Source organism: Variovorax sp. J22R115 (assembly GCF_030317005.1).
GTDB lineage: Bacteria > Pseudomonadota > Gammaproteobacteria > Burkholderiales > Burkholderiaceae_C > Variovorax.
The window spans coordinates 1-56,663 of sequence record NZ_JASZYM010000005.1 but is presented as its reverse complement, the minus strand read 5'-3'; the positions used below and the strand labels follow the sequence as shown (position 1 = coordinate 56,663).

53 protein-coding genes, 1 tRNA gene and 1 pseudogene (1 of these 55 running past the window's edge) are annotated in these 56,663 nt (G+C 64.6%); 30 read left to right on the top strand and 25 right to left on the bottom strand.

The window, feature by feature from the left end:
- A protein-coding gene (gene guaB / locus QTI04_RS10065; RefSeq protein ID WP_286598776.1) for an IMP dehydrogenase crosses the window boundary here: on the bottom strand, positions 1-1,206 show its 5' portion. The gene continues 264 nt to the left of window position 1, outside the view; the window shows 1,206 of its 1,470 coding nt (coding positions 1-1,206); its start codon is at positions 1,204-1,206; its stop codon lies beyond the left edge, outside the window.
- A 171-nt stretch (positions 1,207-1,377) separates the two neighbouring features.
- Here guaB and QTI04_RS10060 point away from each other — a divergent pair, with 171 nt between their 5' ends.
- Positions 1,378-1,887 (top strand): DUF4124 domain-containing protein, encoded by a 510-nt coding sequence (locus QTI04_RS10060; RefSeq protein ID WP_286598778.1) that lies wholly within the window; start codon positions 1,378-1,380, stop codon positions 1,885-1,887.
- An 11-nt stretch (positions 1,888-1,898) separates the two neighbouring features.
- On the opposite strand, the gene QTI04_RS10055 is transcribed toward QTI04_RS10060, so the two are convergent.
- Complete coding sequence (locus tag QTI04_RS10055; protein ID WP_286615427.1) at positions 1,899-2,231, bottom strand: RnfH family protein; 333 nt, start codon at positions 2,229-2,231, stop codon at positions 1,899-1,901.
- Entirely contained in the window at positions 2,231-2,677 is a 447-nt protein-coding gene (locus tag QTI04_RS10050) for a type II toxin-antitoxin system RatA family toxin (RefSeq protein WP_286598782.1), read from the bottom strand. The genes QTI04_RS10055 and QTI04_RS10050 overlap by 1 nt, the downstream gene beginning before the upstream one ends.
- 62 nt (positions 2,678-2,739) lie before the next feature.
- On the opposite strand from QTI04_RS10050, the gene smpB reads away from it, so the two are divergent.
- From smpB to QTI04_RS10025, 5 genes are all read left to right on the top strand, one after another.
- Positions 2,740-3,216, top strand: coding sequence for an SsrA-binding protein SmpB (gene smpB / locus QTI04_RS10045; protein WP_286615425.1), 477 nt, complete (start codon positions 2,740-2,742; stop codon positions 3,214-3,216).
- Positions 3,217-3,228: 12 nt separating this feature from the next.
- Positions 3,229-3,816: a putative colanic acid biosynthesis acetyltransferase gene (locus tag QTI04_RS10040; RefSeq protein WP_286615424.1), complete on the top strand. Its 588-nt coding sequence runs from the start codon at positions 3,229-3,231 to the stop codon at positions 3,814-3,816.
- Positions 3,817-3,900: 84 nt separating this feature from the next.
- Positions 3,901-4,416, top strand: a complete 516-nt coding sequence (locus QTI04_RS10035) for an RNA polymerase sigma factor (RefSeq protein ID WP_286598791.1) — start codon at positions 3,901-3,903, stop codon at positions 4,414-4,416.
- 13 nt (positions 4,417-4,429) lie between these two features.
- The gene (locus tag QTI04_RS10030) at positions 4,430-5,164 is read left to right on the top strand and encodes an anti-sigma factor (protein WP_286615422.1); all 735 of its coding nucleotides are present in this window, start codon (positions 4,430-4,432) and stop codon (positions 5,162-5,164) included.
- Between the two features lie 44 nt (positions 5,165-5,208).
- A complete protein-coding gene (locus QTI04_RS10025; RefSeq protein ID WP_286615420.1) occupies positions 5,209-5,589 on the top strand; it encodes an ATP-binding protein in 381 nt (126 codons plus the stop codon).
- 81 nt (positions 5,590-5,670) lie between these two features.
- Here the strand turns inward: QTI04_RS10025 and QTI04_RS10020 are convergent, their stop codons facing one another.
- The 13 genes from QTI04_RS10020 to QTI04_RS09960 all read right to left on the bottom strand — a co-directional run bounded on the left by QTI04_RS10020 (position 5,671) and on the right by QTI04_RS09960 (position 22,294).
- A complete protein-coding gene (locus tag QTI04_RS10020) occupies positions 5,671-6,096 on the bottom strand; it encodes a YXWGXW repeat-containing protein (protein WP_286615419.1) in 426 nt (141 codons plus the stop codon).
- Positions 6,097-6,167: 71 nt separating this feature from the next.
- The gene (locus QTI04_RS10015) at positions 6,168-7,088 is read right to left on the bottom strand and encodes a DMT family transporter (RefSeq protein WP_286615417.1); all 921 of its coding nucleotides are present in this window, start codon (positions 7,086-7,088) and stop codon (positions 6,168-6,170) included.
- Entirely contained in the window at positions 7,088-8,920 is a 1,833-nt protein-coding gene (gene typA, locus QTI04_RS10010; protein WP_286598799.1) for a translational GTPase TypA, read from the bottom strand. The genes QTI04_RS10015 and typA overlap by 1 nt, the downstream gene beginning before the upstream one ends.
- The gene (truB, locus tag QTI04_RS10005) at positions 8,917-9,861 is read right to left on the bottom strand and encodes a tRNA pseudouridine(55) synthase TruB (protein ID WP_286615414.1); all 945 of its coding nucleotides are present in this window, start codon (positions 9,859-9,861) and stop codon (positions 8,917-8,919) included. The genes typA and truB overlap by 4 nt, the downstream gene beginning before the upstream one ends.
- A 2-nt stretch (positions 9,862-9,863) precedes the next feature.
- Positions 9,864-10,235 (bottom strand): 30S ribosome-binding factor RbfA, encoded by a 372-nt coding sequence (gene rbfA / locus QTI04_RS10000; protein WP_286615413.1) that lies wholly within the window; start codon positions 10,233-10,235, stop codon positions 9,864-9,866.
- Between the two features lie 117 nt (positions 10,236-10,352).
- Positions 10,353-13,259, bottom strand: a complete 2,907-nt coding sequence (gene infB, locus QTI04_RS09995; RefSeq protein ID WP_286598804.1) for a translation initiation factor IF-2 — start codon at positions 13,257-13,259, stop codon at positions 10,353-10,355.
- Between the two features lie 24 nt (positions 13,260-13,283).
- The gene (gene nusA / locus QTI04_RS09990; protein WP_286598805.1) at positions 13,284-14,768 is read right to left on the bottom strand and encodes a transcription termination factor NusA; all 1,485 of its coding nucleotides are present in this window, start codon (positions 14,766-14,768) and stop codon (positions 13,284-13,286) included.
- 17 nt (positions 14,769-14,785) lie between these two features.
- Positions 14,786-15,394, bottom strand: coding sequence for a ribosome maturation factor RimP (gene rimP / locus QTI04_RS09985; RefSeq protein ID WP_286599278.1), 609 nt, complete (start codon positions 15,392-15,394; stop codon positions 14,786-14,788).
- A 158-nt stretch (positions 15,395-15,552) separates the two neighbouring features.
- Positions 15,553-16,749 (bottom strand): YbfB/YjiJ family MFS transporter, encoded by a 1,197-nt coding sequence (locus QTI04_RS09980; RefSeq protein ID WP_286615411.1) that lies wholly within the window; start codon positions 16,747-16,749, stop codon positions 15,553-15,555.
- A gap of 20 nt (positions 16,750-16,769) precedes the next feature.
- Positions 16,770-18,386 (bottom strand): ABC transporter ATP-binding protein, encoded by a 1,617-nt coding sequence (locus QTI04_RS09975; RefSeq protein WP_286615408.1) that lies wholly within the window; start codon positions 18,384-18,386, stop codon positions 16,770-16,772.
- 16 nt (positions 18,387-18,402) lie between these two features.
- On the bottom strand, positions 18,403-19,455 hold the full coding sequence (locus tag QTI04_RS09970; RefSeq protein WP_286598809.1) for an ABC transporter permease: 1,053 nt from the start codon (positions 19,453-19,455) through the stop codon (positions 18,403-18,405).
- Positions 19,448-20,476 carry a microcin C ABC transporter permease YejB gene (locus tag QTI04_RS09965; RefSeq protein ID WP_286598811.1) on the bottom strand — a complete coding sequence of 343 codons (1,029 nt, stop codon included), beginning with the start codon at positions 20,474-20,476 and terminating at the stop codon, positions 19,448-19,450. The genes QTI04_RS09970 and QTI04_RS09965 overlap by 8 nt, the downstream gene beginning before the upstream one ends.
- Positions 20,477-20,494: 18 nt before the next feature.
- Positions 20,495-22,294, bottom strand: a complete 1,800-nt coding sequence (locus tag QTI04_RS09960; RefSeq protein WP_286598813.1) for an extracellular solute-binding protein — start codon at positions 22,292-22,294, stop codon at positions 20,495-20,497.
- A gap of 37 nt (positions 22,295-22,331) precedes the next feature.
- Between QTI04_RS09960 and fabI the strand changes: the two genes are divergently transcribed.
- Positions 22,332-23,123, top strand: a complete 792-nt coding sequence (gene fabI / locus QTI04_RS09955) for an enoyl-ACP reductase FabI (RefSeq protein ID WP_286598814.1) — start codon at positions 22,332-22,334, stop codon at positions 23,121-23,123.
- 82 nt (positions 23,124-23,205) lie between these two features.
- The gene (locus QTI04_RS09950) at positions 23,206-24,099 is read left to right on the top strand and encodes a DNA ligase (protein WP_286615730.1); all 894 of its coding nucleotides are present in this window, start codon (positions 23,206-23,208) and stop codon (positions 24,097-24,099) included.
- Between the two features lie 20 nt (positions 24,100-24,119).
- On the opposite strand, the gene QTI04_RS09945 is transcribed toward QTI04_RS09950, so the two are convergent.
- Positions 24,120-24,677 (bottom strand): fasciclin domain-containing protein, encoded by a 558-nt coding sequence (locus QTI04_RS09945; RefSeq protein ID WP_286615407.1) that lies wholly within the window; start codon positions 24,675-24,677, stop codon positions 24,120-24,122.
- A 267-nt stretch (positions 24,678-24,944) separates the two neighbouring features.
- Between QTI04_RS09945 and QTI04_RS09940 the strand changes: the two genes are divergently transcribed.
- The gene (locus QTI04_RS09940) at positions 24,945-25,814 is read left to right on the top strand and encodes an EamA family transporter (RefSeq protein WP_286598816.1); all 870 of its coding nucleotides are present in this window, start codon (positions 24,945-24,947) and stop codon (positions 25,812-25,814) included.
- On the opposite strand, the gene QTI04_RS09935 is transcribed toward QTI04_RS09940, so the two are convergent.
- Positions 25,815-28,085, bottom strand: coding sequence for an arginine/lysine/ornithine decarboxylase (locus tag QTI04_RS09935; RefSeq protein WP_286598818.1), 2,271 nt, complete (start codon positions 28,083-28,085; stop codon positions 25,815-25,817).
- Between the two features lie 109 nt (positions 28,086-28,194).
- On the opposite strand from QTI04_RS09935, the gene QTI04_RS09930 reads away from it, so the two are divergent.
- The 4 genes from QTI04_RS09930 (at position 28,195) to QTI04_RS09915 (ending at position 30,324) form a co-directional block, all read left to right on the top strand.
- Positions 28,195-28,626: an NfeD family protein gene (locus QTI04_RS09930; protein WP_286615405.1), complete on the top strand. Its 432-nt coding sequence runs from the start codon at positions 28,195-28,197 to the stop codon at positions 28,624-28,626.
- 32 nt (positions 28,627-28,658) lie between these two features.
- Entirely contained in the window at positions 28,659-29,591 is a 933-nt protein-coding gene (locus QTI04_RS09925; RefSeq protein ID WP_286598820.1) for an SPFH domain-containing protein, read from the top strand.
- Positions 29,592-29,650: 59 nt separating this feature from the next.
- Positions 29,651-29,741, top strand: a tRNA-Ser gene (locus QTI04_RS09920).
- Positions 29,742-29,934: 193 nt separating this feature from the next.
- Entirely contained in the window at positions 29,935-30,324 is a 390-nt protein-coding gene (locus QTI04_RS09915; RefSeq protein WP_286598821.1) for a response regulator, read from the top strand.
- Between the two features lie 70 nt (positions 30,325-30,394).
- Here QTI04_RS09915 and QTI04_RS09910 read toward each other — a convergent pair whose 3' ends face one another.
- The 4 genes from QTI04_RS09910 to QTI04_RS09895 all read right to left on the bottom strand — a co-directional run bounded on the left by QTI04_RS09910 (position 30,395) and on the right by QTI04_RS09895 (position 34,067).
- Positions 30,395-31,600 (bottom strand): branched-chain amino acid ABC transporter substrate-binding protein, encoded by a 1,206-nt coding sequence (locus QTI04_RS09910; RefSeq protein WP_286598822.1) that lies wholly within the window; start codon positions 31,598-31,600, stop codon positions 30,395-30,397.
- Positions 31,601-31,723: 123 nt separating this feature from the next.
- Positions 31,724-32,140, bottom strand: a complete 417-nt coding sequence (locus QTI04_RS09905) for a hypothetical protein (RefSeq protein ID WP_286598824.1) — start codon at positions 32,138-32,140, stop codon at positions 31,724-31,726.
- A complete protein-coding gene (locus QTI04_RS09900) occupies positions 32,140-32,577 on the bottom strand; it encodes a DNA polymerase III subunit chi (protein ID WP_286598826.1) in 438 nt (145 codons plus the stop codon). Before QTI04_RS09900 ends, QTI04_RS09905 begins: the two co-directional genes overlap by 1 nt.
- Entirely contained in the window at positions 32,574-34,067 is a 1,494-nt protein-coding gene (locus tag QTI04_RS09895; protein ID WP_286615403.1) for a leucyl aminopeptidase, read from the bottom strand. The genes QTI04_RS09900 and QTI04_RS09895 overlap by 4 nt, the downstream gene beginning before the upstream one ends.
- A gap of 21 nt (positions 34,068-34,088) precedes the next feature.
- Here QTI04_RS09895 and lptF point away from each other — a divergent pair, with 21 nt between their 5' ends.
- The 6 genes from lptF to QTI04_RS09865 all read left to right on the top strand — a co-directional run bounded on the left by lptF (position 34,089) and on the right by QTI04_RS09865 (position 39,105).
- Positions 34,089-35,192, top strand: a complete 1,104-nt coding sequence (gene lptF, locus QTI04_RS09890) for an LPS export ABC transporter permease LptF (protein WP_286598830.1) — start codon at positions 34,089-34,091, stop codon at positions 35,190-35,192.
- A complete protein-coding gene (gene lptG, locus QTI04_RS09885) occupies positions 35,189-36,295 on the top strand; it encodes an LPS export ABC transporter permease LptG (protein ID WP_286598831.1) in 1,107 nt (368 codons plus the stop codon). Before lptF ends, lptG begins: the two co-directional genes overlap by 4 nt.
- A 4-nt stretch (positions 36,296-36,299) precedes the next feature.
- Positions 36,300-36,668 carry a sirohydrochlorin chelatase gene (locus QTI04_RS09880; RefSeq protein ID WP_286598833.1) on the top strand — a complete coding sequence of 123 codons (369 nt, stop codon included), beginning with the start codon at positions 36,300-36,302 and terminating at the stop codon, positions 36,666-36,668.
- Positions 36,669-36,731: 63 nt separating this feature from the next.
- Entirely contained in the window at positions 36,732-37,673 is a 942-nt protein-coding gene (locus QTI04_RS09875; protein ID WP_286598834.1) for a CysB family HTH-type transcriptional regulator, read from the top strand.
- Positions 37,670-38,836, top strand: a complete 1,167-nt coding sequence (locus tag QTI04_RS09870) for a pyridoxal phosphate-dependent aminotransferase (protein ID WP_286615401.1) — start codon at positions 37,670-37,672, stop codon at positions 38,834-38,836. Before QTI04_RS09875 ends, QTI04_RS09870 begins: the two co-directional genes overlap by 4 nt.
- A gap of 110 nt (positions 38,837-38,946) precedes the next feature.
- Positions 38,947-39,105, top strand: coding sequence for a DUF3309 family protein (locus QTI04_RS09865; RefSeq protein WP_286367752.1), 159 nt, complete (start codon positions 38,947-38,949; stop codon positions 39,103-39,105).
- A gap of 78 nt (positions 39,106-39,183) precedes the next feature.
- Here QTI04_RS09865 and hrpA read toward each other — a convergent pair whose 3' ends face one another.
- Positions 39,184-43,041, bottom strand: coding sequence for an ATP-dependent RNA helicase HrpA (gene hrpA, locus QTI04_RS09860; protein ID WP_286615399.1), 3,858 nt, complete (start codon positions 43,039-43,041; stop codon positions 39,184-39,186).
- Between the two features lie 67 nt (positions 43,042-43,108).
- Here hrpA and argA point away from each other — a divergent pair, with 67 nt between their 5' ends.
- From argA to QTI04_RS09805, 11 genes and pseudogenes are all read left to right on the top strand, one after another.
- Positions 43,109-44,455, top strand: a complete 1,347-nt coding sequence (argA, locus tag QTI04_RS09855) for an amino-acid N-acetyltransferase (protein WP_286598837.1) — start codon at positions 43,109-43,111, stop codon at positions 44,453-44,455.
- Positions 44,456-44,489: 34 nt separating this feature from the next.
- Positions 44,490-44,894, top strand: coding sequence for a hypothetical protein (locus tag QTI04_RS09850; protein ID WP_286598838.1), 405 nt, complete (start codon positions 44,490-44,492; stop codon positions 44,892-44,894).
- Between the two features lie 9 nt (positions 44,895-44,903).
- Positions 44,904-46,103: a succinyldiaminopimelate transaminase gene (gene dapC, locus QTI04_RS09845; protein ID WP_286615398.1), complete on the top strand. Its 1,200-nt coding sequence runs from the start codon at positions 44,904-44,906 to the stop codon at positions 46,101-46,103.
- Between the two features lie 8 nt (positions 46,104-46,111).
- A complete protein-coding gene (dapD, locus tag QTI04_RS09840; protein ID WP_286566283.1) occupies positions 46,112-46,936 on the top strand; it encodes a 2,3,4,5-tetrahydropyridine-2,6-dicarboxylate N-succinyltransferase in 825 nt (274 codons plus the stop codon).
- Positions 46,937-47,007: 71 nt separating this feature from the next.
- Positions 47,008-48,156, top strand: coding sequence for a PilT/PilU family type 4a pilus ATPase (locus QTI04_RS09835; RefSeq protein WP_286598840.1), 1,149 nt, complete (start codon positions 47,008-47,010; stop codon positions 48,154-48,156).
- A gap of 16 nt (positions 48,157-48,172) precedes the next feature.
- Positions 48,173-49,351 (top strand): succinyl-diaminopimelate desuccinylase, encoded by a 1,179-nt coding sequence (dapE, locus tag QTI04_RS09830; RefSeq protein WP_286615397.1) that lies wholly within the window; start codon positions 48,173-48,175, stop codon positions 49,349-49,351.
- Complete coding sequence (gene prmB, locus QTI04_RS09825) at positions 49,348-50,211, top strand: 50S ribosomal protein L3 N(5)-glutamine methyltransferase (protein ID WP_286615395.1); 864 nt, start codon at positions 49,348-49,350, stop codon at positions 50,209-50,211. Before dapE ends, prmB begins: the two co-directional genes overlap by 4 nt.
- A gap of 27 nt (positions 50,212-50,238) precedes the next feature.
- The gene (locus tag QTI04_RS09820) at positions 50,239-52,266 is read left to right on the top strand and encodes an ABC-F family ATP-binding cassette domain-containing protein (protein ID WP_286615393.1); all 2,028 of its coding nucleotides are present in this window, start codon (positions 50,239-50,241) and stop codon (positions 52,264-52,266) included.
- 12 nt (positions 52,267-52,278) lie between these two features.
- Complete coding sequence (locus tag QTI04_RS09815; protein ID WP_286598846.1) at positions 52,279-52,848, top strand: hypothetical protein; 570 nt, start codon at positions 52,279-52,281, stop codon at positions 52,846-52,848.
- 186 nt (positions 52,849-53,034) lie between these two features.
- Positions 53,035-53,271 (top strand): hypothetical protein, encoded by a 237-nt coding sequence (locus QTI04_RS09810; protein ID WP_286598847.1) that lies wholly within the window; start codon positions 53,035-53,037, stop codon positions 53,269-53,271.
- 210 nt (positions 53,272-53,481) lie between these two features.
- Positions 53,482-55,178, top strand: a pseudogene (locus QTI04_RS09805) (tannase/feruloyl esterase family alpha/beta hydrolase).
- 39 nt (positions 55,179-55,217) lie between these two features.
- Here QTI04_RS09805 and QTI04_RS09800 read toward each other — a convergent pair.
- Together QTI04_RS09800 and QTI04_RS09795 are read right to left on the bottom strand one after the other, a co-directional pair.
- Complete coding sequence (locus QTI04_RS09800) at positions 55,218-55,454, bottom strand: hypothetical protein (protein WP_286615391.1); 237 nt, start codon at positions 55,452-55,454, stop codon at positions 55,218-55,220.
- Positions 55,455-55,620: 166 nt separating this feature from the next.
- Positions 55,621-56,367, bottom strand: coding sequence for a phosphatase PAP2 family protein (locus QTI04_RS09795; protein ID WP_286615390.1), 747 nt, complete (start codon positions 56,365-56,367; stop codon positions 55,621-55,623).
- Positions 56,368-56,663: the final 296 nt, after the last annotated feature.

Here is a 56,663-nt window from a genome sequence, read left to right as displayed (position 1 = left end):
CTGGAAGTAGCGGTCCGCACTGCCCTGCTGCATGGCGCCGATGGAGCCCATGCCGCGGTAGCTCTTGTAGCTGCGCCCCTGGAACAGCACGATCTCGCCTGGCGCCTCTTCGGTGCCAGCGAACATGCCGCCCATCATCACGGTGCTCGCGCCGGCGGCGATGGCCTTGGCAATGTCGCCCGAGTAGCGGATGCCGCCGTCGCCAATGAGCGGAATGCCGGTGCCCTGGAGTGCCGTCGCGACGTTGTCGATCGCCATGATCTGGGGCACGCCTACGCCCGCCACGATGCGCGTGGTACAGATGGAGCCCGGGCCGATGCCGACCTTGACCGCGTCGGCCCCTGCATCAGCGAGCGCGCGGGCCGCGTCGCCGGTGGCGATGTTGCCGCCGATCACGTCGACCTGCGGATAGTTCTTCTTGACCCAGCGCACGCGCTCGATCACCCCGGCGCTGTGGCCGTGGGCAGTATCGACGACGATGGCATCGACGCCGGCCTTCACGAGCGCTTCCACGCGCTCTTCCGTGCCCTCGCCCACGCCGACCGCGGCGCCGCACCGCAGGCGGCCGCTGGCGTCGCGGGCGGCATTCGGGAAGCTGGTCTGCTTGGTGATGTCCTTGACGGTGATCAGCCCCTTGAGTTCCCAGGCCTCGTTGATCACGAGCAGGCGTTCGAGCTTGTGCTTGTTGAGCAGTGCCTTCGCGTCCGCCAGCGTCGTGCCGTCAGGCACGGTGATGAGCTTGTCGCGCCGCGTCATGATCTCGCTGACCGGCACGTCGTAGCGGTTCTCGAAGCGCAGGTCGCGCCCCGTGACGATGCCGACCACCTTGCCCGCATCGCACACCGGGAAACCGGAGATTCCGAGCTGGTCGGACAGCGCCATGACCTGGCGTACGGTGTGCGTCGGCGTGATCACCACCGGATCGCGCAGCACGCCGGATTCGTAGCGCTTTACCTTGGCGACTTGCGCCGCCTGTTCGGCGGCGGTGAAGTTCTTGTGCACGATGCCGATGCCGCCTTCCTGCGCGATGGCGATCGCGAGGCGTGCTTCGGTCACGGTGTCCATCGCAGCCGACACGAGCGGCAGGTTCAGCGTGATATTTCGGGAGAGCCGGGTGGCGAGGGAGGTGTCCTTGGGGAGGACCTGGGAGAACGCTGGCACCAGCAACACATCGTCGAAGGTGAGCGCTTTGCCGAGAAGGCGCATGGGTGAAGCTCCAAAAGACGGATTGTAACGATGGCTCGGCATCCAATCAGGCGAAGGGAATTGCGCTTTCCCGCACGCATTCGGGTTCAAACATCCCGGAGTACCGAGAGAACGTTGCAAAAATGCCAGGGACAAAGTTGCAAAACGTAAGGCAGCGCTAAACTGCCGGCCATGAAATTCGCGCATCTGCTCGTCATCGGATCGGTCTTCCTGCTTCCGTTGGGCGCGCACGCCCAGTGGCAATGGGTCGACAAGGACAACAAGAAGGTGTTCAGTGACCAGGCGCCGCCGCCCGACATCCCCGAGAAAAACATCCTCCGCAAGCCCGGTGCGCCCAGCAAGCCACTGAGTTTCAGCACACCTGCTGCGCCGACGGAACCTGCGCCGGCAGCCGCGCCCGCCGCCAGCAGCAGCAAGACGGCGGGTGTCGACAAGCAACTCGAGGAAAAGACGAAGAAGACCGAGGAAGCCGAAAAGGCCAAGCAGGCCGCCGAAACGCAGAAGGTGGCGCAGGCGAAGGCCGAGAACTGCAATCGGGCTCGCCAGGGCAAGGCCACGATGGACAGTGGCATGCGCGTGGCCCGCATCAATGCGCAGGGCGAGCGCGAGATCATGGACGACAACGCACGTGCCGCGGAGCAACAACGCCTGCAATCGGTGATCGACGCCGACTGCAAGTAGAGCGAGCGAGCCTAGTACCCCGCCTTGCCGCCCTTGCGACGGCGTGCGAACAAGCCCGTTCCGCGAGCGCCCTGCTGCCGGAATCGTTCGCGCCGCGCGACTTTGGGATCGACGGTGAGCAGGCGGCACAGTTCGACCCTGTCGAGGTCTGCGAGAACCTGATCCCATTCGACCGCCCGGCCCCAGACGCCCGGGACAAGAGTCTGCCAATCGAGTTGCGGAAAGCTGGCGCCGAGACTGCTGGCTATCACCGCATCGCGCGCCGTCGCGCCCTCCGATAGCGACACGACCTGTTCGAACACCTCACGCGGCGCCGGCGAATAGGCCACCGTGACTTGCAGCATCAGGGCGTACCGTAGACGTGCTCGGCGCGCTTCACGAAAGCTTCGACCAGGTTCGAGGCGACCTTGTCGAACACGGGCCCCACCAGTGCCTGAAGCGCGAAGTTGCTGAACCCATAGCTGAGGTTGAGTTCGACGCGGCACGCTCGCTCGCCCTGCTCCCCCACGGGCGTGAACTTCCAGACACCGTCAAGATTGGAGAAGGGCCCATCGACCAGCTTCAGATGCACTTCGCGGCCGGGCACATGGGTGTTGCGGGTAGTGAAGCTCTGGTGAAAACCGCTGAAGGCGAGGCCGACTTCGGCGGTCATGCCGAGTTCGTCCTGCTCGATCACTTTCGAGCGGTCACACCACGGCAGAAATTCGGGATACTTCGCCACGTCGGTGACGAGGGCGTACATCTCTTCGGCGCTGTACCAGATCAGAACGGACTTGTGGACTGTTTTCATAGAATCGGCACCGCGTGCGCGACGGATTGTATTGAAGCCATGCAGCCCTCACCTGACACACCATGGCCACAAAAAAACAAGACACCTCCTCCCGGATCGCGGACAACAAGAAAGCCGCCTACAACTACTTCTTCGAGGAACGCTTCGAGGCGGGCATGGTGCTCGAAGGTTGGGAGGTCAAATCGCTGCGCGAAGGCAAGGTGCAGCTGACCGACGGCTACGTCGTGATCCGCGACGGCGAGCTGTTCGTGATCGGTTGTCAGATCAACCCCCTGCGCTCCGCGTCGACACACATCACTCCCGACTCCGTGCGCACCAAGAAGCTGCTGCTGCACAAGGAGCAGATCCGCCGCCTGATCGGCAAGGTGGAGCAAAAAGGCTATACGCTGGTGCCGCTCAATCTCCACTGGAAGGCGGGCAAGGTCAAATGCGAAATCGCACTGGCCAAGGGCAAGGCCGAGCACGACAAGCGCGACACCATCAAGGACCGCGAAGGCAAGCGTGAAGTCGAGCGGGCCATGAAGAGTCGCAGCCGCTGAAGGAACACATCGATGGCGCTTCAACCCCTCGACGCCGCGCGCGTCAACCCACTCGAGGGCGGTCCGAGCTTTTCGCTGGGCAATCGGATCCTGCGCGCCGTGTGGAACCTGAGCTGGGCGCTGCTCGCGTCGTGGACGCCGCCGCAGATGCGCTTCTGGCGCCGCTTTCTCCTGAAGCTGTTCGGCGCACAGATGGGCGAATCCAGCGACGTGCGCGGTAGCGCACGGGTCTGGTATCCGCCCCACCTGCATCTAGCCGATCGCGCGCTGCTGGCCGAACGGGTCACTTGCTACAACATGGCGCCGATTTCTCTTGGCCGCGCGGCGCTGGTGTCGCAAGGGGCGCATCTCTGCGCCGGCAGCCATGACATCTCGTCGGCCACCTTCCAACTGACCGCGCAACCGATCGTGATCGGCGCGCAGGCGTGGATTGCAGCCGAGGCTTTCGTCGGGCCCGGCGTCGAGGTGGGCGAAGGTGCGGTGCTGGGCGCGCGGAGCGTCGCGTTCCGGTCACTCGACCCATGGACCGTGTATGGCGGAAATCCGGCGAAGCCGCTCAAGCGGCGCGTGCTCCGCGGTGGTCCGGCCGGCGGAACCTGACCTTTTTTCGACGCGCATGGAATAAACGTCGGTGCGCCGGCGTTAGTGCAGCAGACAACCACGATCGATGATCTGCTCCACACCATGGATTCCCGCCTCCTCGTCGACCACATTCCCAGCCTGCGGCGCTATGCCCGCGCGCTGACGGGCGACCGCTGGGCTGCCGACGACCTGGTGCAGGACACGCTGGAGCGCGCCTGCAGCAAGTGGCGGCTGTGGATCGTCGGGAGCGACCTCCGTGCCTGGCTCTTCACCGTCATGCACAACGTGTTCGTGAGCCAAGCCCGGCGCGCACCGGCAACGCGCGCGGCTGCTGTCGACATCGACGATGTCGTGCTTGACCTACGCGGCGTGGATTCGACCCGTGACCAGGCCATCGACCTGCAACGCTGCCTGCTGCTTCTGCCCGAGGAACAGCGCGCCGTGCTGCTGTTGGTAGCGCTCGAAGACCTCTCCTACGCGCAAGTGGCCAAGGTGCTGGGCATTCCGGCTGGCACCGTGATGTCGCGCCTCTCGCGGGCTCGCGCCCGCCTGCAGGACCTGATGGACGGGACGCCTTCTCCCGTGGCGGCCCGCCCCGGCTTGCGTCGCCTCAAGTGAATCGGCTATCGCCATGAACACCCCTACTCCTCCCCCTGACGATGACCTGGCCGCATGGGAGGCCCAGCGCGACGCATTGCGGCGACTGCATCGCGAAGTGCTCGACGAACCCGTTCCGCCGGCCTTGCTGGCCGCGGCGGGCCTGGCTGATGAGCAACATGCCCGACAAGCCACATGGATGCGTTGGGGCGGCAGGGCGGCGGGCATTGCTCTCGCCTTCGGCGCGGGCTGGCTGGCGAACACGCAATGGGCTTCATCGCAGGCAGGCGCGGCCCTGTCGCGCGCGCCGGCCACACGGGAATTCGTGCATGCCGCTTCTGTGGCGCATGCGGTGTACGCGCCCGAGAAGCGGCATCCCGTCGAAGTGGCTGCGGCCGAGCAGCAGCATCTCGCCCAATGGCTCTCGAAGCGGCTCGACAAGCCACTCCAGGTGCCCGACCTGTCGGCCGAAGGTTACGCACTGGTCGGCGGTCGCCTGCTGCCCGGCAGCGAAGGCGCCCGCGCACAGTTCATGTTCGAACGGGCCAGCGGCGAGCGCATCACGCTGTACATCGGCAGCCTCGGTTCAGGCGCAGATCCGTCGCGGTCGGGAGAGACGGCCTTCCGCTACTCGGCGGACGGTCCGGTCCCCAGCTTCTATTGGGTCGATCGAGGCTTTGGCTATGCCCTGAGCGGAGCGCTCTCGCGTGACACGTTGCTCAGCCTCGCGACGGTGGTCTACCGTCAGCTTGAAAAAACAGCGGGATAGACTGTTCCGTCTGCATTCGTTTTTTAACCGAAGGAGAAAACTCGATGAAACTTCTCAGCGCCTCGATCCTTGCCGCCGCCCTGCTCGCAGGATGCGGAAGCATGTCACCTGCGCCGGACACGCCGACGCGCACGTCCGAAGGCGTACTGATCGGCCCGTCCGGCATGACCCTCTACACCTTCGATCGCGATGCAGCCGGTAGCGGCAAGTCGGCCTGCAACGGACCGTGCGCCACCAACTGGCCGCCGCTGAGCGTGGCCGACAGCGCCAAGCCCATAGGCGCCTACACCATCATCGTTCGCGACGACGGCAAGAAGCAATGGGCCTACAAGGGCTGGCCGCTCTACTACTGGGCGAAGGACACCAAGGCCGGCGACAAGACGGGCGACGGCTTCAACGGCGTGTGGAAGGTGGCGCGCCCTTGAGTCAAGAAACCCGTCGCGAGGCGGGTTGAATGAAAAAGGCCGGCTTGCATGCCGGCCTTTTCGCTGGAGGGCCACCGCCAATCAGCAACGTCCCTTCTTCGCCTGACCCGGAGGGCAGTGATGGCCGCCGTGGCCATGGTCATCATCGCGGTCGTAATGATCATCGTGCCCGTGGTGCTTGTCCTTCTTGCGCTTGGAAGCCTTCCAGTTCGGCTCGACCCAGCGCCAACCGCCGTCCGCGCGCACCCAGCGTCCCGGCGCGTAGATGTGATCGGGGCGCGCTGGCTCCCAGTAACCCTGCCGCCAGTCATAGGCGTTGTGTTGCCATTGCCAGTTCCCTGGCACCCAGACGTAGCCCGAGCGCTGCGGCGGCATCACCTCGTAGCGCGGCGGCGGCGGAGCCGCCATGACAACGCCGGGCACGTTGATGTTGATCGATACCTGGGCCGTCGAGCAAAGGGGCGCCGCAAGCAAGACGCAGGCAGCCAATGCAGTGGAAAGTCGCATCAATACATCCTCAAAAAACAAACAACGTCTTGCGGGTCAAGCAGGCATCAGTGAATGCCCTGAGCGCCCATTCAGTGGGGGTTGGTCAGCGCCGCTGCGGGAGAGCGCCTTTCGCGAAGGCCAAGGAGTTCATTGAACACCAGCGCCCCAATGACGACCGCACCACCGATCAAGACACTCGATTCCGGCTCCTCGCCCGCCCCGATCCAGGCCAGGGCAATGCCGAAGATCACTTCGAGCAACGCGAGCAGCGACACTTCAGGCGCCTTCAGCACGCGCGCGCACAACACCGAAAGCGCACAGGGAATCGCAAGCTGGAACAGACCAAGGAAGGCCAGCAGGCCCAGGTCGTGGGCATTCGCCTGGAAAGGCCACGCCAGCGGCAGTGTGACGAGCGTGGAGATGGCTGCACCGATCAGCACTGCAGGAACGAGGTCGACGTCATGGCCCTTGGCATGGGCATGCTGGACCACGGTCCAGTTGCACGCGCCGGCCAGCGGCACGCACAGCGCGACCAGCGTGCCGAGCAGTTGCCCCTCGCCCAGTTCCGTGCCGTACATCCAAGCGATGCCCAGCCCGGCCGCGACGATGGCCGCCCAAGTGCGTGGCGGCAGCTTGTGCCCGATGAAGATCCGCGCGGCCAATGCCGTCAACAACGGGCCTGCCGACATCGTCACCAGCACATTGGCGACGCTGGTCAGCGTGAGCGCGACCATGAAGGCGGTGAACATCACGCCCCAGCAGACGCCGGAGATCCACAGTTCGCGTCCACCCTGTCGGATCTTCGCGAACACTGCCCGGCCCTGCCACAACGGAAGGATCACCAGCAGCGATACCAGCGTAAAGAAGCTGCGCCAGAAGGTCACCTCGAAGCTGCGCGCGTGTTCGAGGTGGCGCGTGACGACACCCGCAGTGGCCCACATGAGCGTCACGACGATCATCAGCCAGACCGCACGGCCATGAGTGAGCCCATGGCCGCCCATGCGCAGCATCAGGCGGTCTCGCGCGACGCGCGCTTGCGCTCGTGTTCCTTCAGATAGCGCTTGCGCAGGCGCACGCTCTTGGGCGTGATCTCGACCAGTTCGTCGTCTTCGATGAACTCCACGCCGTACTCCAGCGTGAGCTCGATCGGCGGCGTGATCTTGATCGCGTCTTCCTTGCCGGACACACGGAAGTTGGTCAGCTGCTTGGTGCGCGTGGCATTGACCACCAGATCGTTATCACGGCTGTGGATGCCGACGATCATGCCTTCGTACACCGGGTCGTTCGCGCGCACGAACATGCGGCCGCGATCGTCCAGTTTGCCGAGTGCATAGGTGAAGATCTCGCCATCGTCCATCGAGATCAGCACGCCATTCTTGCGGCTGCCGATCTCGCCCTTGTGCGGCTCGTAGCTGTCGAAAATGTTGGAGATCAGGCCCGAGCCGCGCGTCAGGTTCAGGAACTCGTTGGTGAAGCCGATCAGGCCTCGCGCCGGGATGCGGTACTCGAGGCGCACGCGACCGCGACCATCCGGTTCCATGTTGACCAGTTCGCCCTTGCGCTCGCCCAGGGCCTGCATTACCCCGCCCTGATGCTGTTCTTCGATATCCGCCGTCACCAGTTCGATGGGCTCGTTCTTGACGCCGTCGATGTCGCGGAACACCACGCGCGGCTTCGACACGGCCAGCTCGTAGCCTTCACGGCGCATGTTTTCCAGCAGGATGGTCAGGTGCAGTTCGCCGCGGCCCATGACTTCGAAGATGCCTTCTTCGTCAGTTTCCTTGACGCGCAAGGCGACGTTGTGTTGCAGCTCTTTCTGCAGGCGGTCCCAGATCTGGCGGCTGGTGACGAACTTGCCTTCACGGCCGGCCAGCGGGCTGGTGTTGACGCAGAAGTTCATGGTCAGGGTCGGTTCGTCGACCTTGAGCATGGGCAGCGCCGTGGGAGTCGTCGGGTCGGTGATCGTCACGCCGATGCCGATGTCGCCAATGCCGTTGATCAGCACGATCTCGCCCGGGCCGGCTTCGGTCGCCTGCACGCGTTCGAGGCCCTGGAACGTCAGCACCTGGTTGATCCGGCCTTTGACAGCCTTTCCGTCTGGGCCTTCCATCACGACGACGTCCATCATGGGCTTGATGGTGCCGGCATGGATACGGCCGACGCCGATCCGGCCGACGAAGGTCGAGAAGTCGATCGCGGAAATCTGCAGTTGCAGCGGCGCTTCAGCATCTCCCGCATGCGCCGGCACGTGCTTGAGAATGGTGTCGAAGAGCGCCGACATGTCGGGACCCCACTGTTCGCCGTGCTCGCCCTCTTCCAGCGACGACCAGCCATTGATGCCCGAGGCGTAGACAACGGGGAAGTCCAGCTGTTCGTCTGTGGCGCCAAGCTTGTCGAACAGGTCGAAAGCGGCGTTGACCACGTAGTCGGGACGCGCGCCAGGCTTGTCTACCTTGTTCACCACCAGGATCGGCTTCAGGCCGAGGGCCAGCGCCTTCTTCGTCACGAAGCGGGTCTGCGGCATCGGGCCCTCCTGGGCGTCGATCAGCAGCACCACGCCGTCCACCATGCTGAGCGCGCGTTCGACTTCGCCGCCGAAGTCCGCGTGGCCGGGGGTGTCGACGATGTTGATGTGCATGCCCTTCCACGTCACGGCGCAGTTCTTGGCCAGGATCGTGATGCCGCGTTCCTTTTCGATGGCGTTGTTGTCCATCACGGTGTCGACCACTTTTTCGTGCTCGGCGAAGGTGCCCGACTGGCGCAGCAGCTGGTCGACCATCGTGGTCTTGCCATGGTCCACGTGGGCGATGATGGCGATATTGCGGATCTGGTTGGTGCTCATGGTGTCGCTTCGGTCAATAGTGTTTGCTGGATTTCGATGGGGCTCAGCAAGCGCCCCGGAATCAGTTCGCCGGCCTTGACGTGGGCCGTGCCGAGAAATGCAGGAGGGTCACGGCCGAAGACGGCCACGGCAGGCGCGTCCGGCCACTTGCCGCGTCGGCGCAGGCCGGAAAGGAAGCGCCCGGCATCTTCGGCGTCGAGCGTGACGGGCGTGTGATCGGCCACCAGCGCTTCGGTCGGCAGCAGTCGTGCGAGCCGCTCTTCCTCAGCCATGGCTTCGAGAGCGTCCAGCGTCACACATTGGGAGACGTCGAAGCCGCCGGTCTCGATCCGGCGCAGCGCCGTGAGATGGGCGCCGCAGCCCAGCGCTTCCCCAATGTCTTCGCCCAGCGTGCGGATGTAGGTACCCTTGCTCACGGTCGCGCGAATGTCAATTTCATTGCCGGAAGAGGCATCGATCGCCAGCTTGTAGATCACGACATCGCGTGGCGCCCGTTCCACCTCGACGCCTTCGCGTGCGTATTCGTACAGCGCCTTGCCGTCTTTCTTCAGCGCGCTGTGCATCGGCGGCACCTGGCGGATCGGCCCGGTGAATTGCGCTTCCACGCGCTTCAGATCAGCCGCTGTCACGGCGACAGGCCGTTTGGCGATGACTTCGCCTTCCGCGTCGCCGGTAGACGTCTTCACCCCGAGGCGCGCGGTGGCCTCATAAGTCTTGTCGGCGTCCAGGTGCAGTTGGCTGAATTTGGTGGCCGCCCCGAAGCACAAGGGCAGCACGCCGCTCGCGAGCGGGTCGAGCGTGCCGGTATGCCCGGCCTTCTCGGCGCGCAACAACCACTTGGCCTTCTGCAAGGCCTGATTGCTGGAGAGACCCAGCGGCTTGTCGAGTAGCAACACCCCATGCACAGGGCGCCGCTGCACCCGTGTGCGTGGCGCGTTCATCTTCAGTCGTCTTTGGAACGGGAAGCGACAGCCTGCGCGATCAGCGCATTCATGTCCGCGGCACGCTCGGTCGTGCGATCGAACTGGAAATGCAGCGTCGGGACCGTGTGGATGTGCAGACGCTTGAACAGGCCGTTGCGCAGGAAGCCCGCGGCCTGGTTCAGCGCTTCGGTGGTCTCGACCGGGTTGCCCACGAGCAGGCTGAAGAAGACCTTCGCATGCGCGTAGTCGGGCGTGACCTCGACCGCCTGGATCGTGACCATGCCCACGCGCGGGTCCTTCAACTCGCGCGCGATCAACTCCGTCAGATCGCGCTGGATCTGATCGGCCACCTTGAAGGCACGGTTGGGGGTAGCGGCTTTTCTTCTAGGCATTCAAACAATCACAAGCGTCGCGAGATCGGGCTCAGTGCAAGGCGCGCCGCCGCAGACAGTACTTTAGTACGGCAAGGCGGCTGCAACGCGGCAATGAGCTCGATATCGCGGCGCGCTTTACAACGTACGCGCAATCTCTTTGATCTCGAAGAACTCCAGTTGATCACCTTCCTTGATGTCGTTGTAGTTCTTGAGCTTGATACCGCACTCGAAGCCTTCGCGCACTTCGCGCACATCGTCCTTCATGCGCTTGACCGAGTCGATTTCGCCGGTGTAGATCACCACGTTGTCGCGCAGCAGGCGGAAGTGCGCGCTGCGGTTGACCGAACCCGAAGTGACCATACAACCGGCGACCGTGCCGATCTTGGATGCCACGAACACGGTGCGGATCTCGGCGGAGCCGATGATTTCTTCGCGCCGCTCGGGAGCCAGCATGCCGGACATGGCGACCTTGATGTCGTCCACCGCGTCGTAGATGATGCTGTAGTAGTGCAGTTGCACGCCGTTGCTCTCGGCCAGCTTGCGCGCACCGGCATCGGCGCGCACATTGAAGCCGATGACGATGGCCTTCGACGCGATCGCGAGGTTGATGTCGCTCTCGCTGATGCCACCGACGCCGGCGTACACCATCTGCACCTTGACTTCCTCGGTCGCCAGCTTGAGCAGCGACTGGGCCAGCGCTTCCTGCGAGCCCTGCACGTCGGCCTTGATGATGATCCGCAGCGTCTGCACCTCGCCCGCCGACAGGTCGGTGAACATGTTCTGCAGATTCGCAGCCTGGGCCTTCGCCAGCTTGGTGTTGCGGAACTTGCCAGCCCGGTAGGTGGCGATCTCGCGCGCACGGCGCTCGTCGCTCATCACCATGAACTCGTCGCCGGCCTGCGGCACTTCGGTCAGACCCTGGATCTCGACCGGGATCGACGGACCCGCGGACTTGATGGTCTTGCCGTCCTCGTCGATCATGGCGCGCACACGACCATACGTCGAGCCGGCCAGCACCACATCGCCCGTCTTGAGCGTGCCGGACTGAACCAGCACGGTCGCGACCGGGCCGCGACCCTTGTCGAGCTGGGCTTCGATGACCAGGCCCTTGGCAGCGGCATCCACCGGCGCCTTGAGTTCGAGCACTTCGGCCTGCAGCAGCACCTGCTCGAGCAGATCGTCGACACCCTGGCCCGTCTTGGCCGAAACCGGCACGAACGGCACATCACCGCCGTACTCTTCGGGCACGACTTCTTCGGCAACCAGTTCCTGCTTGACGCGGTCGAGGTTGGCATCGGCCTTGTCGATCTTGTTGATCGCAACCACGATCGGCACACCCGCCGCCTTCGCGTGCTTGATGGCTTCCTTGGTCTGCGGCATGACGCCGTCGTCCGCGGCCACCACCAGGATCACGATATCGGTGGCCTGCGCGCCACGGGCACGCATGGCGGTGAACGCCTCGTGACCCGGGGTGTCGAGAAAGGACACCATGCCGCGCTCGGTCTGGACGTGGTACGCCCCAATGTGCTGTGTGATGCCGCCGGCTTCGCCCGCGGCGACCTTGGCGCGACGGATGTAGTCCAGCAGGGAGGTCTTGCCGTGGTCGACGTGACCCATGACGGTCACGACCGGTGCGCGCGGCAGGGCTTCGGCCTGTTGCGCCGACACGTCTTCATCAGTGAAAGCTTCCGGATCATCCAGCGCGGCAACCACCGCGTTGTGGCCCATTTCTTCCACGATGATCATCGCGGTGTCCTGGTCCAGCGACTGGTTGATGGTCGCCATCTGGCCGAGCTTCATCAGTTGCTTGATGACTTCGGACGCCTTGACGGCCATCTTGTGCGCCAGTTCGGACACGGTGATGGTTTCGGGCACATGAACTTCGAGCACGCGGGCCTCGACCGGTGCAGCCTGCACGCGTTCTTCCTGGCCATTGCGGTCATTGCCGCGACGGCCGCGCGGGCCACCGCGCCAGTTGCCGCGACCGACACCGCCGCTGGCGTCGCCGCGGGTCTTGATTTCCTTCTTCTTGGCCGTGTCGCCAGCCCAGCTCGACGAGAGCTTGGCCGACTTGACTTCCTTGCCCGCGCCAGGCGCGGCAGCGGCGCCAGGAGCAGCCGGTGCACCCGGGCGGGCGGCCGGAGCCGTCGGCTTGTGCAAAGTCCCTTTCACCCCGGCCTTGGCTTCCGGCGCAGGCTTCTCGGGCGCCTTGTGCGGCACCAGCACGCGAGCAGGCGCGTTCATCATGGCGCGGATGGCTTCGGCCTCGGCCAGTGCCTTGCGGCGGCGTTCGTCGAGGTCCTTGGCGCGGGCAGCTTCCTCGTCGGCGCGAGCCTTCGATTCGGCGGCGGCCTTGGCCTTGGCGTCGTCCTTGGCCTGCACGGCAGCGGCTTCGGCGGCGGCCTTGCGGTCGGATACGGCGGGGGCCTCCTCGACGGGTTCGGGCGCACCTTCGGTTACGGTCGCAGCGGCTGCCGCTTCCGCGGCCTTCTTCTTGGCGGCCTTGGCTTCTTGCTCGGCCTGCTCGGCGCGTTCAGCCTTTTCGCGCTCACGCGCCTCGGCTTCTTCACGCAGGCGGCGCTTTTCGACCAGTTCTTCTTCCTGGCGACGGATCAGCTCGGCCTGGCGGCGCGCTTCTTCCTCGCGGCGGGTGAGTTCGGCTTCGTCGATCTGCGGCGCGGCTGGAGCGGCCGTGGCGGGCGCTTCCTGCGGTGCTGCTTCAGCGGCGACCGGGTGGCCTTCGTCACGCTGGATGAAGGTGCGCTTCTTGCGCACCTCGACCTGGATCGTGCGCGCGCGGCCGGTGGCGTCGGCCTGCTTGATCTCGCTGGTCGATTTCTTCGTCAGCGTGATCTTCTTACGCTCGGGGTCGACCGTGCCATGGCTGGCTTTCAGGAAGCCGAGCAAGCGTTGCTTGTCGGCCTCGGTGAGCGCGTCGGTCGGCGCCTGCTTGGGCACCCCGGCGCTCTTGAGCTGGTCAAGCAGGATTTCGGGAGTCTTCTTGAGCTCGTTCGCGAACTCGGCGACAGTGGTACTGGACATATTGGTTTCGTGCCTCCATGACCATCACTCTTGGCCGGCGAACCAATGTTCGCGGGCTTTCAAGATGAGGTTCTTGGCGTCATCGGCGCTCTGGCCGGTGATCTCGGTGAGTTCATCGACCGCAAGGTCGGCCAGGTCGTCACGGGTGTGAACACCCGCCTCGGCCAATTTGGGGATGAGGGCCGGGTCGAGCCCGCCGAGGTCGCGCAGATCCTGCGAAACGCTCTCGACGTTTTCTTCACGGGCGATTTCCATGGTCAGCAGCGCATCCTTGGCGCGCGAACGCAGCTCGTTGATCGTGTCTTCGTCGAAGCTCTCGATCTCGAGTAGTTCGGAAATCGGCACATAGGCCACTTCTTCCAGGCTGGTGAAGCCTTCGGAAATCAGGATGTCGGCGATTTCCTCGTCGACGTCGAGCTTTTCCATGAAGAGCTTGCGGCTGGCGTCCGTTTCGGTCGCCTGCTTCTGGGCCGATTCGTTGGCGTCCATGATGTTGATCTTCCAGCCGGTCAGGTCGGAGGCGAGCCTCACGTTCTGGCCGCCGCGGCCGATCGCGATCGCGAGGTTCTCCTCGTCGACCACCACGTCCATGGCATGCTTTTCCTCATCGACCACGATCGAGGAGACATTGGCCGGTGCGAGCGCACCGATCACGAACTGCGCCGGGTCTTCGCTCCACAACACGATGTCCACGCGCTCGCCGGCGAGCTCGTTGGTGACGGCATTGACGCGCGTACCGCGCACGCCGACACAAGTGCCAATGGGGTCGACACGCTTGTCATGCGAGAGCACGGCGATCTTGGCACGCGAGCCGGGGTCGCGGGCGCAGCTCTTGATTTCGAGCAGGCCTTGTTCGATCTCGGGCACTTCCTGGCGGAACAGCTCGATCATGAACTCGGGTGCGGCGCGCGACAGGATGATCGGCGCGCCGCGCAGCGTCAGGTCGACCTCCATGATCATGGCCCGCACGCGGTCGCCGTTGCGCAGGTTTTCCTTGGCGATCATCTCGCTGCGGCGCAGGCGACCTTCGACGCGGCCGGCCTCGACGATGATGTCGCCCTTGTCCAGGCGCTTGACCGTGCCGGTGAAGATCTTCTCGCCGCGCGACATGAAGTCGTTCAGCAGCATCTCGCGCTCCGCGTCACGGATCTTCTGCAGGATGACCTGCTTGGCCGCCATCGCGCCGATGCGGCCGATCGGCACCGAGTCCACCGATTCCTCGATGTACTCGTCGACCTCGATGTCGGGCATTTCTTCCTTGGCTTCGAACAGGAGGATTTCCTGGTCGGGCAGTTGCAGGCCAGCCTCGTCAGGCACCACGTGCCAGCGGCGGAAGGTCTCGTAGTCGCCGCTGTCGCGGTCGACGGCGACGCGAATGTCCACGTCGCCCTGATAGAGCTTCTTGGTGGCTTGCGCCAGGGCGGACTCGACTGCGCCGAAGACGACGTCACGTTCGACGTTCTTCTCGCGCGAGATCGCATCCACCAACATCAACATTTCGCGATTCATGCCACCACTCTCCTCGTTCAGTCCGACACCACCGTGCCAGGTTTGGGCCTGCGCCCCTTGAAATCCACTATCGGGGCGAGCCGCGCTTCGCGGAGCTCGTCCAAAGCAAAACCCAGCGCCTGCAGGGGTGCAGGCGCGCGCTTCTTGCTGATCTTCTGACCGGGCTTCGGCTCCGGCTCGTCGCTCCAGACGATCTGCCATCCGTGCGAGCCATCGGCCGCCGCGACACGCTCCAGCGTGCCGCGAAATTTCTTGCGATTGGCCGCCACCTGACCGCCCGCCGCCGCACCCATCGGGGCCTTGAGCGTGATGTCGATCACCTCGCCCGCAAAACGTTCGAAATCCTGCTCATTGCGCAACGGCCGGTCAATACCCGGCGACGACACTTCGAGCCGCTTGTAGTCGGCGCCATCCACTTCCAGCGCGAACTGCAGCTGGCGCGTCACCTTTTCGCAATCCTCGACGGTGATGAACGGCTCCGGCGCGCCCGGCGCAACTTCTGAATTGAGGCCTTTCCAGGGCAAATCAATCGTGACGCGCAGCAATCCCCCGGCCGAGCGTTCGATCTCGACCAGGTCGTAGCCGAGTCCGGCCACGGTTTGTTCCACTGTCTGCTGCAATGCCACGTGTCTGTTTTTGCCTTTGGTGTGCCCGATGCCGCCGCCCGCCTGCGACATCAAGAATGCTTCGACCAATAAAAAACGGGCGGTTGGTACCCGCCCGTTTGGTCGTGAGCCTTGAATTATATGCCAATTGCGTTACGAAAGTGGGGTTTCTACGCGCTTCAGATACCTTTGGTGACGCCTGAACGCCGCCAGACACCGACAAAAAGCGCCGCTCCTATTCCGAGCGCGCCCGCGGCCACCAGCAATGGCACGGCGAACGATCCGGTGCGCTGCGCCAGCGGCGCGGCAAACAGCGGCCCCAGAATCTGCCCTACCCCATAGGATGCCGTCGCATAGCCGATGAGGCCCGCCGCGGCGTTCCCCCGAAGACGACGAGCATCCCGCATGGCGAAAAGCGTGATGGCCGTGAAAGGCATTCCCAGAAGCAGGCTGCCCAGAGCAAACCCGGTGATCGTCGGCCATGCCACGGACAGCACGATGCCCAGAGCCTGCAAAGCGTAGGCCACCCCCAACAGAAGCCGATTGTCCCAATGGACGGGCGCCCTCGCTCCGATCAAGGCGCCCGGAACTATCGCCAGCCCGAACAAGGGCCAGAAATAGTCGGGCCAGGGCGAGCCCGGCAGCGCCTGGCGTGCGATCACGGGTAGAAAAGTCGCCGTGATGATGTACCCGAAGCCGGCCAAACCATAGAGGGCCACCAGCCAACGCGCGTCGCTGCGCACGGCGGCGGATTCGGCCGCCGTCGGCGCGGCGGCGCGTATGGTCTGGGGCGCCACGTGGGCGGCTTCCCCGTCGCTGAAGATGCGCCAGACCACCGCAATCAGGACCAGCGACAACAGCCCGAATCCGATCCACCCCGCATTCGATCCCCATCGGCCAACGGCACCGCCCAGAAGACCGGTGGCCGCAATGCCGATGCCCGGCCCCGTGTAGATCACCCCTGCCATGGCTGGCGCCCCGGTTTCGGCGAGGCGGCGCAGACCCCAGCCCGACGCGAACACGAAAGTCCAGGCGCTCATGACGCCCGCCGCCGTGCGAAGTGCGCCCCAGACGGTGAAGCCGTGCAACAGCCCCATTCCCAGCAGCAGCGCGGCGGTGGCAATCAGCCCGCCACGAACCATGCTGGCGGCCTTCACCCGAATCGCCGCGCAGCTCAGCGCGCCGAGGAAGTAACCGAGGTAGTTGAGCGAAGCCAGGACGCCGCCTGCTTGCAGATCGAGCTTGCCCTCGTGCAACATGATGGGGAGCATCGGCGTGAATGCGAAGCGCCCGAGCCCCATCGCCACCGCCAGTGCAGCCATGCAGGCCAGCGCAGCGCGCCAGGCGCCGCGCCTGTCGTAACCGATCAGCGACATTCCGCTCTCTCCGAGTTCTTCTAATCTGCCAGCGCTGCGGCCACCAGTTTCTGCGTGTAGGGATGTTCGGGCGCGTCAAGCACCCGGTCGACAGGGCCCGATTCGAGAATCGCGCCGTCTTTCATGACGATGACCTTGTGCGCCATGGCGCGGATCACCTCGACATCGTGCGTGATCAGCAGGTAGCTCAGACCACGTTCGCGCTGAAGGCGCTGCAGCAAGCCGAGCACCTGCTTCTGGATTGTCACGTCGAGCGCGCTGGTAGGCTCGTCGAGCACCAGCAGACCGGGGTCGACGATCAGCGCGCGGGCAATCGCCAGACGCTGCCGCTGCCCGCCCGAGAACTCATGCGGGTAGCGGTCGAGCAACGAAGGGAACTGCGCTTCCGTCAGGCCGACGTCTGCCAGCGCTTCGAGAGCCCGAGCCCGACGAGCGGCGGGATCCAGCCCTGGCGCATGCACCGTCAGGCCTTCGCTGACGATCTGCTCGACCGTCATGCGCGGCGACAGCGACGAGAACGGGTCCTGGAAAACGACCTGCATCACCCGCCGCAGTGCACGATCGCTGGCGCCGCCCGCAGCCCACTTTCGGCCGCCGACAGCCAGCTCGCCCTCATGTTTCAGCAGGCCCAGCGCCGCAAGGGCCAAGGTGGATTTGCCCGAACCCGACTCACCCACCACGCCCAGCGTCTCACCGGGCGCGATGCCGAAATCGGCGCCCTGCACTGCCACGAACTCGCCCTTGCGAAACCATCCCGTGAAGCCCGGCCGCGACACTGGATAGCTCACTCTCAGCGCAGTGGCGCTGAGCACCGGCGGCGCATTGGCGTCGACCGCGACCGGCGCCACGTCTCGCGTCGGGCGGCTGTCGATCAACTTGCGCGTGTAGGGGTGTTGGGGAGCGTCGAACACGGTCGACACGGTCCCATGCTCCACGATGTAGCCGTTCTCCATCACCGCCACGCGATCCGCGAAGCGGCGCACGAGATTCAGGTCGTGCGTGATGAGCAGCACCGCCATGCCGTGCCTGCGCTGCAGATCCGCCAATAGATCCAGGATTTGCGCCCGCACGGTCACGTCGAGCGCAGTGGTTGGCTCGTCGGCCAGCAGCAGGCGCGGCTTGCAGGCCAGGGCCATCGCGATCATGGCGCGCTGTCGCTGCCCGCCAGACAACTGATGCGGAAACGCCATCGCCCGGCGCGCCGGTTCCGGAATCCCCGTGTCTGCCAGCAGTCGCACCGCTTCCTCATGCGCCGCACGCGTCGACAGCGCCTGGTGCAATTCGAGTACTTCGGCAATCTGGTCGCCCACAGGGTAGAGCGCGTTGAGCGCCGTCATCGGCTCCTGGAAGATCATCGCGATCTCCTTGCCGCGAATGCCGCGCAGCCGGGCCTCGGGCAGCGCCAGCAGATCGCGCACGCCGGCGCCCTCCCCGCCGGCGAAGTTCGCGACGCCCGAGATCTCCGCGTTCTGGACCAGGCGCAGCAGGCTCAACGCCGTGACCGTCTTGCCCGAGCCCGATTCGCCGACCAGTGCCAGCTTTTCGCCCTGCGCGATCTCGAAGCGGATGTCGTGCACCACTTCCTTGTCGCCGAAAGCAACGCGCAGGCCCTCGACCTTCAGCAAGGACGAACTCATTGCAGCCTCCCGTACGTCATCGGTCGGCCTTTCGCGGATCGAGCGCGTCGCGCAAGGCGTCGCCCATGAAAGTCAGGAGCATCAGCGTCAACACGAGAACACCGAAGGTGGACAGCGAGATCCACCAGGCATCGATGTTGGCCTTGCCCTGGCTCAGCAGTTCGCCGAGCGACGGGGTTCCGGGCGGCACGCCCAGGCCCAGGAAGTCGAGTGAAGTCAGTGCGAGGATGGACGCACTCATGCGAAACGGCAGAAAGGTCACCACCGGCGTCATGCTGTTGGGCAGGATGTGCTTCCACATGATCTGCAGGTTGCCCACGCCGAGCGCCCGCGCGGCGCGAACGTAGTCCATCTGGCGGTTGCGAAGGAACTCGGCGCGCACGTAGTCGGAGAGACCCATCCAGCCGAACAGGCTGAGCAAGATCAGCAGCAGCGCGACGCTGGGTGCGAAGACGGCGCTGAAGATGATGAGCAGGTAGAGCTCGGGCATCGAACCCCAGATCTCGATGAAGCGCTGGAACGCGAGGTCGACCTTGCCCGCGAAATAGCCCTGCACGGCGCCAGCCGCCACACCGAGCACGGTGCCGATGGCCGTGAGCGCGAGACCGAACAACACGCTCACGCGGAAACCGTAGATCAATTGCGCCAGCAGGTCACGCCCGCGATCGTCGGTGCCGAGCCAGTTGTCTCGCGTCGGCGCCGCCGGACTCGGCGACTTGGCGAAATAGTTGAGCGTCTTCGGGCCGTACGGGTTGATCGCGTAGATGGCCCAGTTGCCGCCCTGCGTGATGCGCTCGCGGATGAAGGGGTCGAGGTAGTCAGTCGGCGTCTCGAAATCGCCGCCGAATGTCTTCTCGGAATAGTCACGAAGAACCGGGAAGTAGATCTTGCCCTCGTAGCGCATCACGAGCGGCCGGTCGGTCGAGATCACCTCGGCGAAGAGGCTCAGGACGACCATGGCGACGAACAGCACCAGGCTCCAGAAACCCAGGCGGTTGCGCTTGAAGCGCAGCCAGGCGCGGCGCCCCGGGCTGACCGACACCGTCCGGGCGGTCGGCGCGCTAGTCAAACTTCACCCTCGGATCGACCCATACGTAGCAAAGATCTGAAATGAGCTTGGTCAGCAAGCCGATCAGCGTGAAGAGATAGAGCGTGCCGAGCACCACCGGGTAGTCGCGGCGGATCACGCTCTCGTAGCCCAGCAAGCCGAGTCCGTCCAGCGAGAACAACGTCTCGATGAGCAGCGAGCCGGTGAAGAAGGCGCCGATGAAAGCCGCCGGGAGACCGGTGACGATCGGAATCAACGCATTGCGAAACACGTGCTTCCACAGCACTTGCCGCTCGCCCAGCCCCTTGGCGCGGGCCGTCAGGACGTATTGCTTTCGGATTTCCTCCAGGAAGGCGTTCTTGGTCAGCATCGACGTCACCGCGAAACTGCCCAGCACCATGGCAGTCACCGGCAGCGTGATGTGCCACAGGTAGTCGACGATCCGCGCACCCCAGCTCAGGTCGTCCCAGTTGGACGAAGTGAGGCCGCGCAACGGAAACCACTGCAGTTGCCCGCCGAAGACCACCAGCAGCGCCACGCCAAGCACGAACCCCGGAATCGCATAGCCCACGAGGATCAGCAGGGTGGTGACGAGGTCGAAGCGCGTGCCCGCCCGCACCGCCTTGGCGACGCCCAGGGGTACCGCGACGCCGTAGCTGATGAAGAAGGTCCAGAGCCCGAGGCTGATCGACACGGGCAGCTTTTCGAGGATCAGCGTCCACACGTCCTTGTTCTGGAAGAAGCTGCGGCCCAGATCGAAGCGAGCGAACTGGCCCAGCATCTGCATCAGCCGCTCGTGCGCCGGCTTGTCGAAGCCATAGAGTGCCTTGATTTCCGCCAGCCGCTTGGGGTCGACCCCCTGGTCGCCACGGTAGTTGGAGCCACCGGACTCGACCCCGCCGCGCACGCCGGCCTTCGCCTCGGCCAGGTACTGTTCAACAGGTCCGCCGGGCACAAACTGGATCACCAGGAACGTCACCAGCAACACGCCGATCAGGGTCGGGATGAAGAGCAGCAAGCGCTTGAGGACGTAGGACAGCATTGCGTGATCTCTTGTCGGCTATCGAGCCCACCAGGTCGTCATGACCCAGTCTTCACCCGACGCATAGGGCGGCATCGGCGCCTTGTAGGCAAGCCGCCAGGCGTTGTAGGCGATGCGGTGCACCATCAACGTCCACTGTGGAATCAGGTAATGGCTGTGCATGATCACACGGTCGAGCGCCCGGCAGGCCGGCAGAAGCTCCGCCTTGGTCTCCGCGCGCACGATGCCGGTCACCAGCGCGTCGACCGCCGGGCTGCTCACGCCCATGTAGTTGCCTGAACTTTCCGTCGTTGCCGCCTTGCTGCCGAAGATGTCGGCGAGTTGCTGTCCGGGATTGTGCGTGCCGGGGAAGTTGATGGTCGTGATGTCGAATTCGAACTTGTCCAGGCGCTGCTGGTACAGCGCAAAATCGGCCGACGCGAACTTCAGCGTGATGCCGAGCTTTTCGAGATTGCGCATCCAGGGCGATACGGTCCGCACCCCGCCCTCTTTGCTGTCCAGGTACTCAAGCTCCATCGGCCTGCCCTGCGCGTCGCGCAGTGCGCCGTCGCGGTATTCCCAACCGGCCTGCTTGAGCAAATCCTGCGCCCGGCGCAGGTTGTTGCGCAGAGAGTGCCCCGCGCCTTCGGTGGTGGGCGGCTCGTACATGGGTCCGAATACCTCGTCGGGTACCTTGCCGCGCCAAGGCTCCAGCAGCTTGAGTTCTTCCGGGGACGGCGTGCCTTCAGCCGCGCAATCGGTGTTGCCGAACAGGTCCCTCACGCGCGGATAGCCGCCGTAGAACATCTGGCGACTCATCCAGTCGTAATCGAACGCCAAGCCCAACGCTTCCCGGACCCGCCGGTCTTGCAGCAGCGGACGCCGGTTGTTGAGCACGTAGCTCTGGAACCCCGAAGGCAGCCGGTGCGCGAATTCGCGCTTGACCAGTTCGCCGGTATCAAAGCGCTTGCCCGTCACGCGGCGCGCCCAGTCGCCGGCCGAATAGAAGCTCATCATGTCGAACTCGCCAGCCTTGAAGGCCTCGAGGCGCGCCGTGTTGTCCTTGTAGATCTTGATGGTGATGCGATCGAAGTTGTTCTTGCCTCGCCGCACCGCCAGGTCGCGCGCCCAGTAGGCGGGATCACGCACGTAGGTGATGTCCTTGCCGAAGCGCACGGGGCCGATCTTGTAGGGTCCACTTCCGATCGGGATGTCCATGACCACCTGGTCGAAGGGCTTGGCCTTGCCGTTCTCCATGCCCCATCGGCGGCTGAAGACCGGCAGCCCACCGACGATCAGGGGCAATTCGCGGTTCGGCTTCCTGAACTTGTATCGGATGGTGCGAGCGTCGACCACTTCGGCGCTTTCGACGTCTTCGAGCATCGTCTTGTAGGCCGGAGACACATAGGGGCCGATCAGGGTGTCATAGCTGTGTTTGACGTCGGCCGCCTCGACCTGCGTGCCGTCATGGAAGCGCGCTTCCGGCCGCAGCCTGAACGTTGCGCTGAGCCGATCGGGCGAAACAACCACGTCTTCGGCCAAAAGACCGTAGCCGGACGCCGTCTCGTCCATCGAGCCTGCCAGCAGCGAATCGAACATCAGGCTGCCCAGGTAGGCCGGCGGCGCGCCCTTGATCGTGAAGGGGTTGTACTTGTCGAAGGTGGAATAGCGCTGGTTGCTGACCAGCCGCAGTTCCCCGCCCTTGGGCGCATCGACGTTGACGTAGTCGAAGGCCTTGAACCCGGGCGGGTACTTGAGGTCGTCCCACATCGCATAGCCATGCGCCGCCCATGCGGGAACCGCGCACACCATCAACCAGCAGAACCAGAGAACCCGCATGCGAGAATTCTGCCCAAGATTTTCACGAGGTCGACCCATGGGCTTTCTTTCCGGCAAAAAACTTCTGATCACCGGCGTGCTGAGCAACCGCTCCATCGCCTACGGCATCGCCAAGGCCTGCCACGCGCAGGGCGCCGAACTGGCGTTCAGCTACGTGGGCGAACGCTTCAAGGATCGCATCACCGAGTTTGCGGCCGACTTCGATTCGAAGCTCGTCTTCGATTGCGACGTGGGCGACGACGCGCAGATCGACAAGCTCTTTGCCGACCTGTCGCAAACTTGGCCGAAGTTCGACGGTTTTGTCCACAGCATCGGCTTCGCGCCGCGCGAAGCGATCGCCGGCGACTTCCTCGACGGCTTGTCGCGCGATGCGTTCAAGGTGGCGCACGACATCAGCGCCTACAGCTTTCCCGCGATGGCCAAGGCCGCCCTGCCCTACCTCAATGACAAGTCGGCACTCCTGACGCTGACCTACCTCGGCGCGATACGGGTCCTGCCCAACTACAACACGATGGGCCTCGCCAAGGCTTCGCTCGAAGCCTCCGTGCGCTATCTCGCGGAGTCGCTCGGCCCCAAGGGCATGCGCGTCAACTGCATCAGCGCCGGGCCCATCAAGACGCTGGCGGCCAGCGGCATCAAGGGCTTCGGAAAGATCCTGTCCGCGGTTGCAGAGATGGCGCCGATCCGTCGCAACATCACCATCGAAGAAGTGGGCAACGTCGCCGCCTTCCTCCTGAGCGACCTCGCCAGCGGCGTGACCGCAGAGATCACCTATGTCGATGGCGGCTTCAGCCAGGTCGTCGGCGGCATCGCGGAGCCTGTCGCCTGACAAAGCGCGTACCGAATCTGAACTCCATAATTCCGGCATACCTAGAAATGCCGGGGAGTTGATCTTGAGTTTCTCTGTTCCCATGGGCCGCGCCGCGCGCGTGCTCTTATCCCGCCGCGCGCTCTTGCTGGCGACATTCGGCGCCGCTTTCGCCTTGTCCCGCCCTGTCGACGCATGGGCGCGGGACGGTTCGAAGCCACCGCCACCACTCATGCTGGCCGAGGTCTACCGCCGAGGCATGCCGCTCGACGACTACTGGGTCAGCGAGAAATATGACGGCGTGCGCGGCTACTGGGACGGCATGCAACTCTGGACGCGTGGCGGTGAGCCCATCGCGGCGCCGCCCTGGTTCACGGCGCCGCTGCCGCCGATACCCCTGGACGGCGAATTGTGGGCTGGTCGAGGTCGCTTTGCGCACACGGTGTCGACCGTGCGCAGTCAGACGCCGGTCGACGCTGCCTGGCGCGAGATCCGCTTCATGGTCTTCGACCTGCCTGCCGCGTCCGGTGACTTCACGGCACGCCTCGGCACACTGCGCAAGCTGCTGCCCGTCACGGACGCAACCTGGCTGTTCGCCGTGCCGCAGCAGCGCGCCACGACGCATGAAGCGCTGCAGGCACTGCTCGACAAGACGGTGCGGATGGGCGGCGAAGGCCTGATGCTCCATCGCGGCGCGTCGCCCTGTCGGTCCGAACGCAATGCCGACCTGCTCAAGGTCAAGCCCTTCGACGATGCCGACGCCCGCGTGGTCGCGCACATCGGTGGGCGCGGCAAGCACGCCGGCCGCCTGGGTGCGCTGATGGTCGAGATGCCCGATGGCAAGCGCTTCAAGCTCGGCAGCGGCTTCAGCGACGCCGAACGCGAGAATCCGCCCGCGATCGGCGCCTGGGTCAGCTACCGCTACAACGGCACGAACCCTTCGGGCCTGCCGAGGTTCGCGCGCTTCCTGCGGGTGCGCGACGACATGAATTCGTGAGCCACCCGCAAGCCGCCGTATCACTTCGGCAACAGCACCTTGTCGACCACGTGAATCACGCCGTTCGACTGGATCACGTCGGCGGTCGTCACGTGCGCGGTGTTGCCGTTCTCGTCCGTGACCATCACCTTGCCGCCGCTTGCCTTGGCCGTGAGCGTGCCGCCGGAAACGGTCTTCAACGAGGCCATGCCCTTGCCGGCCATGATCTCCTTCGTCAGGGCCGTTGCGTCGAGTTTGCCGGGCACGACGTGATAGGTCAGGATGGTCGTCAGCTTCGCCTTGTTCTCCGGCTTGAGCAGCATGTCGACCGTGCCATCGGGCAACACCGCGAAGGCGTCGTTGGTCGGCGCGAAGACCGTGAACGGCCCCGGGCCCTTGAGGGTCTCGACCAACCCGGCCGCCTTCACCGCTGCAACCAGCGTGGTGTGGTCCTTCGAATTGACCGCGTTGTCGACGATGTCCTTGGTCGGGTACATCGGCGCGCCTCCGACCATGACCTGCGCCATGGCCGAAGCCGCGCCGGCTGCCATGACGACTGCAAGCGTGACGGATGCGATGCGATGGGTGCTGCTCTTCATGAAAGGCTCCTGAGGTTGGAACCGCCGCAAAAGGCGCGACGGCTGCAACCTATACGCAACGGCGAGCGTTTTGGATCCGACGCCGCCGCAAGGCATCGTGCCCCTGTCCGCGGTGGACAATCCGCAAGGCTCGCCTTTACCATCACCGCCACCTGTCGCACGCAGAACTTCACGACCGAATCGATGACCGTCCTCTCCCGCGAATCCCCGAAGACAACCACCCAGCCAGCCGACAGCGCTGCGCTTCTGTCCTGAGCGGCCGGCCTCGTGGCGTTGACCGGTCCGATCGTGTTCGCCGTGCTGTGCGGCGCGTTCCTGCATGCAGGCTGGAACGCGTTGATCAAGTCCGGGCGCGACAAGGCGCTCGACACCGCGTTGATCCACAGCATGGGCATCTTCGTCGCGGTGCCGCTGATATTCGTCACCGGGTTGCCAGCGCCTGTCGCGTGGCCGTACATGATCGCCTCGATGGTGATCCATCTGGGCTACTACATTGCACTGGCCGGCGCCTACAAGCACGGCGACCTCGGACTCACCTACCCGGTCATGCGAGGCTGTGCGCCGCTGCTGGTGGCCATGGGCAGCCTGGCCTTCATCGGCGAAGGCATCTCGGCGGCCGCCTGGGCGGGTGTCGCCATCATCTGCGTGGGCGTGGTCACGCTGGGTCTTTCCCGCTCGGCCTTGCACAGCGGAGATGAAGCGCAGCGGCGCAAGGCGCTCGGCTTCGCGCTGGTCAACGCCGCCATCATTGCGCTCTACACCGTGATCGACGGCATCGGTGTTCGTGCGTCGGGTGACGCGTTTGCCTACGTCGCGGCGCTGTTCCTCTTCGACGGGATCCCCTACCTGCTGCTGGTGCTGTGGCGGCGGCCGGGCCAGCGCCGCGCAGCCATCACGTACATGGCTGGTCGGTGGAAGATCGCCGCCATCGGCACCTTCGCCTCGCTGGGCAGCTATGGCATCGCGCTGTGGGCGATGACGCATGCGCCCGTCGCCGTCGTCGCGGCGCTGCGCGAAACGTCGGTGCTGTTCGCCGCGCTGATTGGCACCTTCTTCCTGCGCGAGGCGTTCGGCTGGCAGCGAGCCGCCGGCACGGTGATCATCGTGGCCGGCGTGATGACCTTGCGCCTGACCTGATCAGGCCGCCCGCACGCAATCGGCGTAGTAACGCTTCCGGCCGGTTTCGTCGATGCGGCCCACCAATCCATGGATATCGGTCTCGAATCCGGGGCACTCGGTGTTGAACTCGCGCGCGAACTTCAGGTAGTCGACGATCTTCTTGTTGAAGACCTCGCCCGGAATCAGCAGCGGAATGCCAGGCGGATACGGCGTGATGAGGCTGGTGGTGATGCGGCCTTCAAGGTGGTCGATCTCGACGCGCTCCGTCTTGCGGTGCGCGATGTGCGCAAAGGCGTCGCTCGGCTTCATCGCCGGCGTGAGGTCACTCAGGTACATCTCCGTGGTCAGGCGCGCGACATCGAAGCGCGCGTACAGCTCATGGATGTGATGGCACAGGTCGCGCAGGCCGAGGCGCTCGTACTTCGGATGGGCCTGGCAGAACTCCGGCATGATCCGCCACATCGGCTGGTTGCGCGCGTAGTCGTCCTTGAACTGCTGCAGCGCCGTCAACAGCGTGTTCCAGCGTCCCTTGGTGATGCCGATCGTGAACATGATGAAGAAACTGTAGAGCCCGGTCTTCTCGACGATCACGCCGTGCTCAGCCAGAAACTTCGTGACGATGCTGGCGGGGATGCCGGTCTTGGCGAACTTGCCATTCAGATCCAGGCCCGGCGTCACGATGGTCGACTTGATCGGGTCGAGCATGTTGAAACCGTCGGCCAGCTTGCCGAAGCCGTGCCACTTCGCGGTGCGCGATTCGCCCTTGATGATCCAGTCGTCGGCGCGCCCGATGCCCTCGTCGACCAGCTTCTCGGGGCCCCACACCTTGAACCACCACTCGTCCTTGCCGAACTCGGCTTCGACCTTGCGCATCGCACGGCGGAAGTCGAGCGCTTCGAGAATGCTCTCCTCCACCAGCGCGGTGCCGCCGGGCGGCTCCATCATGGCGGCTGCGACGTCGCAGCTCGCGATGATCGCGTACTGCGGGCTTGTCGACGAGTGCATGAGATAGGCCTCGTTGAACAGGTCGCGGTCCAGCGCGCGGTTCTGCGAGTCCTGCACCAGCACGTGGCTGGCCTGGCTGATGCCGGCCAGCAGCTTGTGGGTCGACTGCGTGGCGAATACGAGCGATTCCTTCGGACGTGTGCGGCGCTTGCCCATCGCGTGGTAGGCGCCGTAGAACGGGTGGAACGCCGCGTGCGGCAACCACGCTTCGTCGAAGTGCAGCGTGTCGACGTAGCCGTCGAGCATGTTCTTGATGGTCTCGGTGTTGTAGATCACGCCGTCGTAGGTCGACTGCGTGAGCGTCATCACGCGTGGCTTGACCTTGTTCGCATCGACGTGCGAGAGAAGAGGATTGGCCGCGATCTTGGCCTTGATGGCCGCCGGCTCGAATTCGCTTTTCGGGATCGGGCCGATGATGCCGAAGTGGTTGCGCGTCGGCTTCATGAAGACCGGGATCGCGCCCGTCATGATGATCGCGTGCAGGATCGACTTGTGGCAGTTGCGGTCGACCACCACCACGTCGTCCGGCGCCACCGTGTGGTGCCACACCATCTTGTTGCTCGTGCTGGTGCCGTTGGTGACGAAGAAGCAGTGGTCCGCATTGAAGATGCGCGCCGCGTTGCGCTCGCTGGCCGCGACCGGGCCGGTGTGGTCGAGCAACTGGCCGAGTTCCTCGACCGCATTGCAGACGTCGGCGCGCAGCATGTTCTCGCCGAAGAACTGGTGGAACATCTGGCCGACCGGGCTCTTCAGAAAGGCCACACCGCCGGAATGCCCCGGGCAGTGCCAGGAGTACGAACCGTCTTCCGCGTAGTCGATCAGCGCCTTGAAGAACGGCGGCTGGACGCCTTCGAGGTAGCTCTTGGCCTCGCGGATGATGTGGCGCGCCACGAACTCCGGGGTGTCCTCGAACATGTGGATGAAACCGTGCAACTCGCGCAAGATGTCGTTCGGGATATGACGCGAGGTCTTGGTTTCGCCGTAGATGTAGATCGGCACGTCGGCGTTCTTGCGGCGCACTTCGCCGATGAAGTTGCGCAGGCTCAGCACCGCCGGATCGAGGTCGGGGCCGACGGAGAACTCCTCGTCGTCGATCGACAGGATGAAGGCGCTGGCGCGGCTTTGCTGCTGCGCGAACTGGCTCAGGTCGCCATAGCTCGTGACGCCCAGCACTTCAAAGCCTTCGCTCTCAAAAGCCTGCGCGAGCGCGCGGATACCGAGCCCCGAAGTGTTCTCGGAGCGAAAGTCCTCGTCGATGATGACGATGGGAAAGCGAAATTTCATGAGCGGGGCTCCCGACTGGCAAATAGGCGCGAAGTGTACGGAATTCAGATGAAGGCGCCGGTCAGCTTTGACACAATCCCCTCAACCTACAACAAAGAGAGGAATCGACATGACGAGTTCCACCATCTGGTGGTTGATAGCGGGGGCCGCTGTCGTGGTCGAGTTGCTGTCCGGAACGGGTACGGTCTACCTGCTGCTGATGAGCGCAGGCTTTGCCGCCGCGGCTCTGTCGGCGCATGCCGGCGCCGCTCTGAGCACGCAGTTGATCGTGGCGGCAGTCGTGAGCCTCGGCGCGGTGATCGGCTGGCACGCCATCCGCCGCAAGCGCCCGCCCGAGCCGCCGACCGGCGCCAATCGGGACGTCAACCTCGACATCGGCGAGAGAGTTCATGTCGACGCCTGGAACGCCGATGGCACCGCCACGGTCCGCTACCGTGGCGCGCAATGGACCGTCGTGGCCCGCGACGGGAGCACGTTGGCAACCGGCGAACACAAGGTCGCCGAGGTGATCGGCAGCCGGCTCGTCGTCGAGAAGATCTGAGTCAGAAACCACAAGAAGGCAGGAACAATCCAATGGAATTCGCAGTCGTCCCTCTCGTCATCCTGGTGATCGCGGTGATCGTCATCACCCAGTCGATCAAGTTCGTACCGCAGCAAAACGCCTGGGTGCGCGAGCGCCTCGGCAAGTACCACGGCACCATGACGCCCGGTCCCAACTTCCTGATCCCTTTCATCGACAGGGTGGCCTACAAGCACAGCCTGAAGGAAATCCCGCTCGACGTGCCGAGCCAGGTCTGCATCACCCGCGACAACACGCAACTGCAGGTCGACGGCATCCTCTACTTCCAGGTGACCGACCCGATGCGGGCGAGCTATGGTTCGTCGAACTACATCGTGGCCGTGACCCAGCTGGCCCAGACCTCCCTGCGCAGCGTCATTGGCAAGCTCGAACTGGACAAGACCTTCGAGGAGCGCGACATCATCAATTCCCAGATCGTCTCCGCCATCGACGAGGCAGCGCTCAATTGGGGCGTGAAGGTGCTGCGCTACGAAATCAAGGACCTGACGCCGCCCAACGAGATCCTGCACGCGATGCAGCGCCAGATCACGGCCGAGCGCGAAAAGCGTGCGCTGATCGCCGCCTCGGAAGGCCGCCGCCAGGAGCAGATCAACATTGCCACCGGCGAGCGCGAGGCTTTCATCGCACGCTCCGAAGGCGAAAAGCAGGCACAGATCAACAACGCCCAGGGCGAGGCGGCTGCCATCACCGCCGTCGCCGAGGCGACCGCGGGCGCCATCGAGCGCATCGCCGCCGCGATTCGGCAGCCGGGCGGCGAGCAGGCGGTGCAGCTCAAGGTGGCCGAGCGCGCTGTCGACGCGTACGGCAAGGTCGCGGCCGACGCGACGACCACGCTGATCGTGCCGAGCAATATGAATGAAACCGCCGCCCTGATCGCTTCGGCGATGCGAATGGTGCAGGCGGGCAAGACGACCGCCTCCGCGTGAAAGGCTTTCGACACAAGCGCCGGAGAAACGCCACTGGCCACTGCTACAATCGTGGGCTCGGAGCGGTGGATGAGCGGTTTAAGTCGCACGCCTGGAAAGCGTGTGAGGGTTAATAGCCCTCCGCGGGTTCGAATCCCGCCTGCTCCGCCAGGAAAAACCGATCCAGCAGTTTCCACCTGCATCAGGAACGTCTTGAAAGCCCCGCATGTCGGGGCTTTTTTGTGGGCGCGACCTGGCGGACGCGATCTCCGTCTGCTTTCTCCTACGTGACGGCGCGCCCGATGCGCATGGATTTCAACGAACAAGGCGCTAGTCTCGAAGCCTTGTATTGGCAGGAAGTCGCATGGCCCTCTTCACATTCCTTGTCGAAGACAACAGGACCATTCGAGACAACTTGATCCCCGCGCTGGAAGACTTGGCCGATGCCGCCGTCGTGGGCATGGCGGAGTCCGAATCTGACGCGGTCATCTGGCTGAGTTCCCATCCGGACGATTGGCAGTTGCTTATTGTGGATCTCTTTCTCAAGGAAGGATCGGGACTGGGCGTGCTTCGCAGTTGCATCAACCGCCCCGATTCGAAGCGCGCAGTGGTGCTCAGCAACTACATCAATGCCGACATCCGGGCACGGTGCATGGCGCTGGGCGCGGATGCGGTGTTCGATAAATCGAGGGACCTGGATGCCTTTTTCGACTATTGCAACGACGGCAAGCGCGCGCACTCCCGAACGTTGTGACGATTTTCGCGCGACCATGAAAAAAGGGCCCGAAGGCCCTTTTTTGTTTTCAGCATGAAGCAGCAGTTGCTCAGCGCACCACGGCGATTTGCGTACGCGCACCGTTCTTGTAGGTGTACAGCGTCAGCGCACCGTTCTTGATGTCGCCCTTTTCGTCGAACGCGATCGGACCGGTCAGGCCCTTGTATTCGACCTTGCTGACTTCAGGCAGGTACTTTTCGGGATCCGACGAACCGGCCTTTTCCATCGCGGCGGCCAGCACTTGCACGGCGTCGTAGACGTACGGCGCGTAGATCTGGACTTCAACACCGTTCTTTTCCTTGAACTTGGTCTTCCAAGCATCCAGCGGAGCCTTGAAGTCGCCGTCCACACCACCGGCTTCAGCACACACGACCATGTCTTCGCCGATCGCGTCACCAGCCAGCTTGGCCAGTTCGCCGGTGCACAGGCCGTCGCCGCCCATGAACTTGACGTTCATGCCGAGTTGCTTGACTTGCTTGAGCATCGGGCCGCCGACAGCGTCCATGCCGCCGAAGAACAGAACGTCGGGCTTGGCGCCCTTCAGCTTGGTCAGGATGGCGTTGAAGTCGGTCGACTTGTCGGTCGTGAACTCGTGGCCGACGATGGTACCGCCGGCAGCCTTGGCGGCCTTCTCGAATTCTTCGGCAACGCCCTGGCCGTAAGCGGTACGGTCGTCGATCACGGCAATGTTCTTGCCCTTGAGCGTTTCGACTGCGTACTTGCCCAGCGTGCCGCCAAGTTGCGTGTCATCAGCCACCACGCGGAACGTGGTCTTGAAGCCCTGACGGGTGTACTTGGGGTTGGTTGCCGATGGCGAAATCTGCGGAATGCCAGCGTCGCTGTAAAGCTTGGAGGCCGGGATCGTGGTGCCGGAATTCAAGTGGCCCACAATGCCGTTGACCTTGCTGTCGACCAGCTTCTGGGCCACTGCGGTGCCTTGCTTCGGATCGGCTGCGTCGTCTTCGGCGAGCAGTTCGAACTTGGCAACCTTGCCGCCGATTTTGATGCCCTTGGCATTGAGGTCTTCGACGGCCATGCGTGCGCCGAACTCGTTGTCCTTGCCGAGGTGGGCGATGGCGCCGCTGGTCGGTGCAACGTGACCGATCTTCACGACGAGCGCGTCGGCCGGAGGTGCTGCCGGTGCCGGCGCCGCTGCAGTCGGTGCGGGAGCAGCGGGTGCCGCAGCCTCTTCCTTCTTGCCACAGGCCACAAGCGCGAGAGCAGCCAGTGCGACCGCAGTCCATTTCAATTGCATGGGAAACCTCCAGAACATTGATAAATAGAGTTGAAAACCGGTCTTTCGATCCGGGCGCGAAGACCGAGCAAGTATCGCGCCGCGGATGCGCAGCGCCCTCGCGCATTCGACCCGGCGCGCAGTTTAGCCCAAGGATTGCGGGCCGAAAGCTGGCGTAGACCCTGTGTTCTCGGAAAGCTCGCGGGCCAAAGCTTCGCTCACCAGCGCACGCAAAACCGCTTCGATTTCGGCGCGAAGACCAGGGATCATCCTGTCGAGGTGTTGCTGAACGGCAGCTGACACCGCATCGCTCACGCGCTCCTCTAGCGACAGGTCGACGCGCTGCAGAACGCGGTGCAGCAATTGCTCTTCGAGTCGGAAGGCCTCGGCTTCCGAGAGTTGGGCCTGAGGCGTCAGTGCGACCGCTTGTGAAGGCTCGATCACGGCGGGCTCCGGCGGCTCCTCCGGTGTAGCTTCTTCGGCGACGCGCCCTGCTTCGGGCGGCAGTTCGAGCACTGTCGTCAGTGTCGGCACGAAGCGTGGCGGGGTGCGCTGGGTCATTAGCTTGCGCTCCCGCCGTAAGGGTGGGTGCGAATGGCATACCCACGGTCCTTGTAGTGCCGCCAGCGCGTGCGGCCCGCGAGCTTGTCGGCATCGTCGCTGCTGACGATGTCGATCAGCCGCTCGAAGCGCTCGAACCTCACGGGCAGTTCGGCGCCGAGATTCACGAGGATGGGCCGGTCGGGCAGCGAGGCCTCGCCACTCTCGGCCAGCACCACCGGCGTTCGCGCAACGATGTGAGCGTCGTCGTCGATACGGCAGTGCGGGATGAACTCGGTCGGCATCAGGGTCCACAGCGCCTGGTCGATGGCGTCCAGCGTCGCGCCGTCGGCAACAACCACAAGGCGCGCGCCATGCGCGGCGACCGCCTTGCGAAGCAGCCGGCAGGCGTAACCCACCTTGTCCGGCATGTTGTAGTGGCCGTCGATTTCCGTCACGCCGCCGACCGGGCCTTCCTGGCCTTGCGCGCTGGCGACTTGACGTCGCCCTTCCAGCTCTGGCCCAGCAGGTAGTTCAACAGCAGGCCCACGGGACGACCCGTGGAGCCCTTCGCCGCGCCGCTCTTCCAGGCAGTGCCTGCGATGTCCAGGTGCGCCCATGGAAAGTCGCCCGTAAAGCGCTGCAGGAACTTGGCAGCGGTGATCGCACCGCCCGCACGGCCCGCAATGTTGGCGACGTCGGCGAAGTTGCTCTTCAGGCCCTCGGCGTAGTCTTCGTCCAGGGGTAGGCGCCAGCAGCGATCCTGGGATTCTTCGCCGGCCGCGGCCAATGCGCCCGCGAGTGCGTCGTCGCTCGCGAACAGGCCGCTGCGCACACCGCCCAGTGCCACCACGCAGGCGCCTGTGAGGGTCGCGATGTCGATCACGGCGGCGGGCGCGAACCGCTTGGCGTAAGTGAGCGCATCGCACAGGATCAGGCGGCCTTCCGCATCGGTGTTCAGCACCTCGATGGTCTGCCCGCTCATGCTGGTCACGACGTCACCCGGCTTTACCGCGCGGCCGTCGTTCATGTTCTCGCACGAGGGCACCAGGCCAATCACATTGATGGCGGGCTGGATGTCTCCAAGCGCGCGGAACACGCCCAGCACGCTCGCGGCGCCGCACATGTCGAACTTCATCTCGTCCATCTCGGCAGCGGGCTTGAGCGACACGCCGCCGGTGTCGAAAGTAATGCCCTTGCCGACCAGAACGACCGGCGGCTGGTCCTTAGGTGCGCCGTGGTAGCGCAGTACGATGAAGCGCAGTGGTTCAGCCGACCCCTGAGCGACCGCGGAGAACGCGCCCATGCCGAGCTTGGCGACTTCCTTGGGGCCAAGGACTTCGCACTTGATGTTCGGCAGTTCGGCCAGTTCCTTGGCTGCATCGGCCAGCAGCGCGGGAGTGCAGTAGTTGCCCGGACGGTTGCCCCATTCCTTGGCGAGTTCGATGCCCGCGACGGTCGCGGTGGCTTCATCGAAAGCCTGGCGCAGCGGCCCCGCATCCGTCACGCCGATGCTCAGGTGGCGAATCGTCCGGGTCTCGGCCTTCGACTTGGTGGTGATGAAGACATAGCTGGCGTCGGCCGCCGCGATCACCGCACCGCCGACACCGGCCGCGTCCGCAGCCTGCGCGAACACGATGGCCACGCGCTTGGGACTCGACCCCTTCGCCGCGTTGACGGCCGCAATCACGGTCGAACGGACCGACGACGACTTGCCGTCCCCTACCGACGCCAGCACCACGCGCGGCGCGGTCACGCCGGCCGGACGATAGAGCGCGAGCAGCTTGCCGGCCTTGTCCGGCATGTCACCAGACTTGCGGGCGTCGGCGATCAGTGCAGAAAGCGCATCCTTGGAAGTGGTGGATCCGGACGCCACGAGCACGATGAGGACATCGCATTTTTCCGTGGCAGCCTGGGCGATGGAGAGAGTCTTGAGTTGAAAGTCCATAATCCTTTTTTTCCCTCGACGATGTTATTCCATTCCTCTATACGCAAGGAGCTGTCGCGCAGCTTCGGGGCCACGCTGGTGGTTCTGGTCACCATCGTGATGACGATGATGCTGATCCGCACGCTCGGCCTGGCGGCCAAGGGCAGCGTGAATCCCTCCGAGGTCTTCCTCGTGATGACCTACACCGTGCTCGGCTACATGCCGACGATCCTGGGGCTTTGCCTCTTCATCTCGATCGTCGGCACGCTCTCGCGCATGTACCGCGACAGTGAGATGGTGATCTGGTTCTCCGCCGGGCGGGGCCTGGCCGAGTTCCTGCGCCCGCTCTACCAGTTCGCATGGCCGATCCTGCTGCTCATCGCCGTGTTGGCGCTGGTCGGATGGCCCTGGGCCAACTCGCAGACGCAGGGCATGCGCCAGCGCTACGAGCGCCGCAGCGACATCGAGAGAGTCGCACCGGGCGAGTTCCGCGAGTCGTCCGGACGCCTGCGCGTGTTCTTTATCGACAAGGACACGCCTGACAGCGCCACGGCCAACAACGTCTTCATCTCCTCGATCGAACGGAATCTCCAGATCATCACGTCCGCACGCAGCGGACGGATGGAGGACATCGACGGCGTCCGCTACCTGCTGCTGAACAACGGGCAGCGCCTGGAGAGGCCCCTCACGCCGGACGGCATCAAGATCAGCGAATTCGAGACCTACGGCGCCAAGGTCGGCGGCCGCCTGGACAGCTCGCCGGACGCCGCTCCGGTGCGCACCCGCACCACGTTGACGCTGCTGCGCGACCCCAACCTCGTCAACCGAGGCGAGCTGGCCTGGCGCATCGGCATGCTGTTCGCTGCGGTCAATTTCGTCCTGCTGGCGTTGACCCTCTCGAGCGTGAACCCGCGCGTGGGACGCAGCGGCAACCTGCTCTTCGCGCTGTTCGCCTTCGTGGTCTACTACAACATGCTCAACCTGGGCCAGAACTGGGTTGGCTCGGGCCGGTTCAGCATGGGCGGCTTCATGCTGGCCCTACATGGCGGCGCGCTCCTCATCGGCGTGCTCTGGCTGGCGAAACGACATTTCAACTGGGGCCTCCCGTCGCGTCGCGCCCGAACTGCTACGACACCCCACGCGTGAAAACAATCCGTCGCCTGATCTACGTCGAGGTGGTGAAGGCCGTTGCCTTCGTTGCCCTCGGCTTCCTGAGCCTGTTCTTCTTCTTCGACTTCGTCGACGAACTGCAATCGATCGGCCGCCCCGAAAGTCTCGGCTACGGTGCCGGACAGGCACTGGTCTACGTGACGCTCCTGATCCCGAGCCACCTCTACGAACTGTTGCCGATCGCGGTGCTGATCGGCACCATCTTCGTGATGGCGAGACTTGCGCAGAGTTCCGAATACACGATCCTGCGCACCAGCGGTCTCGGCCCCTGGCGCGCATTGCGGACGCTGCTGTTGCTGGGGCTCGGCTTCGTGGTGCTGACGTTTGCTATCGGCGACTACATCGCACCGGCCTCGGACCGGACAGCCCAGTTGCTCAAGGCACGCTTTCAGAACGTCTACTCCTTCGTCGGGAACACGGGGGCCTGGCTGAAGGAGAGGCAAGGCGAAAACTCCTACGCGGTCAACGTCGCCACCATGTCGCGCAATGGCATGCTGAAGGATCCGCGCATCCTCGAGTTCGGACCGAACGGCTTCATCCTGTCGCAGGTGGCAGCTGCCTCCGCTCACACCGACGACGGCCACTGGACGCTGGTCGACGTGGAGCGCCAGGAGTACGACACGCGCGGCCCCGGCGAACCCCGCATCGTCACGACCAAGATTCCCATGCTGGAGTGGCCGACCTCGCTGACCACTGAAATGGTGTCGGTTGCCCTGCTCCGTCCGGATCGCATGCGCACGCTCGACCTGTTCGAATACATACGCCACCTCGAAGCCAACGGCCAGACCGCGCAGCGCTATGAGATCGAGTTCTGGCGCAAGGTGTTCTACCCGCTGTCGTGCCTGGTGATGGTCGTGCTTGCGCTGCCCTTTGCGTACCTGCATTTCCGTCAGTCCGGAATCACGACCTATGTGTTCGGGGGCGTGATGATCGGCATCAGCTTCTTCCTGCTGAACAACGTCTTCGGCTACCTGGGCAACCTCGGCAACTGGTGGCCGTGGATAACGGCGGCCGCACCCGGCCTGATCTATTCGGTGATGTCGCTGGCAGCGTTCAGCTGGCTGGTGCTGCGGCGCTAATTCCATGGCTGCGCTGCAAGGCATCGTTCTTTTTGCGCACGGATCGCGCGACGAGCGATGGCGCGCGCCGGTGGAGGCAGTCGCCCGGCGGGTCGCTGAATTGGGTCCTTCGGTCAAGGTCGTTTGCGCCTACCTAGAACTGATCGAGCCCGACCTGCGCACGGCGACCGCCCGGCTGATCGCAGACGGCGCGGGTGCGATCCGGGTCGTGCCGCTCTTCCTCGGCATGGGCAAGCATGTGCGCGAGGACCTGCCCCGCCTGCTGGACGAGTTGCGTGCATTGCATCCGACGGTCGACTTTTCGCTGACGCGGGCGGTGGGCGAAGAGCCCGAGGTGATCGAACTGCTGGCAAGAAAGGCGTTGGAATCCTGATCTCCCGGTGATTTTCATAGACTCCGAAGGCATAATGAATGCCGAAATAAGACGGAATCTGTTATGAATCTTCACCAGTTCAAGTTTGTCCAGGAGGCGGTTCGGCGCAACCTGAACCTGACCGAGGCAGCCAAGGCGCTGCACACCTCGCAACCGGGCGTCTCCAAGGCCATCATCGAACTCGAGGAAGAACTGGGCGTGGAAATCTTCGCCCGGCATGGCAAGCGCCTCAAGCGCGTGACCGAACCCGGCCAGCACGTGCTCGCCAGCATCGAACTGATCATGCGCGAGGTCGGCAACCTGAAGCGGATCGGCGAACAGTTCAGCGCGCAAGACAGCGGCACGCTCTCCATCGCGACCACCCACACGCAAGCGCGCTACGTGTTGCCGGTGCCCGTGGCAAAGCTGCGCGAGGCCTATCCGAAGGTAAACGTCAGCCTGCACCAGGGTTCGCCCGATCAGGTCGCTCGCATGGTCATCGACGAGATCGCGGAGATCGGCATCGCCACCGAATCGCTCGCCGACTACACCGAACTCGTGACGATGCCCTGCTACGAGTGGCAGCACGTGCTGGTGCTGCCCAAGGGCCACCCGCTCGCCGAGAAGGAGCGCATCTCGCTCGAAGATCTGGCCAGCGAGCCGATCATCACGTACCACCCGTCGTTCACCGGCCGCACGCGCATCGACCATGCCTTTGCGCAGAAGAAGCTCACGCCGCGGATTGCGCTGGAAGCTATCGACTCCGACGTCATCAAGACCTACGTGCGGCTCGGGCTCGGCGTCGGCATCGTGGCCGAGATGGCAGTGCGCGACGACTCCAACGCCGATCTGATCGTGCGCCCGATGGGGCATATCTTCGGCGTCAACATCGCGCGCGTGGCGTTCAAGCGCAGCGCCTACCTGCGCAACTTCGTCTTCAAATTCGCCGAGCTGCTCTCGGATCGGCTCGACCGCAACCTGATCGCCAAGGCCTTGAGCGGTCACAACCAGGATTACGAACTGTGAGCACCGTGACCGCCCGTACCCCCGACATCCAGACCAAGCTGCCCGCCGTCGGCACGACCATCTTCACCGTCATGTCGGCGCTGGCCACCGAGAAGAATGCGGTGAACCTCGGCCAAGGCTTTCCGGATTTCGGCTGCGACCCGAAGCTGCTGCAGGCCGTGACCGACGCGATGGCGGCAGGCCACAACCAGTACCCGCCGATGCCCGGCATCCTCTCGTTGCGCGAGGCGGTGGCTTCGAAGATCTCGACGCTGTACGGGTACAGCTACGACGCGCAGAGCGAGATCACCGTCACGGCGGGTGCCACGCAGGCGATCATCACAGCGATCCTTGCGGTGGTGCGTCCGGGAGACGAGGTCATCGTGCTGGAGCCCTGCTATGACAGCTACGTGCCCAACATCGACCTGGCCGGTGGCACTGTGGTGCGCGTGCCGCTGACGCCCGGTACGTTCCGCCCGGACTTCGGCAAGATCGCAGCCGCCATCACGCCGCGCACCCGCGCGATCATCGTCAATACGCCGCACAATCCGAGCGCGACCGTGTGGACCGAGGCCGAGATGCGCCAGCTCGAAGAGTTGCTCGCACCTACCGACGTGCTGGTGATCAGCGACGAGGTCTACGAGCACATGGTCTACACCGGCGCGCGCCACGAAAGCGCCTCGCGATTTCCCGGGCTGGCTGCGCGAAGCTTCATCGTGAGCAGCTTCGGCAAGACCTATCACGTGACCGGCTGGAAGGTCGGCTACGTGGCCGCGCCGGCTGCACTCACGGCCGAGTTTCGCAAGGTGCACCAGTTCAACGTGTTTACCGTCAACACGCCGATGCAGCACGCACTCGCGAGCTACATGGCCGATCCGGCGCCTTACCTCGAACTGCCCACCTTCTATCAGCGCAAGCGTGACCTGTTCGCGGCGGGCCTCGCGAAGACGCGACTCAAGCTCTTGCCTAGCGGCGGCACCTACTTCCAGTGCGTCGACATCAGCGAGGTGAGCGACCTGGGCGAGTCCGATTTCTGCCAATGGCTGACGAGCGAGATCGGCGTTGCGGCCATTCCGTTGTCGGCCTTCTACGGCGACGGATTCGACCAGCGCGTGGTGCGCTTCTGTTTCGCCAAGAAGGACGAAACCCTGCAAACGGCCATCGACCGACTGGCGCGACTCTGACACGAATGGTAGGAGAGTCCTGACCGTCGGAGGGGGCCCCTTCCGGCGCTGGACTCGACGCGCGGCACCGACCATGGACTCCTCGAAACATTTCGCGCTAGGAGAAGTCCATGTCTCTCTCGTTGATTCTGCTGATCGTCCTCATCCTGCTGCTGGTGGGCGCACTGCCGAGTTGGGGCTACAGTCGCGGCTGGGGCTATGGTCCGAGCGGCGGCCTTGGCCTGGTGCTGCTGGTCGTGATCGTGCTGCTTCTCATGGGGCGGATATAGATACAAGCGCCTTCCGCGCTCCCAATGAAAAAGCCCGCCTCCGCGGGCTTTTTTTCGTCTGCGAGCCAAAGCCGCTCCTCAGCTTTCGAGTTGCACCCAGAGCTTGTCGAGCCGCTTGACGCTGACCGGCTGCGGCGTGCGCAGTTCCTGCGCGAAGAAGCTCACACGCAACTCTTCCAGCAGCCAACGGAACTCGCTCATCCGCTCGTCCACCGCACCTTTGCGTTCGGCCAGCAGGCGCCAGTAGCGCTGCTCCTGCGGGCGAAGCTCCGCCAGGCGCTGCGCATCGCGCGCAGGGTCGCCGCGAAGCTTGTCGAGCCGCAACGTGATCGCCTTGAGATAGCGCGCGAAATGCTGCAGGCGTGGCCATGGCGTGTCGGCGATGAAGCGCTTGCCCATCAATCGCTGCAGCTGCTGCGCGGCATCGGCGGTGGCCGTGGGCTGAACCTTGGTGTCCTTGATCTTGCGCGCTGCCTGCGTGTACTCGGTGAGGATCATGCCGGCCAGCCGCGCGACCTCGTTCGCGATCAGCGTGAGCCGGCCGCGGCCTTCCTCCACGCGACGCTTGAAGCCCGGTTCATCGGACGGCAGCGGTTCCTGCAGGAAGGCGCGCTCCAGCGCCACGTCGATGACCTGCGCACGGAGTTCCTCGGCGGTGCCGAGCGGCATGTACGCGACGGCCATCTTCTGCAGATCCGGGATGTTCTTCTCGAGGTACTTGAGGGCATCCTTGAGTTGCAGCGCGAAGAGCCGCCGCAAGCCGCTTCGGTGCTTCGCGGCCGCAACGGCGGGCTCGTCGAACACTTCGATCGTGACCGCATCGCCACCGTCCAGCAGCGCCGGAAAGCCGATCAGCGATTGCGCGCCGCGCCGGACCTCCATCAATTCCGGGAGTTCGCCAAAGGTCCAGGCGGTGTAGCGTTGGCCGGCAGGCAATGATGGCGTCGCGGGCTCGTCCGACGGGGCCTTCACCGATGACTGCGCTCCCGCACCTGCGGATTCGGTTGCCGCGGGCTTCGCGGACGCCTTGACGTTGAGCCCCGCCAGCGCCTGGAACGCACCGCGCGCCTGCGCGCCCAACTCCGCCTTCAAGGCGCCGAGGTTGCGCCCCATGCCGAGCTGGCGGCCGTGTTCATCCACCACGCGCAGGTTCATGAACAGATGCGGCGGCAGCATGTCGAGTTTGAAGTCGGCACGCTTCACATCGAGGCTGGTCTGGTCGCGCACGCGCTTAAGCAAGGCGTCGGTGAGCGAGCCGTGGCCGAAGACTTCCGGCGCCGCAAGCAGCTCGCTCAGGCGAGCGGCCGATTCGGGCAAGGGCACCAGTCGGGCTCGCGGCTTCTGCGGCAGGCTCTTGAGCAGGGCCTGCACTTTGTCCTTCAGCATGCCGGTCACCAGCCATTCACAGCGTTCTTCGCTGACCTGATTCAAGACAAAGAGCGGGACGGTGACCGTCAGACCATCTTTCGCGTCGCCCGGCTCGTGGAGGTATGTCGCCGCGCAATCGACACCGCCCAGCCGCAGGGTCGGCGGGAACGATTGCGTCGTGATGCCGGCCGCCTGGTGCCGCATCAGTTCGTCGCGCGTCAGGTAAAGCAGGCGCAGCTGCGCCTTCGACTCCTGGCGGTACCAGTTCTCGAAGGTGATGCCGCTTGCGACATCCGGCGGCAGCTGGGCGTCGTAGAAGGCGTAGATCAGTTCGTCGTCGACCAGCACGTCCTGCCGCCGCGACTTGTGCTCCAGGCCCTCGACCTCCCGCACGAGCTTGCGATTGGCTGCGAGAAAAGGCAGCTTGCTTTCCCACTGGCCGCCGACGAGCGCTTCCCGAATGAAGATCTCGCGCGCAGCGACAGGGTCGACCTTGCTGAAGTCGACGCGCCGCCCGCTGTACACCACAAGGCCGTAGAGCGTCGCGCGCTCCAGCGCCGCGACCTGAGCGCCCTTCTTCTCCCAGTGCGGATCGAGCAACTGCTTCTTGAGCAGGTGCCCGGCGACTTGTTCGAGCCACTGCGGCTCGATGTTCGCGATGCCGCGGCCGAACAGGCGCGTGGTTTCGACCAACTCGGCGCAGACGATCCATCGGCCCGGCTTCTTCTTCAGATGCGCGCCCGGATGGCGGTAGAACTTGATGCCGCGCGCGCCGAGGTAGGCCTCGTCGTCCTCGAGCTTCCAGCCGACATTGCCGAGCAGGCCCGAGAGCATGGAGAGGTGCAACGGCTCGTAGCCCGCGGGCTCGGCGTTGATGCGCCACTTGTGTTCCGTGACGACGGTGAGCAACTGCGAGTGGATGTCACGCCATTCGCGCACGCGACGGATGTTGACGAAGTTCTGGCGCAGCAGCTGTTCGTATTGACGGTTGCTGAGCTTGTGGCTGTCGCCGTGCCCGCCGCGCGCGTCGTGAATCCATTTCCAAAGCCGCAGATATCCGCTGAACTCGCTCTTCTCGTCATCGAACTTCGAATGCGCCTGGTCAGCCTGCTGCTGCGCGTCCATGGGCCGATCGCGAACATCCTGCACGGACAGGGCGCTGGCGATCACCAGCACCTCTTCGAGCGCACCACGCGTGCGAGCCTCCAGGATCATCCGGCCGACGCGCGGATCGAGCGGCAGTTTGGACAGCTCGACGCCCGTCGGTGTGAGTTCGTTCGCGTCGTCCACCGCGCCCAGCTCGTTCAGCAGTTGATAGCCATCGGCGATCGCACGCCGCTGCGGCGCTTCGAGAAAAGGAAAGCGCTCCACGTCACCCAGGTGCAGCGACTTCATCCGCAGGATCACGCCCGCGAGCGAGGAGCGCAGGATCTCCGGATCGGTGAACCGTGGCCGGCCCTCGAAGTCCTTCTCGTCGTAAAGCCGGATGCAGATGCCGTTGGCCACCCGGCCGCAACGTCCCGCACGCTGGTTGGCCGCCGCCTGGCTGATCGACTCGACCAGCAGCTGCTCCACCTTGCTGCGGAAGCTGTAGCGCTTGACCCGCGCGGTGCCGGCGTCGATGACATAGCGGATGCCCGGCACGGTGAGCGAGGTTTCGGCGACGTTGGTGGCCAGCACGATGCGGCGGCCCGTGTGGCCGTCGAAGATGCGGTCCTGCTCGGCCTGAGACAGGCGCGCGAACAGCGGCAGCACTTCGGCACTGCGCATCAGGGGCTGGTGGCTCAGGTGCTTGCGCAGATGATCGGCCGCTTCCCGGATCTCACGCTCGCCGGGCAGGAAGATCAGGATGTCGCCCGCGTTGTGCGGATCGCGCCAGAGTTCGTCCACGCCGTCGGCGATGGCGTCGTTGAGGTCGTAGTCGCGTGATTCCTCGAAGGGCCTGTAGCGCTGCTCGACCGGAAACGTCCGGCCCGACACCATGATGACGGGCGCCGGCCCCTTTATGGATGCGAAATGCTGCGCGAAGCGATCCGCATCGATCGTCGCCGAGGTCACGATCACCTTCAGGTCCGGCCGGCGCGGCAGGATCTCTCGCAGGTAGCCCAGGAGGAAGTCGATGTTCAGCGAGCGCTCGTGCGCCTCGTCGATGATGAGCGTGTCGTAGGCCTTGAGGAGTGGATCCGTCTGTGTCTCCGCCAGGAGAATGCCGTCGGTCATCAGTTTGACCGAGGCATCGCGCGACAGCCGGTCTTGGAATCGCACCTTGAAGCCGACCACATCGCCCAGCGGCGTCTTCAGTTCCTCCGCGATGCGCTTGGCCACCGACGACGCCGCAATGCGGCGCGGCTGGGTATGACCGATCAGCCGACCCTTGCCCGGCGGGGCGTTGAGCTTGCCGCGCCCCAGCGCCAGGGCGATCTTGGGCAGCTGCGTGGTCTTGCCCGAACCGGTCTCCCCACAGACGATCACGACCTGGTTCGCATCGATGGCGGCCATGATTTCGTCGCGCCGGGCCGACACCGGCAGGGATTCGGGGAACTCGATTCGAAGTGGAGACGAAGACAAGGCGGGCAGTTCGGGGAAAATCGCCGATTATCTTGCGCCCGGCCTTTCCGCCTCCCCTACCCCGCCAATGTCCACCGTCTTCAACTTCACCTTCGTCCCCTGGTTTCGCTCGGTGGCGCCCTACATCCACATGCATCGCGGCAAGACCTTCGTGGTCGCGATGGCCGGCGAGGCGATCGCGGCCGGCAAGCTGCAAAACATCGCCCAGGACCTGGCACTGATCCAGAGCATGGGCGTCAAGGTGGTGCTGGTGCACGGATTCCGTCCGCAGGTCAACGAGCAGTTGCGCGCCAAGGGCCACGAGGCAAGGTACTCCCACGGCATGCGCATCACCGACGAGGTGGCGCTGGACTGCGCGCAGGAGGCTGCCGGCCAGTTGCGCTACGAGATCGAGGCCGCTTTCAGCCAGGGTCTGCCGAACACGCCGATGGCCGGTTCCACGATTCGCGTCATCTCTGGCAACTTCATCACCGCGCGGCCCGTCGGCGTGGTCGACGGCGTCGACTTCCAGCATTCGGGGCTGGTGCGCAAGGTCGATGCGGCGGGCATTCGCCGCGCGCTGGATTTCGGCGCGATGGTGCTGATGTCGCCCTTCGGCTTCTCGCCCACCGGCGAGGCCTTCAACCTGACGATGGAAGAGGTCGCGACCAGCGTGGCGATCTCGATCCAGGCCGACAAGCTGATCTTCCTGTCCGAGATTCCCGGGATTCCGCTCGACACCAGTTTGCCGGTCAGCGAGGACAACCCGATCGATACCGAGCTGCCGCTCGACACCGCGAAAAAGCTTCTGGCCTCGCTCTCGCCACCGCAGCGGCCGACGGACACTGCCTTCTATCTGCAGCATTGCGTGAAGGCCTGTGAGGCGGGGGTCGAGCGCAACCACATCCTGCCGTTCAGCGTGGACGGCTCGCTGCTGCTGGAGGTGTACGTGCACGACGGCATCGGCACCATGGTGATCGACGAGAAGCTCGAATCGCTGCGCGAAGCGACGGCGGACGACATCGGCGGCATTCTGCAGCTCATCGAACCCTTCGAGCGCGACGGCACGCTGGTGAAGCGCAGCCGCACCGAGATCGAGCGCGACGTCGGCCAGTACACGGTGATCGAGCACGACGGCGTGATCTTCGGCTGCGCGGCGCTCTACCCTTACCCGGAAGCGAAGACGGCCGAGATGGCGGCGTTGACCGTGTCGCCCCAATCGCAGGCGCAGGGCGACGGCGAACGCATCCTGAAGCGCATCGAACAGCGCGCCAAGGCCCAGGGCCTGGAGAGCATCTTCGTGCTGACGACGCGCACCATGCACTGGTTCCTGAAACGTGGCTTCCAGCAGGTCAATCCGGACTGGCTGCCCGAGGCGCGCAAGCGCAAGTACAACTGGGACCGCAAGAGCCAGGTGCTGGTCAAGAAGCTCTAGCTCACGCGGCGCACATCACCCCGAGGAGAACGCGATGTTTCCATGGCTCTGGTTCTGGTCCCCGACGTTGCACTTTCCGTTCAGCGGCAGCGTGGCGCAGCAGATCGAGCCGGATACGAGCTGGTTCTTCGCGGGAATTCCCCCCTCGGCGGGCAATGGCGCACTGGAGAAGAAGGCTTTCGAGGTCGCCAGCTACGGGCGACAGATCGGCTGGATCACGGAGGTGCTGCTGGCCGACAAGCAATCCAGGACGGTCACCCCGGCCCAGGGCGCCAAATCGCTCGACAAGCTCCAGGGGGCCTACGACAAGATCGAGGCCGCCAAGAAGCAAAGCCGTGCCGAGATCGCGGATGCGGCGGCTTCGGCGCTCGCCAGGCTGCGGGAAGCCGACCCCGACGCCTATGACCGCCTGCTGGCGCTCGCGCCCAGACCCCGATAATCCCTGCCCATGAATCCCCTGCTCGCCAAACTGCAGCCTTACCCCTTCGAGCGCCTCCGCCAACTCTTCGCGGGCGTCACGCCGAACCCCGAATTCGCCCCCATCAGCCTGGGCATCGGTGAGCCCAAGCACCCCACTCCCGCGTTCATCAAGGAAGCGCTGTCGAGCAGCCTCGGTGCGCTCGCGGTCTATCCGGCCACGGCCGGCGAAATCAAGCTGCGCGAGTCGTTCACGGGCTGGCTGCAGCGGCGCTACGGCCTGGCGCTGGATGCGGCCACGCAGGTGCTGCCGGTCAACGGATCGCGCGAGGCCCTGTTCGCCCTGGCGCAGACGGTGATCGATTCCAGCAAGTCGCCGACGCCCGTGGTGCTGTCGCCCAATCCCTTCTATCAAATCTACGAAGGCGCGGCCTTTCTGTCGGGCGCCGAGCCGTACTACGTGCCCAGCGTTGCCGCGCGCAACTTTGCGGTCGACTGGGACAGCGTGCCCGCAGAGGTCTGGGCGCGCACCCAGCTCGTCTTCGTATGCTCACCGGGCAATCCGACCGGGGCTGTGATGCCGCTGGACGAGTGGCAGAAGCTCTTTGCGCTGTCGGACCGCTACGGCTTCGTGATCGCGGCCGACGAGTGCTACAGCGAGATCTATTTCCGCGACGAACCGCCGCTCGGCGGACTTGAAGCCGCGGCGAAACTGGGCCGCAGCGACTTCCGCAACCTCATCGCCTTGACCTCGCTGTCCAAGCGCAGCAACGTACCGGGCCTGCGCAGCGGCTTCGTGGCAGGCGATGCGGCGATCATCAAGTCCTTCCTGCTCTATCGCACGTACCACGGCAGCGCCATGAGTGGCACCGTCGCCGCCGCCAGCATCGCGGCTTGGAACGACGAGGCCCACGTGGTCGAGAACCGCGCCCAGTACCGCGCCAAGTTCGCCGCCGTCACGCCCTTGCTCGAACCCGTGCTCGACGTTCGCCTGCCCGACGCCAGCTTCTACCTCTGGGCCGGCGTGCCGGCATCGTGGAACGGCGACGACCAGGCCTTCGCCCGCGCGCTCTACGCTCAATACAATGTGACGGTGCTGCCCGGCAGCTACCTCGCCCGCGACGTGGCCGGCGCCAATCCGGGCCGCGGGCGCATCCGGATGGCGCTGGTCGCCGACACGGCTGAATGCACCGAGGCCGCGCAACGCATCGTGAACTTCATCCAGAACTGAGCTTTTCCATGACCCAACAACTCCAGCAGACCATCGACGCCGCGTGGGAAGACCGCGCCAACATCTCCGCTACCAGCGCTCCGAAGGAAGTCCGCGATGCCGTCGATCACGTGATCGCCGAGCTCAACAACGGCCACCTGCGCGTGGCCACCCGCGAGAGCGTGGGCCAGTGGACCGTGCACCAGTGGATCAAGAAGGCCGTGCTGCTGTCGTTCCGCCTCAAGGACAACGAGCAGATGCAAGCCGGCTCGCTGGGCTTCTACGACAAGGTGCCGACCAAGTTCTCGCACCTGTCGGCCGGCGAACTGAAGGAGGCCGGCGTGCGCATCGTGCCGCCGGCCGTGGCGCGTCGCGGCAGCTACATCGCCAAGGGCGCGATCCTGATGCCCTCCTACGTGAACATCGGCGCCTACGTCGGCGAAGGCACCATGGTCGACACCTGGGCCACCGTCGGTTCCTGCGCGCAGATCGGCGCCAACGTGCACCTGTCGGGTGGCGTCGGCATCGGCGGCGTGCTGGAACCCCTGCAGGCTGGCCCGACCATCATCGAGGACAATTGCTTCATCGGCGCCCGCTCCGAAGTGGTCGAAGGCGTGGTGATCGAAGAGAACTCCGTGCTGTCGATGGGCGTGTACATCGGCCAGAGCACGCCGATCTACGACCGCACGACTGGCGAAGTCAGCTACGGCCGCGTGCCGTCGGGCTCGGTCGTCATCAGCGGCACGCTGCCCAAGGACAACGGCAAGTACAGCCTGTACGCCGCCATCATCGTGAAGCGTGTCGACGCTCAAACCCGCGCCAAGACCTCGCTGAACGACCTGCTACGCGACTAAAAGGAAGCCGGCCGCCTGAGGGGGCGGCACGGTGGATGCCCGTTTCATAACCACACTGAGGAGAAATGCCGATGAACACGATGGAGCGAATTCTTCGCCTGATGGCCGAACGCAAGGCTTCCGACATCTATTTATCGGCGAACTGCCCAGCGCTGATTCGCATCAATGGCAATTGCATGCCGATCAACGCCCAGGTGCTGCCGCCCGAGGCGCCTCTGAGCCTGCTGTCCGAAGTCGTGCATGCGGACCGCATCGCCGAGCTGGAACGCACCGGCGAGCTCAACATGGCCATCGGCCTCGACGGCGCCGGCAACTTCCGCATCAGCGCCATGCGCCAGCGCGGCAGCTATGCGGTGGTGGTACGGCACATCGCCTCGGTCATCCCGTCCTTCGAGGACCTGAACCTGCCCGAAATCCTCAAGACGCTCGTGATGGAGAAGCGCGGGCTCATCCTGATGGTCGGCTCCACCGGTGCCGGCAAGAGCACGACGCTGGCCTCGATGCTCGACTACCGCAACGAAAACGCGACCGGCCACATCCTCACGGTCGAAGAACCGATCGAATTCACCTTCACCAACAAGAAGTCGATGGTGAACCAGCGTGACGTGGGCAGCGACACGCAATCGCTCCAGATCGCGCTCAAGAACGCACTGCGCCAGGCGCCCGACGTGATCCAGATCGGCGAAATCCGCGATCGCGAAACGATGACCGCCGCAATCGCCTACGCGCAGTCGGGTCATCTTTGCGTGGCCACGCTGCACGCCAACAACAGCTACCGGGCGCTGAACCGCATCCTGAGCTTCTACCCAGTGGAAGTGCGCCCCACGCTGCTGGGCGATCTCGGCGGCGCCCTGCGCGCCGTCGTCGCCCAGCGCCTGCTGCGCACGCCCAACGGCGCTCGCGTTCCGGCGCTCGAAGTGCTGCTGAACACCGCGCTGGTCGCGGAGCACATCGGCAAGGGCGACTTCTCGGCCGTCAAGGACGCCATGGAACAGTCCATGGCTGAAGGGTCTCAAACCTTCGAAGAAGACATAGCCCGCCTGATCACCGAAAATCTGGTCACCCGCGAGGAAGGCTTGGCGCAGGCCGACTCGCCGACCAACCTGATGTGGCGCCTGCAGAACCGCAAGGCGCCGCAGACCCGCAGCGAAGAACGCTCCCTCCTCGACCAGGTCGAGGAACCCACCTTCACGGACATCACGCTCGACGTGCGTTTGTGAACCATTTGCCCTTTCGATGTCCCGAACGCTCCAGCTTGCCGAACAACTGATCTCCCGCCCCTCGGTCACTCCCGACGACGCGGGGTGCCAGGAGATCCTCGGCGAACGGCTGGCGCGGCTCGGATTCAGGCTCGAGACCATCGAAAGCGGCCCGACCGACTTTCGGGTGACCAATCTATGGGCAGTCCGGCCCGGTACCGCCCCCAACGGCGCAGGCCGGACCCTGGTTTTTGCAGGCCACACCGACGTGGTGCCCACCGGGCCACTCGAACAGTGGACCAGCCACCCCTTCACACCCACCCACCGCGACGGCAAGCTCTATGGCCGCGGTGCTTGCGACATGAAGACCTCGCTGGCCGCCTTCGTCGTCGCGATCGAGGAATTCCTGGCGGCGAAGCCGGATCCGCGCCTGACCCTCGCCCTCCTTCTCACGAGCGACGAGGAAGGCCCCGGCGTCGACGGCACTGTCGTGGTCTGCAACACACTGGCCGCGCGCGGCGAGCGGATCGACTACTGCATCGTCGGCGAGCCGACGGCCGTCGAGCGCTGCGGCGACATGATCAAGAACGGCCGGCGCGGCACCATGAGCGGCAAGCTGACCGTCCAGGGTGTGCAGGGCCACATCGCCTATCCGCACCTGGCGAAGAACCCGGTGCATTTGCTCGCGCCCGCACTGGCCGAACTGGTCGCAATCAACGCGTGCGGCGGCTGGGATGCCGGCAATGACCATTTCCAGCCGACAAGCTGGCAAATCAGCAACATCCACGCCGGGACTGGGGCGAGCAACGTGATCCCAAGCGCAGCGGTGCTCGACTTCAACTTCCGCTTTTCGACCGAATCAACGCCCGAATCGCTGCAGCAGCGCGTGCACGCCGTGCTCGACAGCCATGGCGTCGATTACACGCTCACATGGACCGTCGGCGGACTGCCCTTCCTCACGAAGCCGGGCGAACTGGTCGAAGCGGTGCAGCAATCCATCCGCGACGAGACCGGCATCGAGACCGAGCTGTCGACCAGCGGCGGCACCAGCGACGCACGATTCATCGCGAAGATCTGCAAGCAAGTGGTTGAACTGGGCCCCGTGAACGCGAGCATCCACAAGATCGACGAACACATTGCGGTTGCCGAGATCGAGCCGCTCAAGAACATCTATCGCCGCACGCTGGACAGGCTTGAAGCGCTGCTCCTGGTATGAGCACTGTCATCGAACTGATCGAGGCCGGCGCCAAGCAGCTGGCCGAAGCGGGCGTTGCCTTTGGCCATGGTACCGACAACGCTTTCGACGAGGCCGTGTGGCTCGTGCTCTGGCGCCTTGGCCTGCCGCTTGATGAATTGGACGGGGTCGCCGACCGCCAGGTATCGCCGGCGGACGCCGCGCGCATCGGCCAACTCTTCACCCAGCGCATCGAGACACGCAAGCCCGCTGCCTACCTGACCAGGGAAGCCTGGCTCCAAGGTGTCCCCTTCTATGTCGACGAGCGAACCATCGTGCCGCGCAGCTTCATTGCGGAACTGCTGGCCGATGGCAGCATCGATCCCTGGCTGGGTGAGCACACGCGCCGTGTGCTCGACCTGTGCACCGGCAACGGCAGCCTTGCGGTGCTGGCGGCAATGACCTATCCGGACATCGCGGTCGATGCGGCAGACCTGTCGACCACGGCGCTCGAAGTGGCAGCCATCAACGTGACGCGGCATCAGCTCGACAACCGCATCACGCTGCTCGAATCCGACGGCCTCGCCGGCGTGCACGGCCCCTACGACCTCATCCTTTGCAACCCGCCCTACGTCAACGCGCAGAGCATGACGGCGCTTCCCGCCGAGTACCGTGCCGAGCCGGAACTGGCCCTGGCCGGCGGCACCGACGGCATGGATTTCATCCGCCGCCTTCTCGCCGAAGCGCCCGCTCGCATGAGCGAGTCCGCCGTGCTGGTGCTTGAAATCGGCAACGAGCGCGCGCATTTCCAGGCTGCTTTCCCGAAGCTCGAAGTGGTGTGGCTCGCCACCAGCGCCGGCGAAGACCAGGTCCTCCTGGTCACCCGCGAATCTCTCCTATGAAATGCCCGCCAACGGGCGGGCAATGAAATGATCACTCTCAAGAACGTCATCCTGCGCCGCAGCGCCAAAGTGCTGCTCGACGGCGCCAGCGTCACCATCAATCCCGGCGAAAAAGTCGGCCTGGTGGGACGCAATGGCGCGGGCAAGTCCACGCTGTTCGCGCTTTTCAACGGGACGCTGCACGAAGACGGTGGCGACTTCTCGCTGCCGAAGCAGTGGCGCATGGCGCAAGTCGCGCAAAACATGCCGGAGACCGACGAGTCCGCGACCGATTTCGTGGTCGGCGGCGACACGCGTCTGGTCGAATTGCGCGATGCGCTCGCTCTCGTCGAGGCTGCTCACGAAGCCGCCCCGGACGACCATGACATTGGCATGGACCTCGCCCACGCCTACACCGACCTGGCCGACGCGGGCGAACACGATGCGGTGCCTCGGGCACAGGCGCTGATCCTCGGGCTCGGTTTCAAGGCACATGAACTCGACCAGCCCGTCAACAGCTTCTCCGGCGGCTGGCGCATGCGCCTGCAACTCGCGCGCGCACTGATGTGCCCGAGCGACCTGCTGCTGCTCGACGAACCCACCAACCACCTGGACTTGGACGCCCTCGTCTGGCTCGAAGCCTGGCTGCAGAAGTACGCCGGCACGATGATCGTGATCAGCCATGACCGCGAATTCCTCGACGCCGTGACCGACGTGACGCTGCACATCGAGCATGCCAAGCTCACGCGCTACGGCGGCAACTACAGCGCTTTCGAGATACTGCGCGCGCAGCAGATGGAACTGCAGCAGTCCGCATTCGCCAAGCAGCAAGACAAGATCGCGCACCTGCAGAAGTTCATCGATCGCTTCAAGGCCAAGGCCAGCAAAGCCAAGCAGGCGCAAAGCCGGGTCAAGGCGCTGGAACGCATGGAGAAGGTCGCGCCGCTGCTCGCCGAAGCCGATTTCAGCTTCGAGTTCAAGGAGCCGGGCAATATCCCGAATCCCATGCTGTCGATCAGCGATGCAAGCTTTGGCTACCGCATGGAAGACGAGCCGCCCAAGACCATCCTGCGTGGCGTCAACCGCTCGGTGCTGGCCGGACAGCGCATCGGGATCCTGGGCGCCAACGGCCAGGGCAAATCGACGCTGGTCAAAACAATTGCGCGCGAAATGGGCGCGCTGGCCGGAACGGTCACCGAAGGCAAGGGCCTCAACATCGGCTACTTCGCGCAGCAGGAACTCGACGTTCTGCGTCCACAGGACACCCCTCTCGAGCACATGGTCCGCATGGCGCGCGAACTGGGTTCCACCGTCAAGGAGCGCACGGGCGAGCAGGACCTGCGCGGGTATCTGGGCAGCTTCAACTTCAGCGGCGACATGGTGAAGCAACCCGTCGGCACCATGAGCGGCGGCGAAAAGGCCCGCCTAGTGCTCGCGATGATGGTCTGGCAGCGCCCCAACCTGCTGCTGCTTGACGAACCCACCAACCACCTGGACCTCGCCACGCGCGAGGCACTTGCGGTGGCGCTCAACGAGTTCGAAGGCACCCTGATGCTGGTAAGCCACGACCGCGCATTGCTGCGCTCCGTGTGCGACGAGTTCTGGCTGGTCGGCCGCGGCGTAGTTGGCGATTTCGACGGCGACCTGGACGACTACCAGCGCTATCTGCTCGACGAAGCCAAGCGCTTGCGCGAGGAAGCCAAGATCGCCACGCGCGATGCAGCCACAGCGGCAGCTGAGATGGCGACACCGCCGCCACCGGTTGCCAGCGCACCGGCACCCGTCCCGACGGAGCCTGCGCCATCAGGCAAGAACCAGCGCAAGCAGGACGCCCAGGACCGCCAGCAGCGCAGCGAACAGGCCAAGCCGATCAAACGAGAACTCGCGCAGATCGATCAACACCTGGCTGCAGCTGCGAGCGAGAAAGCGTCACTCGAAGAACGACTGGCGCAACCGCTGGCTGCCCCGGACATCGCCGAAGCAGGAAGGCGCCTGAAGACGCTGAACGACGAAATCGCCCAGCTCGAAGAGCGCTGGCTGGCCTTGTCCGACAAGCTGGAATCGCTCGCCGTCTGATAATTCAGCGGCATGCCCTCCGCCATCGAACTCTCCCAAGGGGATCCGGAACTCATCGCGGCCATTCGGCGCAGCCGACGTCTTCTCGGCCGGAAGGCGCTGATGGCTGCTGCGGTGGGCGCGGTTCCCATTCCGGGCATCGACTGGGCCGCCGACGCGGCCTTGCTCGCGCGCGTGATTCCGCAGATCAGCGCCGAATTCGGACTCTCTGTGACGCAAGTTGACAAGCTTGCGCCGTCCGAAAGGGAGCGTATACGAAAGGCGGCCGCTACCGTGGGCGCGCTTCTGGTGGGCAGGCTGGTCACGCGCGAGTTGCTGATCAAGCTGGCGCGACACGCCGGGGTGAAGCTGACGACCAAGCAAGCCGCCAAGTACGTGCCGATCGTCGGCCAGGCGATCTCCGCCACGCTGAGCTACGCCGCCATGCGCGCGTTGGGCGAACTTCACATCAAGGATTGCGTACAGGTGGCGCAGACCCTGCGACACCTGCTGCCACCGGCATCAGGCAGCGAGCCGCGCGTCGAGGCGGCGGCGCGGCCGTCGCGCATCGGCGGTGTGTGGAATCGCCTTCGCCTGCGCTGAGGCCGTCCCAAGCATATCCATGACGCGTTGTTGGACTACCACGACAAGCGGAGAATGTCGATCGTCAGGCCGATGGATAATGCACAAACTCATCCAATACAGCGAAGCTGGGGGTGAGTCCCTAGAGGTAAAAGTACGGATCAAGCTAAGGTCCATTCCGCACGACAGAATTCGGAGGAGCGGAAGATGAACGAGACAGACCTTGCAGCGTCGGTAGAGCGGTTGATGGCCCGCGTCGACTATTACCTGCACTGCGAGTTGGACGAAGAGTATGACCACGACCGACCGGACACCGCGCGCCGGTTGCTGGAAGCGGCTTTGCGACAGGAACTGGTCCGTGCGAGTGCCGTGGGCGTCGTTTCCGCCATTGCGGGTTCTCACCACGCCCTGTTCGACGAGAACGAGGCTCCGGGCGACGCCTGAAGTGCGTAGCAGACAAGCAAGGCCGCATCAGCGGCCTTTTTTCTGCTCGATCGATCAGGACTCCCGCGCTCTGCTCGGGTTCGCACTAACCGTTTTGATTTCGATAAAAACCTATATTGGTTATCTTCGATAATCGTATTGACCCACCACAGGCCAATTCACCAGGAGATCGACCATGGTGCAAATCTACCGGCCCTTCGACCGACGACGCTGCTGATCGGTACAGAGGCGGTCCTCGCAGCGTGCGGAGGGGGAGGCGGCGGCGGCTTCGTGCTGCCCCCGGCAACGACGGAGGCCCAGCCCGGCAAGCTTCTGTACTGCGACGACCTCGCGGCCAAGGCTGCCCGGCCCGGCACCGTCTACACCTCCGTGGCACCCGTGGCACCCGTGGCAGCCGGCGCCCTGACCGTCGCAGGCATCAGCACGCAAGTGCCTGCCCATTGCCTTGTCAAAGGCAAGATGAACGAACGCACCGGCCCCGTCGACGGGCAGACCTACGCCATCGGCTTCGAGATGCGCTTGCCGGTTGACTGGAACGGCCGTTTCTTCTACCAGGCCAACGGCGGGCTCGACGGCAGCGTGGTGACGGCGACAGGTGGCGTCGGCGGTGGCGGGCCGCTCTCGACCGCTTTGCACATGGGTTTCGCCGTGATCAGCTCGGATGCCGGCCATTCGGCGCCGACGCCCAGCTTCGGTCTGGACCCGCAAGCGCGGGTGGACTATGGCTACAACGCCGTGCCGCAACTCACGCCGATGGCCAAGAACCTGATCACCAAGGCCTATGGTCGCGGGCCCGATCGCTCGTACCTTGGCGGGTGCTCCAACGGCGGCCGGCACGCCATGGTGGCGGCCTCGCGCTACGCGGATCAGTACGACGGCTTCCTTGCCGGCGACCCGGGTTTCAACCTGCCCAAGGCGGCAGTCGCGCACTCTATGGCGTGCAGCAATACGCTACCGTCACGACAGGCCTGACCGCGCAGGGCAAGCCCGATCTGCAAACCGCATTCACCCCGGTGGAGCTGAACACGGTCGCCAAGGCCGTGGCAGCGCGCTGTGACGCACTCGATGGATTGACCGACGGCATCGTCTCCGACATTCCGACATGCCGGACCGCCTTCAACCTGGCCACGGATGTCCCCTCGTGCTCGGGCGCGCGAGACGGAACCTGCCTGACCGACGCACAGAAGACCGCGCTGTCGAACGTCTTCGCCGGCGCCCGGAACAGCACCGGCACCGCGATCTACAGCACTTTCCCATTCGACGCGGGCATCAACGGCGCCAACTGGCGCCAATGGAAGTTCGCCAACTCGCAGGTCCTGGACACGGGCGCGGTGGGTTTCGTGTTCAGCACGCCGCCCCTGGGCCCGAACCGGCCTTCCGGTATCGACTTCGCGCTGACCTTCAACATGGATACCGACGCGCCGAGCATCTACGCGGCGAGCGGCGTCTACGCCGAGTCTTCCATGTCGTTCATGACGCCCCCGAATCCGACGCAGATGAAGAACCTGCGCGAACGCGGCAGCAAGCTGCTGGTGTACCACGGCACCAGCGACCCGGTATTCTCCTCGGACGACACGACCAATTGGTATGAAGGCCTGCGCGCAAACAACGGCGGCGATGCGTCTGCCTTTGCGCGCTACTTCCCCGTGCCTGGCATGAACCATTGCGCCGGCGGCCCGGCGACGGATCAGTTCGACATGCTCTCGCCGCTCATCGCATGGGTCGAGCAAGGCAAGCCGCCGGATTCAGTGAAGGCGACGGCCAGAGGCGCAGGTGCCAATGTGGTCAACGCCGAAATACCCGCGGGCTGGTCTGCCAGCCGGACGCGTCCCCTGTGCCCCTACCCAAAGGTGGCGACCTACACCGGCAGCAATCCGGAAGACGCGGCAAGCTTCAGTTGCAAGTAGCGCAAGCGCGTTGCGGCGCTGAACCGGGGTCGTAGCTCTTCACGACCTCCCGGCGCCGCCGCGCTTCCTGGCAGAGCTGTCGCCCCAGACCATTGAGATCAAGCCGAAGATCAACAGCCAGACAACACCAGAGAAGATCGCGCCGCCCCAGTGCATCCCGGTGTCGCAGTTCAAGTCCAGGAACTTCGAGAGGGTGGAGCTTCTGTCGATGGCCAGCGTTGCGAATCGCGCGGGCAGGTAGTAGAGAAACTGCAACCACTCCAACAGGTCGCTCACGGAGATTCGGCTATCCCTGTTGGTGTCGACGACGATCTCGAGCCTCTGGCAATGATCTGCGAATATGACCATCCTTCACTCTCCGCAAGGAAATTCACGGGATCATCCCACGCAAAGTGAAACAGGCGCGGCTTGCGCGCCCTCCTTCGCCGAAGAGGAGGTTTTGTCACCAGCGGGCAGCGATATGGACGCCGACGTAGCGATGGCCGACCGCCGGCATGACGACGACCTTGGATTCGGGCTCCACGAGCCACCAGGCAGACAGTTCCGACACCAGAGCCGCGCCGGCGATATCGCCCCAACGGTGCCGGTCGGCGGCCACGCGGGTGTACCCGACGTACAACCCGGCGAGGTATAGCGGCCACGCGACGTCGAACCCGTGGCGCCGACGCACGTAGGCCGCCGACGAGAAGACGCGTGCTGCGTGGCCCGACGGAAACGAATTGTCGTTGCTCCCGTCAGGCCGCTCGACGTGGGTCAGCCGGCCAAGCACGTCGGTGGTGGCGGCGCTGACTGCGAACGTCATTGCGTACTGCCATGCGCCGTCCTTATCGCCCCGGTACAACTCCGTGCCGAGTGTGGCAAGAGGTATGGCCGTCGCCAGGAAGTCGCCGAGTTGCCGTTGCGAATCAGTGTCGGCGCGGGACTCATCGGAGCCGACAAGCAGGCACGACAGGAAGACGGCCGCCGCAACGCACGCATGGCGCAACCTAAGCGGACGTGATACCAACTGACGAACCCGGATCATCGTCGCGTAAACGTACGTCTTGCTTATGAATGGATGCTGAACCGTCGCCTTCCAGTGCGGGGCAAGGCCGGCCGCATTACGCAACGCATCGGGTCTTTCACCATCAGGAGCGTCGACTTCATTGATCTTGTCCCTAGGTCGATCGACCTCCGATTCGAGCAGCACAGCGAGGACAGCACACTTGCGTCCACGAACCAAGCTCTGCAGTACAGTGCAGCGTCGGGCTCCCGTGACAAGGGACTCCGCCGCCCTCGCTGCAAGGGCCCTCCGATTCATCTGCAGCGGTGCAACAGGGAGTGAGCCATGGTCGATGACGTCGTTGTGATCTTGCCCCCGTATCTCAGGACACAGCCTATACGCAATGTAGCGCCGGTTGTTCAAGTTGAGCGCGGCGTGTCTGCTCAACCCGTTGCCGCCTGAACTCGCGCGGCGATTTCATCTTCAAGCTCGAGTGCGGGTGA

Bases quoted from the DNA above. Each gene is read 5' to 3' on its own strand.
- QTI04_RS09835 (WP_286598840.1), top strand. From the start codon at position 47,008: ATGAACACGATGGAGCGAATTCTTCGCCTGATGGCCGAACGCAAGGCT.
- QTI04_RS10015 (WP_286615417.1), bottom strand. From the start codon at position 7,088: ATGCTGCGCATGGGCGGCCATGGGCTCACTCATGGCCGTGCGGTCTGG.
- QTI04_RS10030 (WP_286615422.1), top strand. From the start codon at position 4,430: ATGAACACCCCTACTCCTCCCCCTGACGATGACCTGGCCGCATGGGAG.
- QTI04_RS10060 (WP_286598778.1), top strand. From the start codon at position 1,378: ATGAAATTCGCGCATCTGCTCGTCATCGGATCGGTCTTCCTGCTTCCG.
- QTI04_RS09935 (WP_286598818.1), bottom strand. From the start codon at position 28,085: ATGAAATTTCGCTTTCCCATCGTCATCATCGACGAGGACTTTCGCTCC.
- QTI04_RS10025 (WP_286615420.1), top strand. From the start codon at position 5,209: ATGAAACTTCTCAGCGCCTCGATCCTTGCCGCCGCCCTGCTCGCAGGA.
- QTI04_RS10050 (WP_286598782.1), bottom strand. From the start codon at position 2,677: ATGAAAACAGTCCACAAGTCCGTTCTGATCTGGTACAGCGCCGAAGAG.
- QTI04_RS09915 (WP_286598821.1), top strand. From the start codon at position 29,935: ATGGCCCTCTTCACATTCCTTGTCGAAGACAACAGGACCATTCGAGAC.
- QTI04_RS09960 (WP_286598813.1), bottom strand. From the start codon at position 22,294: ATGCGGGTTCTCTGGTTCTGCTGGTTGATGGTGTGCGCGGTTCCCGCA.
- rbfA (WP_286615413.1), bottom strand. From the start codon at position 10,235: ATGCCTAGAAGAAAAGCCGCTACCCCCAACCGTGCCTTCAAGGTGGCC.
- smpB (WP_286615425.1), top strand. From the start codon at position 2,740: ATGGCCACAAAAAAACAAGACACCTCCTCCCGGATCGCGGACAACAAG.
- QTI04_RS09895 (WP_286615403.1), bottom strand. From the start codon at position 34,067: ATGGACTTTCAACTCAAGACTCTCTCCATCGCCCAGGCTGCCACGGAA.
- QTI04_RS09950 (WP_286615730.1), top strand. From the start codon at position 23,206: ATGGGCCGCGCCGCGCGCGTGCTCTTATCCCGCCGCGCGCTCTTGCTG.
- QTI04_RS09945 (WP_286615407.1), bottom strand. From the start codon at position 24,677: ATGAAGAGCAGCACCCATCGCATCGCATCCGTCACGCTTGCAGTCGTC.
- QTI04_RS09925 (WP_286598820.1), top strand. From the start codon at position 28,659: ATGGAATTCGCAGTCGTCCCTCTCGTCATCCTGGTGATCGCGGTGATC.
- argA (WP_286598837.1), top strand. From the start codon at position 43,109: ATGTCCACCGTCTTCAACTTCACCTTCGTCCCCTGGTTTCGCTCGGTG.
- QTI04_RS09930 (WP_286615405.1), top strand. From the start codon at position 28,195: ATGACGAGTTCCACCATCTGGTGGTTGATAGCGGGGGCCGCTGTCGTG.
- dapE (WP_286615397.1), top strand. From the start codon at position 48,173: ATGTCCCGAACGCTCCAGCTTGCCGAACAACTGATCTCCCGCCCCTCG.
- infB (WP_286598804.1), bottom strand. From the start codon at position 13,259: ATGTCCAGTACCACTGTCGCCGAGTTCGCGAACGAGCTCAAGAAGACT.
- QTI04_RS10020 (WP_286615419.1), bottom strand. From the start codon at position 6,096: ATGCGACTTTCCACTGCATTGGCTGCCTGCGTCTTGCTTGCGGCGCCC.
- QTI04_RS10055 (WP_286615427.1), bottom strand. From the start codon at position 2,231: ATGCTGCAAGTCACGGTGGCCTATTCGCCGGCGCCGCGTGAGGTGTTC.
- QTI04_RS09875 (WP_286598834.1), top strand. From the start codon at position 36,732: ATGAATCTTCACCAGTTCAAGTTTGTCCAGGAGGCGGTTCGGCGCAAC.
- QTI04_RS09965 (WP_286598811.1), bottom strand. From the start codon at position 20,476: ATGCTGTCCTACGTCCTCAAGCGCTTGCTGCTCTTCATCCCGACCCTG.
- QTI04_RS09815 (WP_286598846.1), top strand. From the start codon at position 52,279: ATGCCCTCCGCCATCGAACTCTCCCAAGGGGATCCGGAACTCATCGCG.
- QTI04_RS10035 (WP_286598791.1), top strand. From the start codon at position 3,901: ATGGATTCCCGCCTCCTCGTCGACCACATTCCCAGCCTGCGGCGCTAT.
- lptF (WP_286598830.1), top strand. From the start codon at position 34,089: ATGTTATTCCATTCCTCTATACGCAAGGAGCTGTCGCGCAGCTTCGGG.
- QTI04_RS09820 (WP_286615393.1), top strand. From the start codon at position 50,239: ATGATCACTCTCAAGAACGTCATCCTGCGCCGCAGCGCCAAAGTGCTG.
- typA (WP_286598799.1), bottom strand. From the start codon at position 8,920: ATGAGCACCAACCAGATCCGCAATATCGCCATCATCGCCCACGTGGAC.
- QTI04_RS09910 (WP_286598822.1), bottom strand. From the start codon at position 31,600: ATGCAATTGAAATGGACTGCGGTCGCACTGGCTGCTCTCGCGCTTGTG.
- QTI04_RS09975 (WP_286615408.1), bottom strand. From the start codon at position 18,386: ATGAGTTCGTCCTTGCTGAAGGTCGAGGGCCTGCGCGTTGCTTTCGGC.
- QTI04_RS09850 (WP_286598838.1), top strand. From the start codon at position 44,490: ATGTTTCCATGGCTCTGGTTCTGGTCCCCGACGTTGCACTTTCCGTTC.
- QTI04_RS09880 (WP_286598833.1), top strand. From the start codon at position 36,300: ATGGCTGCGCTGCAAGGCATCGTTCTTTTTGCGCACGGATCGCGCGAC.
- QTI04_RS09980 (WP_286615411.1), bottom strand. From the start codon at position 16,749: ATGTCGCTGATCGGTTACGACAGGCGCGGCGCCTGGCGCGCTGCGCTG.
- nusA (WP_286598805.1), bottom strand. From the start codon at position 14,768: ATGAATCGCGAAATGTTGATGTTGGTGGATGCGATCTCGCGCGAGAAG.
- QTI04_RS09810 (WP_286598847.1), top strand. From the start codon at position 53,035: ATGAACGAGACAGACCTTGCAGCGTCGGTAGAGCGGTTGATGGCCCGC.
- fabI (WP_286598814.1), top strand. From the start codon at position 22,332: ATGGGCTTTCTTTCCGGCAAAAAACTTCTGATCACCGGCGTGCTGAGC.
- truB (WP_286615414.1), bottom strand. From the start codon at position 9,861: ATGAACGCGCCACGCACACGGGTGCAGCGGCGCCCTGTGCATGGGGTG.
- QTI04_RS09865 (WP_286367752.1), top strand. From the start codon at position 38,947: ATGTCTCTCTCGTTGATTCTGCTGATCGTCCTCATCCTGCTGCTGGTG.
- QTI04_RS09905 (WP_286598824.1), bottom strand. From the start codon at position 32,140: ATGACCCAGCGCACCCCGCCACGCTTCGTGCCGACACTGACGACAGTG.
- QTI04_RS10040 (WP_286615424.1), top strand. From the start codon at position 3,229: ATGGCGCTTCAACCCCTCGACGCCGCGCGCGTCAACCCACTCGAGGGC.
- dapD (WP_286566283.1), top strand. From the start codon at position 46,112: ATGACCCAACAACTCCAGCAGACCATCGACGCCGCGTGGGAAGACCGC.
- dapC (WP_286615398.1), top strand. From the start codon at position 44,904: ATGAATCCCCTGCTCGCCAAACTGCAGCCTTACCCCTTCGAGCGCCTC.
- prmB (WP_286615395.1), top strand. From the start codon at position 49,348: ATGAGCACTGTCATCGAACTGATCGAGGCCGGCGCCAAGCAGCTGGCC.